Raw genomic sequence first — 55,899 nt, forward strand, 5'->3', positions numbered from 1 at the left:
CTCACCCCAACCCTCTCCCCGTAAGAACGGGGAGAGGGAGAAGAAGCAGCGTCGCCTCGTTCTGCACATAGCTGCATTCCGCCATGCGGGACATCACGCGATTGCCTTCGCTGTCTTCAGCACGTAGCCTCACCGCCTCAACAAACAAAAAATCCAGCCGGAGAGAACGTCATGGCGCGCCTGAAATTCGGAGCTTTCCTTGCCCCGCATCATCCGATCGGGGAGCATCCGATGCTTCAGTTCCGGCGTGATCTCGACCTCGTCGAGCAGTTAGATGGCCTCGGCTATGACGAGTTCTGGTGCGGCGAGCATCATTCGTCCGGTTGGGAGATGATCGCCTCGCCCGAGATGTTTCTCGCGGCGGCCGGCGAGCGCACCAAGCGGATCAAGCTCGGTACCGGCGTGGTGTCGCTGCCCTATCACCATCCCTACAACGTCGCGCAGCGCATGGTGCAGCTCGACCACATGACCGGCGGCCGCGCCATCTTCGGCTCCGGTCCCGGCGCGCTTGCCTCCGACGCGCACACGCTCGGCATCGATCCGATGACCCAGCGCGACCGCCAGGACGAGGCGATCGGCGTGATCCGCCGCCTCTTCAACGGCGAGCGCGTCACCGCCAAGAGCGACTGGTTCACCATGAACGACGCGGCGCTTCAGATCCTGCCGTTGCAGGAAGAGATGCCGTTCGTCGTGGCGTCGCAGATATCGCCTTCCGGCATGACGCTCGCCGGCAAATACGGCATCGGCATCATCTCGCTCGGTTCGATGACGACGCAGGGCCTGATGTCGCTGCAGCAGCAATGGCAGTTCGCCGAGGATGCCGCCAAGAAGCACGGCACCACGGTCGATCGCGCGAACTGGCGCGTGCTGCTGAGCTGGCATGTTGCCGAAACGCGCGAACAGGCCCGCCGCGAGGCCGGTGCAGGCCTGATGCGCTGGCACAACGAATATAATGTCGGCACGCTGCAACGGCCGGGCCTGACCGCATTCGACTCGCCCGACGAGGCCGTGGACAAGACCGCTTTCGTCGAGGGCGCGGCCTCCGTTATCGGCACGCCCGACGATCTCGTCAAAATGATCAAGAAGGTGATGCAGGTGTCGGGCGGCGTCGGCGCCGTGATCGGTTTCGTGCACGACTGGGCCAATCCGGAAGCCACCCGCCGGAGCTGGGACATGGTCGCGCGCTATGTCGTGCCCGAGATCAACGGCTACATCGACGCACTCCGCAAGTCGCAAAAATTCGTGATCGAGAACCGCGCGATCTTCGAGCGCGCGGGACAAGCCGTGATGGCCAAGATCATGGAGAACGACAAGGCCGCAGAGGCGCTGAAGGTGACCGGCCCCGGCCGCGTCGCGATTCCGGCTGTGAACGCACCGGATTTGCAGAAGGAAGCGGCGAAGCGATAGGCCTCGTCGTCGCTACAGTTGTAACCACGATCACAAGCAAGAGATATCGGCCTGTGCTATGCTGACCACGTCAGCCTGGCGCGGGCCGCAATAGTGCCGCGGTCGCGTGATTTCTGTTCGGTCAGCCAACCGGAGCAACCGTGATGTCGATGCAGAATGTGGCTTCGCCTGCGCTCAGCTTCACCGCGCCCAAGCGCAACGAGCTGACGCATATTCCGGGCGATGAAGGCTGGCCGATCATCGGCAAGACCTTTCAGGTGCTGGCTGACCCCAAACGGCATATCGAGGCGAATGGCGCCAAATACGGCCCGGTCTACCGCACCCATTTTTTCGGCGAGACCAATGTCGTGCTGCTCGGGCCCGAGGCCAATGAGCTCGTGCTGTTCGACCAGCATAAGCTGTTTTCCTCGACCCATGGCTGGAATAAGGTGCTCGGCCTGCTGTTTCCGCGCGGCTTGATGTTGCTCGATTTCGACGAGCACCGGCTGCACCGCAAGGCGCTCTCGGTTGCGTTCAAATCCGGACCGATGAAATCCTATCTCACCGATCTCGACCGCGGCATTGCGGCACGAGTCGCGCAGTGGAAGGCGAAGCCCGGCACGATGCAGCTCTATCCGGCGATGAAGCAGCTCACGCTCGACCTCGCCGCGACGTCCTTCCTCGGTACCGAGATCGGGCCGGAGGTTGACGACATCAACCGCGCCTTCGTCGACATGGTCGCGGCCGCCGTTGCCCCGATCCGCCGTCCCCTGCCCGGCACTCAGATGGCGCGCGGCGTGAAGGGACGCAAGCGCATCGTTGCCTATTTCCGCGAGCAGATCCCGCTGCGACGCGGCAATCATGGCGGCGATGATCTGTTCTCGCATCTCTGCCGCGCCACCCATGAGGACGGCGCGCTGCTCTCCGAGCAGGACATTATCGACCACATGAGCTTTCTGATGATGGCGGCACACGACACGTTGACCTCGTCGCTGACATCCTTCATCGGCGAGCTGGCCGCGAATCCGGATTGGCAGAGCAAGCTGCGCGACGAGGTTCTCGCGCTCGGGCTGGCTGCGGATGCGCCGACCAGCTTCGATGATCTCGAAAAAATGCCGCTGTCGGAGATGGCATTCAAGGAGGCGCTCCGGATCAAGCCGCCGGTGCCGTCGATGCCGCGCCGCGCGATGCGCGATTTCAGCTTCAAGGGATTTACGATTCCCGCCGGCACCGCGATCGGCGTCAATCCGCTCTATACCCACCACATGAAGGACATCTGGCCGGAGCCCGACCGCTTCGATCCCTTGCGCTTCACTGAAGAAGCGCAGCGCAACCGCCACCGCTTCGCCTGGGTGCCGTTCGGCGGCGGCGCGCATATGTGCCTCGGCCTGCACTTCGCCTACATGCAGGCAAAATGCTTCGCGCGGCACTTCCTGCAGAACATCGAGGTGTCGCTGGAGCCCGGCTACAAGCCGGACTGGCAGATGTGGCCGATCCCGAAGCCGCGGGATGGGTTAAGGGTGACGGTGAAGGCGGTGTGAATGACGCTCTCGTAGGGTGGGCAAAGGCGCACTTGCGCCGTGCCCACCATTTTCGTGGATAGAAAGTTGGTGGGCACGCTTCGCTTTGCCCACCCTACGACACTACGGCACCGTCCCCGCCGCTACGCCCCCTGATCGAACGCCTTGCGCAGCGCGACGTAACCCTGCTGCTGCTGGCTCCAGTTGCGGCCGCCGGTGATGGCACCGTCGATGACGAGGTCGTGGCCGTTGATGAAGCTGGATTCGTCGCTCGCCAGGAACACCGCGGCGTGAGCGATATCGTCGGGAAGACCTGCGCGCGGAATCGGCTGCGCGGTCTTGTAGACCTCGCGCATCACGGCTGGCGTCTTTTCCGCAGCCTCGGTCGAGAGGCCCAGCGCCTTGCCAAAGATGCCGGTCGCGATCGCGCCGGGCGAGATCGAGTTGACGCGCACATTGGACTCGCCGAGCTCCATCGCCACACATTTGGTGAGATGGATCACCGCCGCTTTCGCCGCGCCATAGACCATCGAGGATGAGAAGCCGGCGAGACGGCCAGCGATGCTGCCATTGTTGATGATGCTGCCAAACCCCTGCTTCTTCATGGTGGGCGCAGCGTGCTTCATGCCGAGCATCACACTGCGCACCAGCGTCGCCATCGCGGCGTCGAAGCGCTCGACCTCGAGGCCTTCGATGCCGCCAGTCTGGGCCGGGCCGCCGGCATTATTGAAGAGGCAATCGATCCTGCCGAATTTCTCGACCGCGAGCGTGATCAGCGCCTGCATCTGCGCTTCGACGGTCACATCCGTCTGGCGGAAAACGCAGGCACCGCCGAGCTGCTTCGCCAGCGCCTCGCCTTCCGGTATACGCCGCCCCGCGATCACAATTTTGGCACCTTCGGCAACGAAGACTTCTGCGGTGCGCAATCCGATCCCGCTCGTCGCACCCGTGATCACCGCAACCTTGCCGTCCAGCCTGCCCATGGAATGTCCCTGTTTTTGAACGATTTGATATCAAATGGCGGGCGCCGATCGATGACGTCGCCGCGACAGTCGGCACCGCGACGGTCACTATTCCTGCCGGCACGCGACAAGGCAAGCTTTGCTTGTGCGGGCGGCATGCGTAACATCTTCACCTGCCACTCGATTTTCGAACGCACATTGCAACTGGGCTACGCATGGGGAAGCTGATCGACGAATTCCGTAAAGGCTGGCGGGGCGTGGCGCCGCCATCGCTCGGCCTGAGCATCGCCTTTGCGGTGGCTTGCTTGCTGGTCGCGACCCTGGCCCGCTGGGGTCTCGCGCATGTGCGTCCCGACGTCTACTTCACGCCGTACTTCCCGGCTGTGTTCTTTGCCGCCGCGTTCGGAGGCTTGCGGATCGGCATTGTCACGGCGCTGGTCGGCGGCGTGCTCGGCGTCGTCGTGAATTTCGGCGATGCGTTTGCCGATCGCGCCCGGTTCGCCCTGCTGACGCTCTATTGGGGTGTCTCTGCACTCACCATCTGGGGCGTCGAGCATTATCGCACGATGCTGGCGGAGCAGCGCCGGATCTCCAAGCGCCTGATCGAGGAAGAGGGCTATCGCAAGCTGCTGGTCGACGAGCTCCAGCACCGGCTGAAGAACAAGCTGTCGACCGTGCACGCCGTGCTGCACCAGGTGCTGCACGACCAGCCGCAGGTGTGGTCCCGCATCGACCCGCGGCTGCGGTCGCTGGCCGCCACCGACGATCTGATCTCGCGGATCGACAAGGCCGGCTGCGACATCCGCGATCTCCTGATCTCGGAGCTCGGCCCTTACGGCCACGTCCGCTTCACCCTCAACGGCGATCGGCTATTTCTGCCGCCGAAGCTCGCGGTCACGCTGTCACTGATGTTTCATGAGCTCGCCACCAACGCGGGAAAGTACGGTGCGTTCTCCGCACCCCGCGGATTGTTGCAGGTGTCGTGGACCGTCAGCGATGACCGCCTGACCGTCACATGGGACGAAACCGAGGGCCCGAGCATCGACAAGGTGTCCGAACCCGGATTCGGTACCAAGCTGCTGAAGTCGGCACTCACCGCCTTCGACGGCAAGGCTGAGGTCTCGTACCTGAAGACCGGGCTGCATTGCATCATGCAATGCCGCATCCCCCAAAGCGAATAACCGGCCAGCGATAGCCTCGCTGCAACGAAAGCAGATCGCGCGCGCCGCTCGCTTTCGTTTGCGCCGTTGACCTTCTGTTAATGACGGTCGCGAGCGCGCGTCGCAACGCCGCAAGTTTCCCCCAGAACACACCCGTATTTCTTCGGACCCCTTAACCAAACCTAAGAGGGAACTGCGCATGATCGCGTCCATTGCAAAGGCGCGCTGAAACAACAAGATTCATGACTTCTATGAACAACAGTAAATATTCCGGCGCGAGCGAGGCTGAGCTCGGATTTCTCAAGGAAATCGTTAAATTGCTGCCGACCGGCCTGACCGTGCAGGACGCGCAAGGCGAGCTTCTCCTGGTTAACGACACCGCGGCGAACCAGCTCGGCATGGACGGCAGCCGTCCGTCGCCGAATCTCGCGCAGCGCCGGGATGCCTGCCAGCGGGCCCTCGCGGCCGGCCAGGCTGTTATCACCGAGGAAGCGCTGCACGACGGCCCCGCGCGCCAGGTGCTGCTCACCACGCATCGTCCGGTCCGCCTCGCCGGACGCGAGCTGCTGATCTCGACCTCCGCAGACATCACCGAGCAGAAAAATTTCGAGGACCAGCTGTTCCGTTCGGCCTATTTCGACGAGCTGACCGGACTGCCCTCCCGGCGCGTGATCGAGCATCGCGCCAACAACCTGCTGGCGTGCGAGCGTGTCGGCGAACGCTTCGCGCTCGCCTTTCTCGACATCGACAATTTCAAGCACATCAACGACTATTACGGCCACGCCGTCGGCGATATGCTGCTGGTCGAGCTGTCGAAGCGGCTCGGCCGCGACCTGCGCGAGTCCGACATGCTGTCGCGCATCTCCGGGGACGAATTCCTGCTGCTGCTCTCGCCGATCCAGAGCCAGGACGAAGTTGCGGAATTCATGCAATCGACGCTGGAGCGGCTGACCGCGCCGTTCTTCCTCGACAATTCGGAGATTTTCGCCTCCACCTCGGTCGGCGTCAGCCTCTATCCGGATCATGGCCGCAACTTCGAGACGTTGCGCCAGAACGCCGACATCGCGATGTACCGCATCAAGAACAACGGCAAAGGATCCGCGGCGTTTTTTGACGCCAGCATGGAGCGCGAGGCGCTCGCGCGCATGAAGATCGAGCAGTCGCTGCGGCTCGCCATTCTCGACAAGCGCTTCTGTTGCGCATTCCAGTCCAAGGTCGATATCCGGACGCAGGCTGTAACGGGCATCGAGGCGCTGGTGCGGCTGCGCGACGACGAAGGCGTGATCCAGGCCCCTGGTTCGTTCATCAACCTGGCAGTCGAGCTCGGACTGATCGACGAGCTCACCCATCTCGTGCTCGCCGAGATCGTCAAATCGATCGACCTGATCAACGACACGTTTGGCGCGGACGCCACCATCAGCATCAACGTCGCCGCCAAGCAGGCCGGCAATCCCGCATTCATGCGCACTTTTGCGAAGGCGCTGGAGGACACCGGCTTTCCCAAGCGCTTCATGATCGAGGTGACCGAGGACGCGTTCGTCGCCAAGAGCCACTTCCAGTCGGAAATCCTGCCGATGTTCCGCAACCTCGGCGTCGGCATCTCCATCGACGATTTCGGCACCGGCTATTCGTCGCTGTCGGCGCTCGCCGACATCACCGCCGACGAGATCAAGATCGACCGCTCCTTCATCACCGACATCCATAAGCGCCCGCGCAGCCAGGGCATTTTGCGCGCGATCGAATCCCTGAGCGAAGCGCTCGGCATGACCGTGATCGCCGAAGGCCTCGAATCCTACGAGGAGCTCGCCTATCTCCAGGCCGCGACCAAGATCCGCTACGCCCAGGGCTATTATTTCGCCCGGCCGATCTTTTTGGAGGAGCTGAAGCTCGCCACGCCCGCCTCCAGCGAGGCGAGGGTCAGCGTCGCAAACCGCCCGATGCAGCAGAACCGGCAGGGCTATTCACGCGCGAGCGGCTATCGGCGCTGACCGCTTCCCGCAGCCTGACCTTGTGTGACCTGAGCAGCCCGATCCAGGGGTGACTACAGCACGAACCTGCGTGCCCGCGCCGCCGATTTCCGTGGCAACCGCAATCCGTTATGATCCGCGTCAAGCCATTGTCATATGCGCCTCGTGCACGTCCCGCCGGAAGGTGGAATTGCAATGTTGGTCAGGCTGTGCAAATCGCTGTTGCCAAGGAATTTCAATAAGGAGGGATCATCTTGCGTCGATCATTCATCATCACAACAACCATTCTCGGGCTGGCTGCGGCGGCCTCCGCACACGCAGATGATCTTAAGGTCGCGCTGATCTACGGCAAGACCGGTCCACTGGAGGCCTACGCCAAGCAGACCGAGACCGGCCTGCAAATGGGTTTTGAGTACGCCACCAAGGGCACCATGACGCTGGACGGCCGCAAGATCGTCATCATCACCAAGGACGACCAAGGCAAGCCGGACCTCTCCAAGGCCGCGCTCGCCGAGGCCTATCAGGACGACAAGGCCGACATCGCGATCGGCACGACCTCGTCGGCCGCGGCACTCGCCATTCTCCCCGTTGCCGAGGAGAACAAGAAAATCCTGATCGTCGAGCCCGCCGTCGCGGACCAGATTACCGGCGAGAAGTGGAATCGCTATATCTTCCGCACGGCCCGCAACTCCTCTCAGGACGCGATCTCCAACGCGGTCGCGATCGGCAAGCAGGGCGTCACCGTGGCGACGCTGGCGCAGGACTACGCCTTCGGCCGCGACGGCGTCGCCGCCTTCAAGGAGGCGCTCGGCAAGACCGGCGCGACGCTCGCAGCGGAAGAATACGCCCCGACTTCGACCACCGACTTCACCGCGGTCGGCCAGCGCCTGTTTGATGCGCTGAAAGATAAGCCGGGCCGCAAGGTGATCTGGGTGATCTGGGCCGGCGCCGGCAATCCGCTGGCAAAGCTCCAGGACATGGACCCGAAGCGCTACGGCATCGAGCTCTCCACCGGCGGCAACATCCTCCCGGCACTCGCAGCCTATAAGGGCCTGCCCGGCATGGAAGGCGCAACCTATTACTATTACGACATCCCGAAGAACCCGGTGAACGACTGGTTCGTCGCCGAGCACCAGAAGCGCTTCAACGCGCCGCCGGACTTCTTCACGGCCGGCGGCTTTGCCGCCGCGATGTCCGTCGTCGCCGCCGTCACCAAGGCGAAGTCGACAGACAGCGAGAAGCTCATCACCGCCATGGAAGGCCTGGAGTTCGACACGCCGAAAGGCAAGATGGTGTTCCGAAAAGAGGACCATCAGGCGCTCCAGAGCATGTATCACTTCAAGGTCAAGGTCGATCCGAACATCGCCTGGGCCGTGCTCGAGCCGGTGCGCGAGCTGAAGATCGAGGACATGGACGTTCCGATCCGCAACAAGCGTTGAGTTTTCTTGCTTCACCTCCCCCGCTTGCGGGGGAGGCCGGGAGAGGGCTCTATCCTCTTGGGGCTTCTCGCCTGTAGAGGCACCCCCACCCCTACCCTCCCCCGCAAGCGGGAGAGGGAGACCACCGTGATCGCGGATACATCCCACTCGCCGAACCCGATCGAAACTTCATGACGCTGACTCTCGAAACCCGCGATCTCACCATCCGCTTCGGCGGCCATGTCGCAGTCAACAACGTCACCTGTACATTTCGCCCGGGCGAGCTCACCGCCATCGTCGGGCCGAACGGCGCCGGCAAGACCACCTATTTCAATTTGATCTCGGGCCAGCTGCGCGCTTCACACGGCAGCATCCTGTTCGACGGTACCGACATCACCCAGCATTCCGCGCCGCTGCGCACCCGCGCTGGCCTCGGGCGCGCCTTCCAGCTGACAAATCTGTTCCCGAACCTGACGGTGGAGGAAAACGTCCGCCTCGCGGTGCAGGCGGCTGATGGCACGCATTACGACATGCTGCGGCCCTGGATGGTTCGCCGCGACCTGATCGCGCGCGCCGACGCCATCCTCGATCAGGTCGCGCTCGGCAACCGTCGCGGCGTCGCCGCGACCGTCCTGTCGCATGGCGACCAGCGCAAGCTCGAAGTCGCGCTGATGATCGCACTCGAGCCAAAGGTGTTCATGTTCGACGAGCCGACCGCGGGCATGAGCATCGACGAGGTGCCTGTGGTGCTGAATTTGATCGCGCAGCTCAAGCAGGACAAGAGCAAGATCATCCTGCTGGTCGAGCACAAGATGGACGTGGTGCGCTCGCTCGCCGACCGCATCATCGTGCTGCATAACGGACAACTTGTTGCGGATGGCCCGCCGGCCGAAGTGATCGCCTCGCCAATCGTGCAGGAAGCCTATCTCGGCATTGCTCCGAAGAGCGCAGCATGACCGACCTGCTCAAGCTTTCCGGCGTGCACACCCATATCGGCCGCTATCACATCCTCCAGGGTATCGATCTCGCCGTCCCGCAGGGACAGACCACGATGCTGCTCGGCCGCAACGGCGCCGGCAAGACCACGACGCTGCGCACCATCATGGGCCTGTGGCAGGCCTCAAGCGGCGAGATCAGCCTCGCCGGCCAGCGTATCGAGAGCCGTGCCACGCCCGACATCGCGCGGCTCGGCGTCGGCTATGTGCCGGAAAGCATGGCGGTGTTCTCCGACCTCACGGTGAAGGAAAATCTGGTGCTGGCGGCGCGCGACGGGCCGCTCGACGACACCCAGCTCGAGTGGATCTTTGGCTTCTTCCCGGCGCTGCGCCGGTTCTGGCTGTCGCGCGCGGGCAGCCTCTCGGGCGGACAAAAACAAATGTTGTCGATCGCGCGCGCCATTATCGAGCCGCGTAAGCTTTTGTTGATCGACGAGCCGACCAAGGGGCTGGCGCCTGCAATCGTGATGGCGCTGATCGAATGCCTGAAGGAGATCAAGCGCAACGGCGCCACCATCCTGCTGGTCGAACAGAATTTCTTTGCCGCCCGCGAGCTCGGCGACCACGTGCTGGTGATGGACAACGGCACCATCGTCCATCGCGGCGAGATGGCGGCCCTGGCCTCCGATGTGCCGCTCCAGGAGCGGCTGTTGGGCCTGAGCCTGGAGGCGCATCAGTGACTGAACTTGCCGCAACCGATCCGCTGCCGAAGCCCAAGCGCGACATCGCGCCAATCCTGCTGCCGATCGCGCTCGCGCTGGTGACGATACCCCTGATCGGCTCGCCCAGCACCTGGCTGACACTGACCGCCGCGAGCCTCGCAATGGGCATGATGATCTTCATCATGGCTTCCGGCCTGACACTCGTATTCGGCCTGATGGACGTGCTGAATTTCGGCCACGGCGCCTTCATCGCGGTCGGCGCTTATGTCGCAACGCTGGTGTTTGCGCCATTCGCAGCTTCCATTCAGGCGGATTCGCTGTGGATCAACCTCGCGGTGCTGGCGCCCGCGGCGCTGCTGTCGATGGCGGTCTCCGGCGCGATCGGCCTCATCGTCGAGCGCGTGCTGATCCTGCCTGTCTACGGCCAGCATCTAAAGCAGATCTTGATGACAACGGGCGGCCTGATCGTCGCCGAGCAGACGCTCTATGCGCTGTGGGGGCCGCAGATCATCCCGACGCCGCTGCCGACCTCGCTGCGCGGCTCCTTCATCCTCGGCGACGTCGCGATCGCGAAATACCGCGTGCTGGCAACGCTGATCGGGCTTGCCGTCTTCATCGCGATCCAGCTCGTGCTCAACCGCACCAAGCTCGGCCTGTTGATCCGCGCCGGGGTCGAGAATCGCGAGATGGTGGAAGCGCTCGGCTATCGCATCCGACGGCTGTTCCTCGGCGTGTTCATGACGGGATCGGCGCTCGCTGGCCTCGGCGGCGTGATGTGGGCGCTCTATCGCGAGCAGGTCCATGCCTCCATGAGCGACGAGCTCACCGTCTTGATTTTCGTCGTCGTCATCATCGGCGGCTTGGGGTCGATCGGAGGCTGCTTCATTGGCGCGATTTTGGTGGCGATGGTCGCCAATTATGGCGGCTTCCTGGTGCCGAAGCTCGCCCTCGTCTCCAATATCCTGCTGATGGTCGCCATTCTGATGTGGCGGCCGCGCGGCCTCTATGCGGTAACCAGCCGATGATAATCCTGTCAGGCGACCCGCCGCGCAGCCGCGCCCTCACGCTCGTTCTTGTCGTCATCATCCTGGCGCTGGCGGCGGTGCCGTTCCTGTTTCCGGGCGCCAAGGCGCTGAACGTCGCGGCCAAGATCTGCGTCTTCGCCGCGTTGGTCGCGTCCTACGACCTGCTGCTCGGCTACACCGGCTCGGTGTCGTTCGCCCACACCATGTTCTACGGCATCGGCAGCTACGCGGTCGCGATTGCGCTGTATGGGATGGGCCCGAACTGGGCCGCAGTCGCAACCGGCATCGTCGTCGGCCTGCCGCTCGCGGCCCTGCTCGCGCTCGCGATCGGCCTGTTCTCGCTGCGCGTCGCCGCGATCTTCTTTGCCATGATCACGCTCGCGGTCGCCTCCGCCTTCCAGGTGCTGGCCTCACAGCTGTCCTGGCTGACCGGCGGCGAGGACGGACGCAGCTTTCAATTGCCGGAGCTGCTGCGCCCCGGCACGGTGCTGGTCTCGAAAAGCCTGCTCGGCTTCGAGATCAACGGCCGCACCCTGACCTACTATCTGGTGTTCGCGGTCTCGGCGCTGATGATCCTCGCCTTGTTGCGGGTGGTGAACTCGCCGTTCGGGCGTGTGCTCCAGGCGATCCGCGAGAACCGTTTTCGCGCCGAGGCGCTTGGCTTCCGCACCGTCTTCCATCTCACCTACGCCAACTGCCTCGCCGCGCTGGTCGCCGCCAGCGCCGGCATGCTGAACGCGCTATGGCTGCGCTATGCCGGCCCCGACACCTCGCTCAGTTTCTCGATCATGCTGGACATCCTCTTGATGGTGGTGATCGGCGGCATGGGCACGATCTACGGCGCGATCATCGGCGCCACGATCTTCATTCTCGCCCAGAACTATCTGCAATCGCTGATGGGCGTCGCCTCGAAGGCGGCGGCGGAGGCTGGCCTGCCGCTGCTACCGGGACTGTTGCATCCAGATCGCTGGCTGCTGTGGCTCGGGTTGCTGTTCATTGCCAGCGTCTACTTCTTCCCGACCGGCGTGGTCGGACGGCTGCGCAATGTGGGCGGCGACAAGAGCCCGGGCGCCTCGCATTAAGCAGCGATTCATGATGCAGCGCAGCGTTTGTTGCAGATGATGTGCAACCATGACGTTATTCGCGTCCTGCTCTACGCCGATGCGACTGCGCAACCGGATTAATCCTTAGGTAACTGGTTTTCCTAAGCTTTAGGCCATTTGTGCGGTGTATTTCTGTTCCTCCAGGGGGAGGAAATGCGCGACGTATTTTCAGGGATGGCAGTCAGACTGTCGCTAGCCGCAAGGGGCGGCTGGGACGCTGTCACACGGCGCGGCCCCGTGTTGTGGCTGACACTATCAGGCGCATTGCTGGTCGCCGGCATCTTCGCCGTGACCGCTATGGCCTCCGGCGAGTTCCGCGAGCGCACGCTGGCGAACCGCGAGCGCGAGCTGGAAAATACTGTTCAGCTGATCGCGCGGCATTTCGATCAGCAATTCGAGGACTCCGACGTCATCGCGGCCGATCTCATCGGGCAGATGCATCTGCCGGAGATCTCCTCGCCGCAGATGTTTCGCGAGCGCATGTCGGGACCTGAAGCCAGCCGGATGCTGAGGAGCAAGATCAGCGCGGTCTCCTATCTCGGCGACATCGCGATCTACGATGCCGATGGCGAGCTAATCAGCTGGTCGCGGCCTCGGCCGCTTCCCAAGATCAATGTGTCGGCGCGCGCCTACTTCCAGACCTTCAGATCGAATCCGATGTCGGAGCCGGTGCTGCTGGAATCCGTGCGCAGCCTCCTGATCGGCAAATGGACCACGATCGTCGCACGCCGGCTGAGTCTGCCGGACGGCACCTTCGTCGGCGCGATGGTCCGGCGGATCGATCCCGACAGCTATCAACGCTATTTCGCGTCCGTCGCGCTGGCCGAGGGCGCCGCCATCTCGCTGTTCGACCGCGAAGGCACGATGCTGGCGCGCTACCCGCATGTCGAGGAGTTGATCGGGACCAACTACAAGAACGCACCGTTGATGCAGAAAGTGCTGGCCAAAGGCGGTCAGCACACGCTTCGCGTCAAGAGCCCGGTCGACGGTGAGGATCGGCTCGGCTCGGCCGCGTCGCTAACCCATTTCCCGCTGGTCATCGTCGCGACCAACACCATGTCGGCTGCGCTTACGGACTGGCGGCAGCAAACCGGGTTCATGGTCACCACCGCAACGCTTTCGGCGACCGTGATCGCGCTGATCCTGTTCCTGATCATCCGCCAGATCAAACGGCAGAACCGCGAGGCCCAGGAACGGATCGAATCGGAGCGGCAGCGGCTCGACACCGCCCTCAACAACATGTCGCAAGGGCTGATCCTGTACGACGCCGCCGGATACATCGTCACCTGCAACCGCCGCTATGCCGACATGTTCGGCCTGTCCGCGGACGTCATCAAACCCGGCTGCCACATCATCGAGGCGATGCACCATCGCAAGGAACGCGGAGCGTTCAATGGCGACGTCGAGGCGTTTTGCGCCGACGTCATGAGGGTCGTCGCTGAAGGCACGGTCTCCACCAGGATGCACGAGCTGCCGAACGGCCGCGCCTTCCAGGTCATCAACACCCCGCTCGCGCAGGGCGGATGGGTCGCCACGATCGAGGAGATCACCGAGCGGCGCAGTCTGGAGCAGGAACGCGACCGCAACTACACGTTCCTTCGCGAGATCATCGACCATATCCCGTCGCAGATCACGGTGAAGGATGCCCGCACGCGGCAATATCTGCTGGTCAACCGCACCGCCGCAGAGCAATTCGGCCAATCGCACGAAGCCGTCGTTGGCAAGACCCCCTTCGACATATACCCGGATGACACCGCCAGGCTCGTCACCGACGACGACAGCAAGGCGCTGCAAGCGGCCACGGGATTGTACAAGGACGAACATCCCTGGCCGAGCCAAACCAAGGGACTGCGCTACATCACCTCGACCCGGATCGGCATCCGCGATAAGTCCAGCGAGCCGCGCTACCTCATCAATGTCGTCGAGGATGTCACCGAGCGGCGGAGCGCCCATGAGAAGATCGCGCATATGGCGCATTTCGACGCGCTGACCGACCTGCCGAACCGCGCGCTGTTCCGCGAGCAGATCGAGCGCGAGCTGGAAAAGGTCGCAAGCGGCGAGCAGTTCGCGCTGCTCTATATCGACGTCGACGAGTTCAAGGGCATCAACGATTCGCTCGGCCATCATGTCGGCGACGAGCTGTTGAAGGCGATCGCCGGCCGCATCCGTGCCTGCCTCAAGCCGGGCGACCTGATCGCGCGGCTCGGCGGCGACGAATTCGCCGTCATCCACACCAAAATCGAATCGTCCGCCGACGTGCTGTCCTTCGTGACGCGGATTCATGAAGCGATCCGCCGCCCCTATCATTGTCTCGGCCATCAGCTCTCCACCGACGCCAGCATCGGCATCGCGCTGGCGCCGCAGGACGGCAGCGATCTCGACCAGCTCATCAAGAACGCCGACCTCGCGATGTACGGCGCCAAGGCGGAAGGGCGGCGCACCTACCGCTTCTTCGTGCCGGAGATGGATGCGAGCGCCAAGGCCCGCCTCACCATGGAGCAGGATCTGCGCCAGGCTCTAGTCGATGGCGGATTCGAGCTTCACTACCAGCCTCTGGTCAATCTGCACACGGGCGAAGTCTCCGGCTGCGAGGCGCTGCTGCGCTGGCGCCATCTCGAGCGCGGCATGATATCGCCGGCCGAGTTCATTCCGATCGCCGAGGATACCGGCCTGATCAACGAGCTCGGCGACTGGGTGCTGCGCACCGCCTGCAACGAGGCCGCGACCTGGCCCGCCCATGTGCGCCTCGCGGTCAACGTCTCGCCGGTGCAGCTCAAATGCGACACCCTGGCGCTGAAGATCGCGGGCGCGCTGGCCGCCTCCGGGCTCGAGCCGCGGCGGCTCGAGATCGAGATCACCGAGGCCGTGCTGATCCGCGACGACGAGGCCGCGCTCTCGATCCTGCACCAGCTCCGCTCGATCGGCGTGCGCATCGCGCTCGACGATTTCGGCACCGGCTATTCGTCGCTGAGCTATCTGAAGCGCTTCCCGTTCGACAAGATCAAGATCGACCGCTGCTTCGTCTCCGACATCGCCGACGCCAGCGGCGCGCCCGTCATCGTGCAGGCTGTGGTGAACATCGCCGCCGCCAGCAACATGACAACGGTCGCCGAAGGCGTCGAGACCGAGGCGCAGCGCGAGATGCTGCGCGCGCTCGGCTGCACCGAGATGCAGGGCTATCTGTTCAGCAAGCCGAAGCCGGCGGCCGAGGTGCGCAAGCTGTTCGGACCGGGCGATGCCGTGCCGGTAGCGGCGGTGGCCTGAGATGGCAAAGCGAGGCAAGACTCCGGCCAAAACCGTCGACGTAGCGGATTCCTACGCGGTGCGGCTGATGCAGCATCTGGTGGTGCCGACATTCGTGATCGACCCGAAGCGTCGTGTCGTGATCTGGAACAGAGCCTGCGAGCGGCTGACCGGCGTGGCTGCGTCGGAAGTGATCGGCACCACGAAGCACTGGCAAGCCTTCTACGAGTCCAAGCGCCCTTGTCTCGCCGATCTGGTCGCGCTCGACCGCCCCGAGCAGCTCCCGGAGTATTATTCGGAATATGCCGCGCGCGGCCACAACGGCCTCGGCTTCAGCGCGGAAAACTGGTGCGTGATGCCACGGCTCGGCAACCAGCTCTATCTCGCGATCGATGCTGGCCCCATCCACGACGAGGCCGGCAATCTGATTGCGGTGGTGGAAACGCTGCGCGACCTCACCGACCAGAAGCGCGCCGAGACGGCGTTGAAAGAGCTCGCGACCAAGGACGGCCTCACCGGACTGTCCAACCGCCGCTCCTTCGACGAGATGCTGATGTCGGAATGGTCGCGGGCGCAGCAGACGCAGCGGCCGATGTCGCTGCTGTTCGTCGACGTCGATCATTTCAAGCTGTTCAACGACCAGCACGGCCACCAGACCGGCGACGAGTGCCTGCGGGCGGTCGCCGATGTCGTCAGCCGGCATGCGCTGCGCCCGCTCGACCTTGCCAGCCGCTATGGCGGCGAGGAATTCGCGCTGATCCTGCCCGATATGAGTTGCGACGATGCCTGCGCCATCGCCGAGGAGATCCGCCGTGCCGTGATGGCCTTGCGGATCGCCCATGGTGCCATTGGGGCCGGCAACCACGTCACCCTCAGCGTTGGCGTGGCCAGCCACATTCCCGGCGAAGCCGACGGCGGCCCCGACCGGCTGCTCGGCTCGGCCGATCAGGCGCTCTACGCCGCCAAACGGCTCGGCCGCAACCGCGTCATCTGCGCTGAGCGGATGCTGGCCGAATTCGCCGGCCTCGGCCGGGACGGCGTGCAAGTTCCGAGCCCCACCGCCCGCAAATCAGCCTAGATTGCCGCGGCAAGACCGGTTGCCCGCCCCGCGCCAATCGGCTAAATGAACCCTCGTTGCACCCGTAGCTCAGCTGGATAGAGCGTTGCCCTCCGAAGGCAAAGGTCACACGTTCGAATCGTGTCGGGTGCGCCACTTCGGTACAGAACTGGGCACTCCAAAACCTGCCGTTTTTGCGCCGGACGCGGCGACGAGAGTGCGGAAGAGCACGCTTTTCGATCCCATGATGCGAACTTCTTTCGCGTCCACCTCGATGCGCTGGGCCATGGCGCGGAGATGGTCACGGCGGTAGCCGCCCGATTCGGTTCGCATGCGCCTGCGGACCTGGCTGGCGAAGGTTTTTAGCGCCTGGGGTGTGATGCTCGGCCCGAGCGCGCCCTCGGCCCGCTCTGCGTCGGCGCGGGCCTGGTCGCGAATCGATTTCAGCTCGGTCACGCGCTCCTTGAGCAGCGGATCGGACACATCAGCGATGCCGTTTTCGATCGCGTCGTACAGCCGCTTGAGCTTGGCTTCTGCTTCGGTCGCGCGCTTGCGCAATTCGGCAATATGCGTCGTTCGGCGCTCGGCGCGCTCCTCTCGGCGATGAAGGACGGCCGACAGGATTTCCTCGAGACGCTTGGGCTGCAAGAGACGCTGCTCAATGTGCTCGGCCACGAGGCTGTCGAGTTTCTCCATGGGAACGGTCCGCCCCTTGCAGCCAATCTCACCCTGCCGGGCCTTGGTGCAGCAAGTGTAATACCTGTATCTCCCGCTCTTCCCGGTCCTCAGCGTCATCGCGCCGCCGCAAGCGGCGCAAAAACAGATGCCGGTAAGGAGGGTCGGACCGCTGACGACGCGGGGCGCTGTCATTGCGGGGCTACGCGTTTTGAGCAGTGCTTGCACGGCCTCAAACTCGGCGGCCTCGATGATCGGCGGGACCGCCATTTCGACCACCTCGGCCTCCGCTTTGCGCTCGCGCGTTTTCCAATACTTGGTGTTAAAGCGGTGGCGGCCGACATACGTCGTTCGCGTCAGCACCTTGTGAACGGCATCGACGCCCCACCGTCCGCCGTCGCGGGTTCGGATGCCGGATTCGTTCAGATGCTTGGCAATCGATTTGACGCCCATTGGCCCGGAGAAGCCGGCGCCCGCGCGCGCCAGGCGAAAGATCAGCCGCACGGTCTCGGCCCGGATGGGATCGATCTCAAGTGTCTTTTTGATGCGGTGACCGCGCTGCTCGGCGGCTTCCACGATGCGGTATCCGATCGGCGGCAGCGCGCCATTCCAGAAGCCTTGCCGCGCATTCTCCTTCATGGCCCGCAGCGTGTGCTTGGCGTTCTCCTTGGACTGGTATTCGTCGAACAGCGCCATGATCTGGCGGATCATGTTGCTCATCGGATCGTCGCCAAGCTCTTGGGTGATCGACACCAGCCGCACGCCGCTCTTGGCAAGCCGGCGGACATAGAACTCAAGCTGGAACTGGTCGCGGAAGAAGCGGCTGAAGCTGTGGACCAGGATCACCTCGAACGCCGGCGGTTTTGTCGTCGCGGCGTCGATCATACGCTGGAATTCCGGCCGCCGATCGTCGGTCGCGGATGCGCCGGGCTCGACATAGTCGGAGACAATCTCCCACCCACGCGATGCGCAATAGCCCTTCGCCTGACGGCGCTGATCCGGAATGGAGAGATCGCTATCGGCTTGCCGTCCCGTGGAGACCCGCAGGTAGAGCGCCGCCCGAACCGTTGCAGCCATGGTGATGTCCCCTCAGTCCTTTCCAAACAACTCGTCGAACAGATCACCGAACCAGGCTTCGAAGACATCGATCTCCGTTTCGGTCACCGGCACGTCCTTCGGCCAGTCGTCCGTCACCGCCCATGTCACCGAAGCGCGCTTAGCTCGTCGTCGACCAGGGCGCGCGAGCGCACGCGCATAGTCGTAGAGATCGTCAAGTGGGGCGCGGTCCAGCGGACGCCGTAGCTGTGATTTGTGAGGGGGAGCCATGGCGCCACTGTGGCAAGCCTGGGCGATTGGCAGAACGGCCGAAGTCCACGCCATGTCACGCTGCAGCGCTGCGACCTCGCACCTCCTCTGCAGCTTGAGCGCAATCGCGCAGAGCAGGCCATGAACGCATGGAAGCAAAAGAGCCGGGCCAGCGGAGCGCCGTCAAGGCCGCGAGCCGGCGGAGCCGGTCGCGCGCAGCGCGAGCCTTGACGGCGAACCGTTGGTCCGGCAGCGGCCTCCCATGCGATCATGGCCGGACACCCCGCCGAGCACGCGCAACAAAACGCTACGCTGCGAACGATGGCGCTCGGAACGTTGATTTTGAATGCTTTTTCGGTTCGAGCGGCACCAGGCCACTTCATGCGGTGCCGCTGCAGTGCCATCCAAAACAATGTGCAGGCAAAGGCTTACGACCCCCAACGGCACGGAGCGACCTCGTCGCTTTTATCTTGCCGTCCTAATCGGTCGAGATCCGCGCCCAGCTCTCGGTCGGTAAGGTCGGTATTGTCGACAGCGGACGAGAAGTCGGACTTGGCAATATCAACGCGAATGGCCCCATTGCAGACATAGGGGTCCGCTGTCATTCTCCTCGGATGGTAGGCGGCTGGGAAAAAGCTCGACGGATGGATTTGCGGCGCTCCACAGGCACCCGCGCCGACCCGCGTCCGCCTCAAGCGGTGCGTGGAGGCGATTACCTCATAGCCCATGCCTGCTTCGAGTGTCGGAAATCGTGGAAGGTGCGGGCGGACACGGGCGCGACTTGTCCGCAGTGCGGCTCTTGTCTCCACGAGATGGGTCGGTCGTTCAAAGCTCCGAAGCGGTCCGACGCCGAACAATGGCAGAAGGTGCAGGCCCTCTGGTCAGCAGGTTTCCGCTTCTGGAGTTATCGGAGCCACCCCGACGCTGAACCATTGCCAGAACGATTGCGGGACGTTGACGAATTCATACGCCGCAACCCAAAGCACCCGATGCGCATCGCGGGCTAACGTGCGCCCTTGTGCAATTGCGGTCATCGCGGACTGCAGGCAAGGTCGATCGCGATACACGAGGCGATACTCAAACACTATCTGGACGGCACGGGGAATGAGATGGCGCAAGAAAGCATTGCGGCCGCAGGCAATACGGAAGTGCCAGCGTATCTCGCACTGATCGAACTTGGATATTCCGTTGATCGTATCGATAAGGACGGCGAGGAGCGCTGGATCGCGAAGAAAGGAACGCTCCAGCTTATGGCCGATTGCCCGTTAGAACTCCTCGGCCTCTCCCTATTGAGAAGCGAACGTGGGCCACGTTGGCAGGCGAGTGATAGCGAGATTGCTGAGTTTCTGACACGGTTCCACCCGTCCGCTGGACGGCCATGATCGGTGCCACGTTTGCCGATCAGTGGTGTCGTTCAACGACTATCAGTGCAAGCTCATCAGCGAGATGCCACTTTGAGGCGAAATAGCAATACCCGCCTGGGTATTGGTCAAGGAAAGCCTGACCGAAATCTGCAAGTCGGGGTTTCACCTCAGTTTTCCAGAACTCGAAGCGATGGGCTGGATCTACCCAGTAAGGCGGTCTCCCCACATCAGCGACGACGAAGGTCGCCCCTACCTTTAGCATTTCCATTACGTCAGCCGCATTCAGGCGCGACGAGACGCGTTGTGCGTTCAGAGTGCCCTTTTCGTTCCATAGCTCCTCCAGCGGGAGCTTTGTGATGATCTTCTTGGCGATGTCCATTTTCCCCGCCATTCACTCGGCTAACAAATCGTACCACATGCTTAGTTCATATGTCCGGATCTGGCACATCGCGCCGTTCCCGGGATTAATCGAAAATCGCCGCCATCGAAGGATGACCGGACCACCCGCGAAAATCGGGAAGGCTGCCGCCATGAGCGCGTAGCGGAAGATCGTAGTCCGTCGCAGGTTATCTGGCCGGCTCGCTTCACGGGCCGCTGCATCATAGCGCCACGGCGAAACAATAGTGCCCATCTTCGTCGGCCGTGGCGCGTCAGTCAAATCCGCTATTTAGTGAAATGTACCGGAACGCGCCCTCGGCAGGGCAAGGACGAACGCCAAACATTCATTTGGAACGTCCGTTGCCTGCCTGATTGGGGACCGCCGGGTCTATCTACAACCTGCGTATCCTACGGCAGTGGCGCCTGGCGCACCGACGGAGCTAAGAGACGAGTCTGGTGCGAAGGCGCCCGTATTCGGTATCGGTTATCGATCCAGACTTCTTGAGCTGATCGAGCTTGGCAAGTTCGTCTGCGGCACTGAATCCGACGATGTTACGCAACTCCTCGCGCGTCCGTTGCGCCTGCTCCGCACTGCGTTCGGCCATGCCTCTGCCTTGGGTGATAAGATACGCAAAAATGCCGAAATAGGAGGTCAGAACCAGCGCGAGCACCCACAGTACTTTACCCCATCCGGAGATGTCGTGGCGCCTGAACAGATCGCCGTAGATGACGATGAGCAGCCAGAACCAGACGACAAATGCGAATACGGCAATCATATCCATCAGGAAATTTCGATAGGTGAATCCCTCTTGTGCGAAGAACATTGCGATCTCCTTGTTGCGTTGTTCCCGACCTTTGCCGCCATCAAGCCTGACCGCTCACCGGCAGTACCGATGCGACACGCGGTGCGACCTTCCGCTTTGCGTGCGATGCCAGCAGCTGCCGTTTCTCCAATAATATCTGTGCCAATGGTGATGCCGACGGTGGGCTCCGGCGATGGCTCCGGCCGTAGCTCCTATCGCAGCGCCCCGACGACCGCCGACGGCACCGCCGATAACCGCACCGCGAAGCGCACTCTGGCCAAAGGATTCGCTGGAAGGGAGCATTCCTGCGAGCGAGAGCAGAATGACCAATAGCGAAAGCTTTCGCATCTGGTGTTCCTTTCTTCGATTGCCACGACCTGGATATCACTGGCCGCCCAATCGAAAAATCCGAACAATCACATTCGCACCTGAGGGTTTTATCGGATTAACCCCTTGGATTATTCGTGCCTGGGGCACCATCTCACCGCAGAAACAATTAGCGCCGCCGCGAGGAGGCGTAGCGCGGATTGATGCCGCAATAGGCGCTCGTGCCGGAGGCGGTGGCCAGGCATTGCGCACGGGTGGCGAATTGGCAATTGCCGGGAAAGCCAGCGTGGCGACCGCGCAGGCAGTATCGATCTGCCGCGGCAGCCTGGGCTGGTACTGAGAAGACCTGAACCAAAAGCATGGTGAGCGATGCCAGCACCGGAACAGTGAGATGCATTTCAACCTCCTTCTGATGGAGGTGAGTATACGGGCGACACCGAGGTGAGACCGTCAGTAAAAGCCCCAACCAGACGCGGGTTGTCTGTTGAGAGGACCTCCGGAGAGACGGGTGCTCACGGAATGGCAACGAGCTCAAGCTGCGGTCGAACACCTCGATGCCGGGCTTTTTGTTTCTAAATGTTTCTAATTGCTCCGTGGCAATACTCGGCAACCGGTCTTGCGCGCTTCCGAAGGCTCCGCGCCAGCTCGCGTCGCTACCACCGCGCAACCGGGCAGATCCAGCTGCCTGGGCGAACTCAGGACACAAAGCACGGAAAGCCACCATGACCTCGATTTCGGGCCTCTCCTCCCACCACCACCGCGCATCGCCGTTGCAGCGGCTGCAGGACGAACTGCAATCGGAAGTCAGCTCCGGCACGATCAGTTCGTCCGATCAGTCGGCACTGTCCTCCGCGCTCAGCGACATTGACTCGGCTTTGCAATCAAGCAGCCCGAGCGATCAATCCAGCGGCAGCACATCATCGTCCGACGGCATCAAGTCGAAGATCGATGATCTGATCCAGCAGGAGGTTTCGGCCGGCAAGCTGACCGACCAGCAGGCGACCGAGCTGCAAGGCGTTTTCAAAGCAGCGTTCTCGCATGGACCAGATGGCGCGGGCGGACCGCCGCCGGCCGGCGGACCTCCTCCGGCCAACGGCGCGGATGGCTCATCCAGCGGCAATTCAGTGGTGGACCTGCTTCAGCAATTCCTTCAGTCGCTGAAAGACTCGCTCACGGGCTCGACCTCCTCCAGCACGACGGGATCAAGCGACACGACGACGACAAGCGCGTCTTCCGCGACCAGCAGCACCGATAGCTCGTCAAGTGGCACCTCGGCAACGGACCTGCTCGAACAATTCCTTCAGTCGCTGAAAAACTCGCTCGCGGACTCGACCTACAGCGGGACGGGATCAAACGGTACGACGAATCCAAGCGACCCTTCGCTGTCCGGCGTCCTTCTCAACGACCGGATCTGATATCAGAGACGCGCAACCATCCTTCAGCCCCGAAGAATGGTTGTTCTGTTGCTACAATTGTCCTCAAGCTGGGAATTTGTCGCCGAACATCGGCAGACCGCTGCGTGATTGTGCCTGTGTGGCCTCGTCCTGGATCACGTCCCAGTGCTCGGCGAGCACTTCGTTTTCCATGCGCACGATATCCGCGACGACCCACGCCGCCGGCAGGCCGTGACCGCTGAACCGCCCGTGGGGGTCGAAACTCCGACTTGCCGTGATAATCCACCCGGTCTCTGGAGCGGACCATGTTGACAGGCCCCTCCCCGTCCAAAGCCTTGCTAGCGGCTTCGAGTGTGGCCGCGCTACATTCCACGGTTTCCATTTTCGCTCTCCAGTTCGGCCGACAATGATGCGCATGAAGGTCGATCGAAGCCCTTCTCGCGTAAGCAGGCGGACGGAAATCGTAGCGAGCTCTCGCACCTTGGCCGTCAGATATTTGCGGGTCAGATAAACCGCGAGCAGCCGGCCCGCAATGAACAGCTTGTTGGGGAGCCCCGTTCAAAGGCGATCGACGTGATCTCTCCGACCCGCATCGTCGGGTGGCTGCGATTTTGCCGGACAGTCAGAAAGCGCCGATCGTAATCGCCCGCTTCAAGGGGCCACGCTTTTCTACGCACTCGACCAGAAACCTGGCGAGTGAGCGCTTCGATATGGCCTCAAACGAGGACCACCGATCGCTCTTGTCGATGAGGGGCATCTCTTCGTCCTTCTCGGTCAAGCCAGGCGGGCGGATGATGGTCCAGCCTACTCGCGATGCCCGAATAGCGGCCTCGGCTGCAGCATGATCCAGGTACGCGTCGTGGATGCTGCTCATCCGCAGGATGATACGAAACAGCATCGCATGTCTGCCCCGCTCCTCCCCAACTCCGAAAGCGCTGAGATACACAAAGTGTTGCGAGCCACTGCCGATAGCATTGAGAGTAGCGGCTGCGCTCCGGCGAAGAATGTCAGGGGGTGACGTTCGCTTCGCGAAAAGGCTTTTGGATGCCCGCTTCTGGCCAATGCACGACACGACCGCATCGCAACCAGCAACGGCCTTCGACACAAAGCCGGTGTCGGTGAGATCGCCGTTCTCCTGCGAAAATCGTGTCGCTGGTTGACGTGGCAGAGCTGGCGATCGGGACACCGCAACTACGTCGTGGCCGTTGGCCAGTAGTTTATCGACGACCAGGGCTCCGGTGCTCCCGGTCGCTCCCAAAACCGCGACCTTCATGCCCTGCCCCCCTTCTCGATCTCATGGAAGAAGCTGGTTAGCCGCGCAGCGGTCCCGTCAGGGCTGTCGCTGGCATAGGTAAGCCCAGGAAGGGCGAGAACTTCACTCCCAGTATCCAGCGAACTGATCGTCACTGCAGCACTCCGAAGGAACAATTTGTTCCTTACGATAAGCGAACGCGTTATACGCACAAGAACGCATGAAAATGTTCTTTACGAACAGGCGTGTTCGTACTGGAGGAGTGACGGTGCCGACCGAGGCCACGCCTGAAGAATTCGACCGGATGGATCCGCGCGTCGAGTGTCGTTCTCTCGCACAAATAATCGACAGGGTCGGAGACAAGTGGACCGTTATGGTCCTGGGCAACCTGTCAGAGGGAACGCATCGGTTTAACGAACTCATGCGAGACATACCGGGCATTTCGCACCGAATGCTCACTCTGACATTAAGAGGACTGGAGCGCGACGGTCTATTGCGGCGGACTGCGTTCGCCACGGTGCCCCCGCGCGTCGAATATGCTCTCACACCTCTGGGATTCACATTGACCAAGCCGCTCGCTGTTCTAGCTGAATGGGCACGGCACAATAGGCATGAAATCGAAGAAGCTCAGCAGCTATACGACTCGAAGGATTGAGCAATGTAGTTCCGCAGAATATCGCATTCGCAAGGCTCGATGCGGGCGCGACGCTCGCGCTGCCCGCTCCTCAAGCTGGGAACTTGTCGCCGAACATCGGCAGACCGCTGCGTGATTGTGCCTGCGTGGCCTCGTCCTGGATCACGTCCCAGTGCTCGGCGAGAACTTCGTTTTCCATGCGCACGATATCCGCGACGACCCACGCCGCCGGCAGGCCGTGACCGCTGAACCGCCCGTGGAGAATGACGAAATCACCCGTCGCTGCCACAATGTGGTTTTCGTAGCGCAGCGTCGCGGGCAAGCTCCTTACCAGATCGAACAGACCGTCACGGCCCGGTGGAATATGCGCGCTGTGCTGGATGTAGCGGGGCGACCAGAAGCGCTCGGCGGCAGCGTAGTCGCGCTTGTTGAAGAGCGTATCAAACGCGTTCAGGACGATTTGCACCCGACCGTCTTCGCCCGACTTGATCATGATCGTGCCCTTTGCCAGGCCCGGAGGTTATTTCCGGACCAGCGGGATTTGCAGATTGGTCGGCCGGTTCTGCTCGGTATCGAAGCCACGGCCGTCGATATTGCGCGCGCCCCAGAACAGCAGATCGCCTCTGAGATAAACGAGGTCGTACTCCATGAAATTCGTCCCTTCCTTGAGACCGAAGGGAACGAACGTCTTGCCGAATATGCTCTGGGGCGCGTTGACGGCCCAGGGCGCGTATCCGGCTGACGCGACCTTGTTCAGCACATCGACAAATCCCGGCACCAGCGGCGTGACCTCGTAGGTCTCGTCGGCGACGAAATCGACCTTCTGCGCGCCGGGAGCGATCGGATGCGCGCCCTGCCACAGCATGTGGCCGCCGATCCTGATGCGCACGAGCGGCACGGCCCCGTAGGGATCGGCCGAGTTGACGACCTCGAGTTCGAACCGATCGGACGGCAGATATCTGAAGGTGCGCTTGAGGTAGAACGGCTTGAGCGAACCGTCGGGGTTCTTGCTGGGCCGCACCTCCGGTGCGATGCTTTCCCAGCTTCCGAGCATCGCCTCTTTGATCTTGGTGACGTCCGTATCCATGCCGCCTGCTCTTATCTGGTTGGGTGGGGATTGCGCTGCGGCTCCGCCGATTCCTGTCATCACCAGAACGAGCAGCAACAACGTTTTAATGCTGTGACACATGCGCGTGCTTTCATCTCGTCCGCCTCGTGGACGGATCGCGGCGACGATCATGCCCTGCCTGCCAGGCAGACCCCGGTTATGTTTCGCGTCTTGCTATAAAAGCGGCTAGTCGGCCTGAAAAAGACTTTGTAGGCTGGCCCCATGCCTGCGAGATATGGCCCTCAAGACATGGCCTCAAGACATGGGGAATTAGGATGGAGCTACGGCATCTCCGCTACTTCATCGCCGTCGCCGACGCCGGTAGTCTGACCGTGGCGGCCGAACAGAAGCTCCACACGTCCCAGCCATCTCTCAGCCGGCAGATCCGGGATCTCGAACAAGAGGTCGGCGTTCAGTTGATGCATCGCAGCGCCCACGGCGTCGAGTTGACGTCGGCCGGCAGGGCTTTTCTGGACCATGCGCGGATGGCGCTGCTTCAAGCCGAGGCCGCAAAGGAGGCGGCACTGCGAGCAGCTCAGCCGCCGAAGCCGACATTCGCGCTCGGCTTTCTGTCGGGCGCCGAAATCGGCCTGCTGCCCGAGGTGGACCGGCTCCTGCGCGGCGCGTTTCCGGGTCTCGAAATCCGCCTGTCGAGCGAATATTCTCCCGTGCTCGCCAAAGCCCTGATAAGGCGCAAGCTCGATGCGGCTTTCATGCGGCGGGAAGAGAACATGGGCGACAACATGGGCGATCTGGCCTGCCGTCGCGTTCGCACCGACCCGCTGATTTTTGTCTTCCCGAGCGATCATCGCCTGGCATCGCATGCGACCGTCGCGCCGCAGGAGATCGTAAACGAGACCTTCTACCTTCCGTCCAGGGCTGCACCCGCGGTGCGCAGCGTCATCCTGGACTATTTCAATCGCGCAGGCATCGATCTCAAGCCGGAGCATGAGGTCCACAACGTCGTGCACGCAATATCGATGATCACATCGACGCGCGGGATCATGATGTTGCCGGCTTACACAAAACGGTACCTGCCCGAGCAGATCACCACCCGTCCGGTGCTGGGAGAAGCCCCCACGGTCGATCTGGTCCTCGCTTATCACAAGGCCAACAATTCGCCGATTCTGAAGCTGCTGCTTTCGCGGGTCGGCAAGCTCGCCGGGGCTTCCTAGCCGCTTGGCTGCGCCGTGCCTGCTTCGCGGCACGGCGCCAGCGTCGGCTTGACAACGCCGATCACGGTCAGTGCCTGGCGTGCTCGAACACCACGATCACGCCAGTCGGCTCGGGCTCGTGTGCCGTCAATCGCGTCAGATCCGCATCGCTCCATTCGGCAAGGCTGACGACTTCGCCCGTCTGACGTTCCGCGCCGGGCGATGGGGTGGGCTCGAGCACCTTGAGCCCGCTCTCGTCGACAAAAAACGTATGCTCGCCGAACATGCTGTTGAGCTGGGGCATGGCGGGATGCTCGTCGGGGAGCACCTGGGCGCCGAGTTGATTGATGGTCTGCTTCACTTGCTCGGATGTTAGCTTCATGTCCTGCTCCGTTTCTGTCATGTCCGGCTTGATTAGCTGACGCAAAGGCAGGAGTTCCCTGCGCCTTTGTTCAGCTGGCTCAAGCTCCCGAACTGGTGCAGCGCGCAAATGTTCCTGGACGATGGATTTTGTGATGAGGCGGTTCGTCTGCCGCGCCTTCAGCACGCCGACGCCACATCATGCACATCATTCCGACGCCGGCCGGTCACGCCCCCGGAGGTCTAGAGGTCGAAATTCGTGGGCAGCATGACGACGTCGCGAATCGTCATGCCGCGCGGTCGCGTCAGCATGAACATCACGACCTCGGCCACGTCGCTGGCCTCCAGCAGGCTTCCCAACTCCCTCGCCTCCTTCAGCTTCTCCGCGGGCCAGTCCGCGAGCAGCGCCGTGACGACAGGACCGGGCGACACTGACCCAACGCGGATGCCGTGCTTGAACACCTGGCGCCGCACCGTCTGCACGAAACAATCGATCGCCCATTTGGACGACGCATAGACGGGCTCCCACGGCGTCGGGAAATGGGCCGCGAGCGAGCTCGTGACAATGATGTCGCCGCTCCGGCGCTCGATCATGTGAACAAGCGCGTCGCGCACGTTCTTCATCACGACGTTGATGTTCAAATGCAGCATCCGATCGATCGCACCATGATCGGCATCGACGAGATCGCCGCCGATATAGGCGCCCGCATTGGCGTGCAGGATGTCGAGCCGACCGGCCTTCTCCAAAACTTGCGGCAGCAGCGTGGCGCAGTCTTTGGGGTCGAGCAGATCGATGACGAGCGGGATCACGGCATCGCCGTGCTTGTCGCGAAGCGCCTTCAGTGCGGCCGCGTCGCGGTCGACCGTCACCACGCGCGCGCCTGCGGCCAGCATCGCTTCGGTGCTGGCCAATCCGATGCCCGACGCGGCCCCCGTCACGACGGCAATTTTGCCTTCCAGCACGCCTGCCATAGGTTCCTCCCGATCGCATGACACCAAACGGCGCCGCACACCCTACTCGCCTCTGACCTCGCCGACCGACAGCGCGCAGATGCGCGACAGATGTGTGTAGGGCAGGCCGGTCTCTTTCGCCCAGGCGTTGAACTGCGCCTGCACCTTGGCGAGATCGCCCTTGGACTTCACTTCTTCGGCGATATCGAGGCCGGCATCGCGCAAACAGGCGACGACGTCCCTGGACGTGACAAAACCGTCCCAGCCGACGAAGCGCAGCAGCATCTGGCCGGTGTTGCCGCCCAACCGGCTGCCACGCTTGACCAGGAGATTGAGCAGGCCGATCTCGTCGGACGACGGCCACGCCGCCAGAAACTTGCCAAAACTGCCGTGCTCTTTTGCGATCTCCTGCACGAAGGCGGCGTTGTCGCGCACCGACATGATCTTGGCGCCGTTGCGCACGATGCGCGTGTCGCGCAGCAGAGCTTCCCAATAGTCTTCGGGCTGGAAGGTGAGCTTGGCCGGCGCAAAGCGCAGGAACGCGTCTTCAAAACCGTCCCATTTGGTATCGATCACGCTCCAGGCAAAGCCCGCGCAAAACACCCGCCTGGTCATCTCGGCGAGGATGCGGTCGTCGCCAAGCCTGGCCAGCCGCTTCGGATCGGGCTTGTCAGGCATCAGTCTGTCGAGCGCCTTGGGCCCGCCCTTGCGCTTCTCGGCGCGGGCACGAATGGTCTTGAACGAGGTCATGCGGTCACCGCGTTGGGGCCGAGCCACGACATCAGAATTCGACGACCCGGTCCAGCCCTGCGACGCACCGACACTTGCGCCGGCGACGAAGCCGTGCTGGTCTGCTTCTTGCTTCATAAATTTTTCGAATTCCCTTTTATTTTCAATCTCCCACCGACGGACATTCAATGCGCTGCCTGGTCGTGGCCGACCTGCACTATTCGCTGCCGCAGTTCGACTGGCTGGTCAGCGCGGCACCGCAATTCGACCTGGTGATCTTTGCCGGCGATGCGCTGGACATCGGCTCGATGGTGGATTTCCGCGCCCAGATCGTGGTGGTGAAGAAATACCTCGCGCTTCTGACCGCGCAGACCAAGGTCATCCTCTGCTCCGGCAATCACGACCTCGACGAGCGCAATGCGGAAGGCGAGAAGATCTCGCGCTGGATCTCGGAGGTGCGTGAGCTCGGCATCGCCTGCGATGGCGACAACCTCACCATCGGCGACACGCTGTTCACGGTGTGCCCATGGTGGGATGGACCGCTGGTCAAGCAGCGCCTTGCCGACCAGCTGCGCGATGCCTCCGTGAACCGTCCGCCACGATGGATCTGGGCGCATCACGCGCCGCCGGCGAATTCACCGACGAGCTGGGGCGGCAAGCGCTTCTTCGGCGATGTCGAGCTGGTGCAGTGGATCATGCAGTATCAGCCGTCGATGGTGATCTCGGGCCATGTGCACCAGTCGCCCTTCATCAAGGACGGCTCGTGGTTCGACCGGCTGGGCCAGACCTGGGCGTTCAACGCCGGCCTGCAATCCGGACGACCGCCGACGCACATCGTGCTGGATCTCGATGCGAACAAGGCGTTCTGGCTGGCCGCCGGAGAAGCGCAATGGATCGATCTCAGTGCACCGCTGAAGCGGCCAGCCGCTTACGTCGAGGATCCGCCGGACTGGCTCACATCCTTGGGTCGGATTGCCGATCCGAGCCTGGCGAGACCTCGAGCGGCGGCAGGTTGATCATGCTCTGGAGCACTTCGCTGACCATCGCGAGGTGCGTGCCGTGGCCGGCATATTGCCGCTTGAGATCGGCGAGATAGGTGTTGGCGACGTTGAGCCGCTGCGCGAGCGTGCGCGCGAGCAGCAGCGCCACCTCCGGCCGCTGTATGAGGAACGACGCCGCGTCCTCGAACTCGTAGATGATCGAATCCGCGCAGGCCCGCACCGTTGCGGTATGCGGCAGCCCGAGCAGCACGGACATCTCGCCGAACACGGCGCCGGGCTCGGCGATGGTCGCGACCACCATGTCGCCCTTGAGCACTTCGAGCTTCCCCTCCACGAGCACGTAGAGGTGGCCGCTGCTGGTGCCGCCCTCGCTGACAACGAGCGTGCCGGCCACAACCTGCCGCTCTGTTCCGCCGGTGCAATGATCCAGGACTGCGCGCATCATGCGAAAACTCCCGCCACGAGTGGGCAGTAGAGCACGATCCGCAGAAACGTGCAGCGGTTTTCGAGCGCGCCATACGCCCGTTCGGCAAGCCTGGTCAGCGCGATAGGCGTTTTGCGAGGTGAACCGACTGCCAGTCCCCAAGGCCGGTATCCCTGAACCCGGCCTTCTTCGCAAGGCCACGCATCTCGGCATTCGTTCGTGCGGCCTCGCCGGCGATGATGGCGTGGCCGAGATCGATCGCGCGCCTTTCCATCGCTGTCATCATGTGGAAGCCAAGGCCCATGCGCTGGAAGGCATCCGCGACCGAGATGGCAAATTCGCCGTGCCGGGCCGTCGCATCATAGGCGTATCGCGTTTCGCCGACGATCGTGCTCCGCCCGTCACGCCGGAGTTCGGCGAGCAGCGTGAAATGGTCAGGATGGTCCGTCCTTGAGAGGCATTCGGCCGCCACCACTGCAACATCGGCGCGCGCTCCCATGAAGCGCTTGTTCCGCGATGTCGTGGAAAGGCCAGTGAAGTAGATCGAGAGATTCTCCACATCGGATGCGCCGGCAGCCCTGATGTAGATCGCGCCTTTCGCCTTGGCCAGCTCGGCTGGCACGACGACGGCACCCGAGAATATCTGTGACATGTACGGCGCTCTCGGCAGGTTGCGTGGACCGCACACCTAACCGAGACCGCACACTGACCGCTTGGACATTGCTGCCAATCATGCGGCTGAAAACGAACAGCTCGCTGCAGCGTGCCGCGCGTCACACACGCGAGAGTGACGGCACCTCCTCCGGCATGATCGCCTGGAGGCCGCCGAAGCGACGTTCGCGACCATGGAACGAGCCCAGGGCCGCAGCGAGATCGCCCGCATCGAATTCCGGCCACATCCGCTCGGTGAAGTGCAGCTCAGCATAGGCGCCCTCCCAGAGCAGGAAGTCCGACAGCCGCTTCTCGCCGCTGGTGCGAATGATGAGATCGACATCGCGCAAGCCGGGCTCGCCGGTGACGAGTTGCGAGAAGGCTTCACGCGTGAGGCTGGTCAGCGCGGCGGCCTTGGCCGCGGCGTTGAGAATGGCGTCGCGTGCGGAATAGTCGACAGCGATGCGCAAATGCAGTGTGGGGCCGTGCGCGGTGGCCTCTTCGGCTCGCGCGATGGCGTTGGCGATGCCGTCGGGCAGGCGATCGCGGCGGCCGATCACGTTGAGGCGTACGCCGTTCTTGACCAGGCTCTGCACTTCATTGGCGAGATAGAAACGCAACAGCGTCATCAGCGCGGCGACTTCGGCCTTGGGCCGGCGCCAATTGTCGGTCGAGAACGCGTAGAGCGTCAGCGTGCCGATGCCCTGCTTGGGTGCGACCTCGACAATGCGGCGGATCGCCTCGACGCCGGCCTCGTGGCCGCGCATGCGCGAGAGCCCGCGCCGCGTTGCCCATCGGCCATTGCCGTCCATGATGATGCCGACATGAAGCTTCTCGTTCGGGGACGTGGTCTCACTTTGCATCGCAAAGTCTCCGGTCAAAAAAAGGGGGCTATCAGGTCGAAAGAATGCCGAGGCGTCCAAGCGCCGGCGCTTCGCGGCCGGCGGCCTTGGCAGCGTCGCGCACTAACCGCTCGAGCACGGCGAGATAGTCGAGGAAGCGGCGGCGGCCGCTCTTGGTCAGGCGGCAGGTGGTGTGCGGGCGGTTGCCCTCGTAGCCCTTGGTCACCTCGACGAGGCCGGCCTCCTGAAGCACGGCAAGATGCCGGCTGAGATTACCGTCGGTGAGGCCGCAGAGCTGCTTGAGATCGGCGAACGCCAGTCCCTTGGGATACGCCATCAGCGAGGTCAGGAGCCCGAGCCTCGCCTTCTCGTGGATCACGCGGTCGAGCCCTTCATAGGAGAAAGGCGCGCTGTCAATCTTCGACATCATTGTCTCCGGACGCAAAATACAGAATGGCCGCCATGACCGACTGGCCGATCACAAAGGGCAGTCCCATGGTCCATGGCGACAGCGTGTGGGTTCCGCTCGCCAGCACCACCACTGCAAAACCCGAGATGAAGTACCAGGCCCCCGCGAACGCGACGGTACGCGGCAGCGAGCGGACGGACGCAAAAATGCCGAGCGACACCAGGATCTGCCACAGCCCCGGCAGGAGCCACAGCATCTCGGTGGCGAACTTCCACATCACCACCGCGAGCAGCACGCCGGCGACGCCCGCGGGCAAGAACTGCTCGACCGCCTGGTGAATCATGGCGTCCGCAAGTCCGGAATGATGACGGCGCGAGCGCGCGCGCATCTCGATCCAGATCATCAGGCCGGACAGCGTTGCCGCAATGAACCAGCCCAAAAAGAACCCGAGCGGCTCGCTCGTGGGATCGCCGAGCAGCCAGAATTGCAGGATCGCCGTGACAAGCGCGACCACGCCGGTCGCAGCCATCGTCGCCGGGCCATAGCCGCGGAACGCCGTGCCGGCCGCAATCTGGCTGCGGATCGCCACGATGTCGGCCAGCGCCTTGTCGAGATCGCGCATCGGCAACGCCAAAGCCCCGCTCCACCCCATGTTTCCGGGACCATCGCCCGTTACTTTGTATTGCAAAGTATACCGCATTACAAAGTAAAGGCAAGCCGGAATGTCGCAGGCGACAGGCGGCATCCCGCTGGACAACTGCCGGTTGCGCGACACCCGCCCGCGCAGATAAGATGCGCCCGATGGCCGTTCCGGGGGGAAATTATGTGGCTTAAGTCTTTTGTCGTTGCGTCTCTTTTACAGCTGAGTCTTGTCGGAGCAGCGCATGCGGCGGGGCCGTTCGGCACCGTCAATGTCGGTAACTGGATCGGCGGCGCCTTCAGCAATGACGAGACAGGCGCCTTCTCCCATTGCGCCGCAACGGCGCCCTACGCCAACGGCGTCATTCTCGTCGTCGCCCAGAATGCTGCCGGCTCGTGGCTACTGAGCTTCGCAAGCCCCAGCTACCGATTCAACAAGGGCGAGAACGCCGCGATCGACGTTATTTTCGACGGGCAGGAGCAGGCCAGGCTGTTTGCCACTGCCAATCAGTCGAACATGCTGACCTCCGTCATGCCTGCCAACGTCGTGCGAACGTTCCAGAAGGCAAGCCTGATGGTCGCAACGGCGGGCCGCACCGTCCTGAATTTCGATCTGACCTCGACCGGACCCGTCATCGCGGCACTGGCCAATTGCGTCACCAAGGTGAAAGCCGACGGGCTCAGCAAGGCCGGCGATTTCACCAAGGGGGCGGCGAAGCCGGCAGCCACAGCGGACAAGCAAGGCACACCCCCCGCCACCAAGCCTGTCAGAGCCAAGAGCGGCACCGGCTTCGTGGTGAGCGCCAACGGACACGTCGTCACTAACAACCATGTGATCGACGGATGCAGCGACCTCAAGGGCAATCTCACCGGCGAGGCTGCGATGGTGTTGCGCGTCGTATCGAGCGACGCAAACAACGATCTCGCTCTGTTGCAGGCACCGTCGACGGCGACATTCAGGGAGTTTGCCCGGATCCGTGACCGCTCAATCCGCTCCGGTGATTCCGTGGTGGCGATCGGCTTTCCCTACCACGGGATGCTGACCTCGGACTTCACCGTGACGACCGGTATCGTGAGCTCGCTCAGCGGCATGCGTAACGATTCGCGCTTCCTGCAAATCAGTGCGCCCGTGCAGCCCGGCAACAGCGGGGGCCCGCTGTTCGACACCACCGGACAGATCGTGGGGGTGGTCACCGGAAAGCTCGATGGATTGCGGATCGCCGCAGCAACCGGCAACATCCCCGAGAACATCAACTTTGCCATCAAGACCGGCGCGCTGCGCGACTTCCTCGACAATTCCGTGGTGCCCTACCAGACCACCGAGCCGAAGAGCGAGCTGAAGACAACCGACATTGCGGGCAACGCGCGCGCCTATACGATGCTGATCTCGTGCAACGGCACGGAGCAGGCCGACGCCAAGAAGTAGCTATCGGATCAAAGGTACGCTGTCGCCTTAACCACCGCTGTCATTCCCCGCGAAGGCGGGGAATCCAGTACGTCGCAGCCTCTCGATTCAAGCACTCCCGTCTCGGAATACTGGATCGCCCGATCAAGTCGGGCGATGACACCGTTCGTGTGGATCCAGCGCCCCCTCACCCGTGGCAGCACGCCCCCTTCGCCGCTTGCGGCTCGTATTGGTCGCGCAGCCGCACCCAGTCCATCGGATAGGGCAAGCCGTCCTCGTGACGACCGAGCGGGGTGAGATCGAGATACTGATAGGCCGCGTTCATCATGTCGAGGCCGCGGGCGAAGCAGGAATAGGTGTGAAAGATCTCGCCGGCCTCGTTGCGGAAGAACACGCTGATGCCGGGCAGCTCGGAGCCATAGAACGGCGTGGTGCCGAAATTGTATTTTTGGACGCCCTTGTCGATCTGCTCGCGCGTGAACGAGACTTCGTAATCGTAGTTGAAGTCGTTGCCGCCCGAGGAGACCCAGTCGAAGCTCCAGCCCATCCGGATCTTGAAGGCCTCGAGCTTTGCGGCCGGCGCCAGCGAGATCGCGACCATGGTGGTATCGCGCGCGGCCAGATGCGGCACCATGCGCTCGAACCCGTCGGCCCAGAACGAGCAGCTCTTGCAGGCCGCCTCCCAGTCAGGCGCGAACATCACGTGCTGGACCACGAGCTGCGGCCGGCCCTCGAAGAGATCGCCGAGCGTGACCTTGCCGTTCGGCCCCTCGAAAACATAATTCTTGTCGACCTTGACCCAGGGCAATCCGCGACGCTCTTCGGCCAGGCGTTCGCGGGCCTGGGACAGCTCCTTCTCATGCGCCAGATGGGTTTTGCGCGCCGCGATCCATTGCTCGCGCGAGACGATCTGATGTTGCTGCATGGTGTCCTCCATGGGGTCAGGCGACGAAGGCGTCGAGCTTGTCGAAGAACGAGCTCCAGCCGCGCTGATGGTTGTCGCGGGCTGTCTCATCAAAGAACTGGGCGTGATGGAAGATCATCAAGGTGCCGGCACTGTCCGGCTTCAGCGAGATCGTCACCAGCGATTCGCGTTCCGGCGTCGAGTGCCAGGCCCAGGTGAAGACCAACCGCTCGTTCGGCACGACCTCGCGATAGGTGCCGCCGGCTTCAAAATATTCGCCGTCGTCACGGGTAAAGCTGATGCGGTAGTGGCCGCCGGTGCGGACATCGAGATCGGCGTTCAGCGTCGCCGGCTTCATGTTCGGCGGCCCGAACCACTGCACTAGCTGCTCGGCTTGCGTCCAGGCGGCGTAGACTTTTTCCGGCCGCGCGCGGAGCCGGCGCGTGAGCGTGAGGCTTGGGAGTTCGGTTGCGCGGGGCTCGGCGTCGACGGCTGCGTTGGCCATGGGTCTTTCTCCACAAAGGCGGCAAGGCGATCGAGATTGTCGGACCAGAACTGCGCGTAGCGATTGAGCCAGTTCATCGCTTGCTGCATCGGCTGCGCGGTGAGCCGGCAGGCGACCGTGCGGCCACTCTTCTCGCGCACGATCAGGCCGGCATCCGTGAGCACGTCGAGATGCTTCATGATCGCCGGCAGCGAGATCGGAAACGGCGCGGCCAGCTCGCTCACCGACAGACAGTCCCGCTCGCCGAGCCGCGCGAGCAACGCGCGGCGGGTCGGGTCGGACAGTGCCGCGAAGGTCTGGTCCAGCGCCTCATCCTGATACTTAACCATAAGGTTTAGTATAGGCGCAACGTTGAAAGCGTCAAGCGGAACCCTGGCGCGACTAGTTCGGCGAAACGCGCCGCCCGCGTGGCGCTGGCTGTTGCGGCGAACTTCTAAGGATGAAGCGAGGATTTTCGCTGCAGTATCCCTTGCGGCCCGATGCGCTCAGGAGGCACTGCTGACGGGTTTGATACGAGCAGTCGCCGGGGTAGCCATATTCGGAATCAGTGATACACCACGGATAATCATAGTCCGCCCGTGCCGGACAGGTGCCCGCGACCCCCGCCAGGATGATGACGCCCAGTGCCAATTGCGATTTGCGCATGACCCGACCTCCAAAGCTTGCCGCGCGAGATCCGCGCCTCGCATTGAGTCAGGTTTCGGGAGGCCGGTTTATTCCAGAGCCGTCTCATAGAAATCGAGGCGGCTATCGCTGGCCACAGACTAAAGCACTGCCAGGACGACTGGCTTGATCAGCATCAATACGGCACTGAATGCCGGATCTTCCGCCGCGGATGCGGTTGCGGCTGCTGCACCTGACCATAAGCGACCAGCGGATTGGGGCCGCAGAACAGCAGCCGGCCGGAGACGCTGGCCTGGCATTGCTCATAGGTGCTGTAGGCGCATTCGCCGGGATAGTCGTACCCCCCGCCCTGCGCGCACCAGGGATAGTCGTGCGCCGCGGCGGGCGTGACGGTGACGGAACCGGCAAGGACTATCGCGCCCAGCGTCAGCAAGGCCAATTGCATCTTGCGCATGATCCCAACTCCTCTCTCTTCATGGCGCGAGATACGCGCCATCTATCATCAGGTTTCGCCAAGCCGCTTTATTCCAGATCAACAGAACAAAGCACGCAAGAAAAAGCCCCGCCGAACGGCAGGGCTCCATTCCCGGACATCACAAGATCGCTACTCGACCTTGAGGCCGGCGAACTCGACGACCTTCTTCCATTTTGCGGTCTCGGCCTCGATCTCCGTGCCGAACGCCTCCGGCGTCTGCACCAGCGGGTCGCCGCCGAGCTCGACCAGGCGCTTGGTCATCTCGGGCTCCTTCATCAGCGCGTTGATCTCGCTGTTGAGCTTGGCGATCATATCCTTTGGCATGTTCTTCGGCGCACCCATGCCGAACAGTGCGCTCGCCTCGTAGTCCTTCACGGTCTCGCCGATCGCAGGCACGTCGGGCAATTGCGGCGAGCGCTGTGCGGTGGTGACGCCGAGCGCGCGAAGCGAGCCGGCGCGGATGTGCTGGATGATCGAGGGCATATTGTCGAAGATCACCTGGACCTGGCCGCCGAGCATGTCGGTGATCGCGGGTGCCGCGCCGCGATAGGGCACGTGCTGCATCTTGCAGCCCGTCATCGACATGAACATCTCGCCGGACAGATGCACCGAGGTGCCGTTGCCGGACGAAGCCATGTTCACCTTGCCGGGATTGGCCTTCACGTACTCGATGAACTCGGCGACGGTTTTCGCCGGCACATCCTTGTTGACGGTCATCACGTTCGGTGTGCGCTGGAACGAGGCGATGGGTGCGATGTCGCGCACGAAGTTGAACTTGAGGTTCGTGTAAAGCGTGGCGTTGATGTAGTTGGCCGGATTGACCAGCAGCACGGTATAGCCGTCGGGCTCGGCGTTGATGACGGATTCAGTGCCGATATTGTTGCCGGCGCCCGGCTTGTTCTCGATCACGAATTGCTGGCCGAGCCGTTCCGACAGCCGCTGGCCGATCAGCCGCGCCAGGATGTCGGTGGCGCCGCCCGGCGGATAGCCGACCACGAACTTCACCGGCCGGGTCGGATAGTCCGCGGCAAAGGCCTTCGACAGCGGGCTGGCTGCAAGCGGAGTGGCGGCGAGCAGGCCCAGCGCGGTACGGCGAGTGATCATCTCAAGGGTTCTCCCGAAGTGTTGTTCTTGAAAGTGGCGTCCGCGGCGTTGTAACAAAGCGCGCCGCACGCGGAAAGTGCGCAACGAACATGGCGACGAAAGGATAAGGCATGCCGGTCAAGGTAGAAGCCCTCGATCATCTCGTGATCAACGTCGCTGACGTCGCAGTGACCACCGAGTGGTATCGCAAAATCCTCGGCATGGAAGTCAAGGTGTTCGAGCCCGGCGGCGGCAAAGCGCCGCGGACATCGCTTCAGTTTGGTCAACAGAAAATCAACGTCCGGCCGCGCGATGCCGACAAGGTGGAATGGTTCACCGCCGACCACCAAACCGCCGGCAGCGAGGATCTGTGCTTCCTCACCTCCTCATCGCCGGACGAGGTGGTGGCGCATTTGAAGGCACATGGCGTCGCGATCGCGGAAGGCCCGGTTCCCAAGCAAGGCGCCCGCGGCACGCTGCGCTCGGTCTATTGCCGGGATCCGGATGGCAGCCTGATCGAGATTTCGTCGTACGAGGCCTGAGGCGCGGCTGGCGCATTTGCTCCCCGCGCCATCCGATGGCAGAAAGACTCCCGATAACGAAAGCAGCCGCCTCGAAGCAGGCTGCACGGGAGGGCACATGCCGAATTCGCAATCCGCGGCCGGAATCGTAGGTCCATTTGCCGGGCTCGACGTGCCCTGGCTGCTGAAGATGCGCGCCGAGGTGCGCAGCTCACATCCGTTCCTGATCTGGGCGCCGTTCGACGCGCCGGCGCGGCGCTGGAGCTATGGCGAATTTCACGAGCGGGTCGGCGCACTCGCGGCGGGGCTCGCGAACCGCGGCATCAAGCCCGGCGAGTATGTGCTCATTCATCTCGACAATTGCATCGAGGCGATGCTGGCCTGGTTTGCCTGCGTGGAGTGTGGGGCCATCGCGGTCACCACCAACACGCGCTCGGCACCGGCCGAGATCGAGTATTTCGCCGATCATTGCGCCGCAGTCGCCGCGATCACGCAGCCGGCCTATGCGGAGATCGTCGCGCAGAACTGCCGCAACATCCGCTGGCTGGCGGTGACCTCGCATGATGCGGGCGCTGCACCTGCGCAAGCCGTTTCACGCGGCGACAGCTTCGAGTCACTGTTTGCCGACAGCGCCGACCGCCCGCGCGGCGCGACCGATCCGCTCGCGCCGTGCAGCGTGCAATATACGTCAGGCACGACATCGCGGCCGAAGGCGGTGCTGTGGACCCACGCCAACGCGCTGTGGGGCGCTAAGATCAACGCCGCGCATGAGGATCTGCATGCAAGCGACGTGCACCAGGCCTACCTGCCGCTGTTCCATACCAACGCGCTCGCCTATTCCATGCTGGCAACGCTGTGGGTCGGCGCCACCTGCGTGATCCAGCCGCGGTTCTCGGCGAGCAGGTTCTGGGGCGTCGCGCGCGAGCACGGCTCGACCTGGACCTCGACCATTCCGTTCTGCATGAAGGCGCTGCTCGAGCAGGAGGTCCCGAGGGATCACAAATTCCGCCTGTGGGGCACCGCGATCAACGAGCCGCCGGCCTTCGCTGCGTTCGGTGTCAAGATGATCGGCTGGTGGGGCATGACCGAGACCATCACCCACGGCATCGTCGGCGAGGTCGATCAACCCAACATCCCGATGTCGATCGGCCGCGCCGCGCCGGAATATCAGATCCGCATCACCGATGATGACGGACGGCCGACTGAAATCGGCGGCACCGGCGATCTCTCGATCAAGGGCATTGTCGGCCTGTCGCTGTTCGCCGAATATCTCCACAACGAAAAGGCGACGCGCGAGAGTTTTGACGAGCACGGCTTCTTCGTCACCGGCGACCGCGTCACGCTGCTGGAGGACGGCTTCATCAGGTTCGGCGACCGTGCCAAGGACATGCTGAAGGTCGGCGGCGAGAACGTCGCGGCCTCCGAGATCGAGCAGGTGGTCGCGCTCGTCCCCGGCGTGCGCGAGGCGGCCGTGGTGGCCAAGAAGCATCCGATGCTGGACGAGGTGCCGGTGGTCTTCATCATCCCGCACGGCGGCGTCGCGGCTGCTGCGCCCGACCTGCACGACCGTGTGATGTCCGCCTGCCGCAAAGGCCTCGCCGACTTCAAGGTGCCGCGCGAGATCAGGCTGGTCGACGACATGCCGCGCTCGACGCTGGAGAAGGTGGCGAAGGCGGAGCTAAGAAAGATGGTGGGGTGAGATTTGTAGGGTGGGCAAAGCGAAGCGTGCCCACCATTCTCACAACAGACGCGGATGCATGGTGGGCACGGCGCGCTAAGAGCGCGCCTTTGCCCACCCTACGGTAGGTGGAGAATGCCGAGGTCAGAACGACCCCAGCGCCACGGGCCGGAACGCCTGCAATAGCTGCTGATCAAGCTTGCCGCCCATGCCTTCCATCATCGCAAACGCGCGGGAGTGGGTGAAGGGCATGCGGTAGGCGCGCTTCTCGACCAGTGCGGCGTAGATGTCGACGATGGTCGTCAGCCGCACGATGTCGCTGATCTGGTTCGAGGACAGACCGTTCGGATAGCCTGAGCCGTCGAGGAATTCGTGGTGATGCAGCACCACATCCAGCATCTCCGGCGGGAAGCCACCTTGCGCTGCCAGCGCGTCATAGCCGCGGCGCGGATGCTGGCGGACCTCCGCCATCTCCTCGTCGGTGAGCTTGCCGGGCTTGTCCAGCAGCACGGACGGAACGAAGGCCTTGCCGACATCGTGCAGCAGCGCGGCGCGGGTCAGCCGGCGCTGGTCGTCCTCGCGCATGCCGAGATGCTGCGCGAAGGAGACCGCGAATCCGGTCACGAACAGGCAGTGGCGATAGCTGCCGACATGGTGGCAGCCGACGGCTGTGAGCCATTCGCGCAGCGACGAGTGCTTGATCGCTTTCAGGATCTTGCTCTCGGCCGCGATGATGTCGTCGAAGGTCAGGGGAATGCCGAGCGGCAGCTTCTCGAACATCTTCCGCAGCACCGCATGCGCCGCTTCGACGCCGCGGTTGAGCGTCTTGCCGCGATCGGTCTCGTCATAGATCGTGGTGTCGGGAAACGCGGCGCGGATGCGCTGCAAAATGGCGTCGGGCTGGAGCGGCCGCGAGATGGTGTCGGTGGCGCCCAGTGCCCAGGCCTGCATGGTGCCGTGATGAAGCGCTTCGGCGAGCACGAACAGCCGCGGCATCGAACGATAGGCATCGCCGCGCAGCTTGTTGCGCACCCGCTGCACGCTCTCGGGCGAACGCAGATTGATGTCGACCACGAGGCCGGAAAGATCGCGCGACGGCTGCTCGGGAATGGCCTGAGTCGTGACCGTCGAGACGTCGCCGACCGCCTTCAGGATGCTGGCGAGCTCGGTGCTCTCGTCGCTCCGGTCGGAGGCGAGCAGAAGCCGGCGTTTGGCGGCGGATTTGGCTGGCGCGTTCATGGCTTCCCCAAAAGCACGGGACTGTATTTGGCGTCAGCCTAAGCCGGATCAGGTTCTCCGGCCCTTAAGAGGCGTGCTCAATGGAACCTGCCGGAATTGCGCGCAATTTTACGGATCAGCGCTCCGATCAAACGACGAAAACAACCCCATGCACAGTAGAAAGGCCATTGATGGCAAAGGAGAATTTTGGACGCTCTCGCCCCCGCCCCCTGCCGTCATCGCCCGGCTTGACCGGGCGATCCAGTACGCCGAGACGGCGCGGCTAGGACCGAGAAGCCGCGGCGTACTGGATGCCCGCCTTCGCGGGCATGACAGCGAGATTGTGGAGGCGGCCTGCTAAAAAAATCCGCCGGAGGTTGCCCTCCGGCGGATCATGTTACGTCACGATCGCAGGCCGCCTTACGCCTTCATGCCCGCCTTCACGGCCTCGGCCGTGATCGGCAAGGCCCGCACCCGGGCACCGGAGGCGTTGAAGATGGCGTTGCCGATGGCCGGGGCGATCACCGTCACCGCGGGCTCGCCGACGCCGGTGGCCTTTTCGCCATTGGCGATCACGGCGACCGCGACCTCGGGCACCTGGCTCATGCGCAAGGGCGTATAGCCATCGAAATTGGTCTGCTCGATGCCACCGTCCTTCAGCGTCGCCTTTTCGTACATCGCCAGTGACAGGCCCCACATCGCCGCACCCTCGACCTGGGCGCGGATGTTGTCGGGATGCACCTGCGTGCCGACGTCGGTTGCGACCGTGAGCTTCTTCACGGTCACCTCGCCCGAGGGCGCCACCGCGACATGGGCGACGCACGCCGTCCAGCTCGCGGACGCGCGTTCCTGCGACGACACGCAGGCCACGCCCATGCCCTCGCCTTTCGGCAGCTTCTTCGTGCCGTAGCCGGCAAGCCCCATCGCCGCGAGCAGCGTGTTGCGCAGCCGCTGCGCGCCGCCGTCGTTCTTGCCCTTGCCATCCAGCAGCGCGATGCGGAACTGCGCCGGATCCTGGTTGGTCGCAGCCGCGATCTCATCGACCATGCTTTCGATCGCCCAGAAGGTCCAGCCCGGCGCCACCGAACGGAGCTGACCCGACGGGGTGGCGTTGTGGGCCATCTCGTTCTTGATCGCGCGCACATGGTGGTTAGGCACGGAGTAGAAGAAGTCCGCACCGTTGACCGTGAACGCATCGAGCGGCCCCTTCTTGTCGACCGAGGGCGACAGGAAGTCGGGGATCCCCCAGCGCTGGGTCGGCCAGGCCGAGACCACGTCGTGGCTGAGCGCGACCAGCTTGCCATCGCCGTCCACGCCGGCCTTCACTTTCTGGAAGGTGAGCGGACGCGAGAAATCCATCGTCATGTCGTTCTCGCGCGTGTAGATCACCTTCACCGGTTTGCCCACGGCCTTCGCCGCCTGCACTGCCGGCACCATCATGTCGGCGTCTAACCTGCGGCCAAAGCCACCGCCGAGCCACATCTGGTGCATCACGACGAATTTCGGATCGATCCCGGCTGCACCGGCAGCGATCGCACCGGAGCGCGTCGCGAACTGGTTGCCGGAATAGATGTGCAGGATATCGCCCTTGAACTCCGCGGTGGCGTTCATCGGCTCCATCGGCGCATGGATGTTGATGCTGGTGGTGTACTCCGCCTCCAGCACCTTGGCGGCCGTGCCGAACGCCGCATTGGGATCGCCATCCTTGACGAAGAACTGGCCGGAATCATCGAGCTTCTGAAGCCGCTTGGCCTCATCAAGCAGCGACTCACTCGACACCTTCGCGTTCGGGCCGCCGTCATAGCTGACCTTCAGCGCCGCCGCCGCCTTCTTGGCGTTGGCATAGGTGTTCGCGACCGCAACCACCCAGCCGGTTGTGGTCTGGGTCTTGTCGTCGAGGGTGACGGCCTTGATGAAGCCCGGCACCTTCTTCGCATCGCTGTCGTCGACCGATTTCACCGTAGCGCCGTAGCGCACCGGCGGCGTCACCACCGCACCATAGGCCATGCCCGGAATCATCACGTCGATGCCGTACTTGGCCGTGCCGTTGGTCTTGGAGGGGATGTCGATCTGCGGCACCGATACGCCGATCATGGAATACTGGTCCGGCGTCTTCAGCTTGATCGCCTTCAGCTCGTCCGGCGTGAAGGTCTTGGTCGCCTTGCCGCTCTTCACGACATCGGCGAACGACATCTGCTTCTTCGACTTCACATGCACGATCATGGAGTCGCGCACTGCGAGCTCGCCTGCCGGCACGCCCATGGATGCGGCCGCACCTTCGGTCAATGCCATGCGTCCGGCGGCACCCGCCCGGCTCATCGCGTCAAAATTCATCATGGTCGACCAGCTGCCGCCGGTGATCTGCGCCCCCAGCACGGGGTCGTTGAATTTTGGATCGTTGGAGGCGAGGTTGACCCGCATGTCGCTCCACTTCGCGCCCAGCTCCTCGCAGACGATCTGCGCCATGGTGGAGGCGATGTGCTGGCCCATATCGGCCTTGCCGCAGGTCACGGTGACCAAACCATCGGGCGAGATCGCATACCAGACGCTCGGCTCGAAATTCGAAGGCGCAGCAAGCGCCTCACCGATGCCGGGCACGCCGGCATAGCCGAGCACGAGGCCGGTGGCGGCGGTGCCGACCAGGAAAGAGCGGCGGCTGAGATCTGATGTCTCGGGTGTGATGGTCTTCACGTGCTTGTTCATGTGGGCCTCCGCTCGTTGCCGGCGGCGGATGCGGTGCGCATCTCGGTGGCGGCGCGCATGATTGCCTTCTGGATCCGCGAATAGGTCATGCAACGGCAGAGATTGCCGTCCATATGCGCCACGACCTCTTCCTTGGTCGGATTGGAATTCTTCGCCAGCAGCGACGCCGCCTGCATGATCTGTCCGGACTGGCAGTAGCCGCATTGCGGCACCTGCTCGGCGATCCACGCCTTCTGGAGCGGATGATCACCCTTGGCGGACAGGCCTTCGATGGTGGTGATCTTCTTGCCGGCGACATCGCCGACCATGGTCTGGCACGAGCGCACGGCTTCGCCGTTGACGTGCACGGTGCAGGCACCGCACAGGCCGGCACCGCAGCCGAATTTCGTGCCGGTCATCTGCAATTGTTCGCGGATAGCCCAAAGGAGCGGCGTGTCGTTTGCCGCATCCACGGACAGACTCCGCCCGTTGATGGTGAGCGTTGGCATAGGCGTCTTCCCCTGCCGGTGCATGAAGCCGCTTACGGCGGCAACTTGTGTAGCGGACGCCCACCGGGCCGGCGGCCGCCTTGATTGCAAGAATGATCGCGTTCGCGCGCAGAGGCAAATGCAATTTGGAATCGATCGAACCAAACGCAGTGTCTGTCTGTTGTGCGTTGCGACAACGGCGCTGGCGCAGCGACTGGACACAACAAGAGAGCGCGCCGAGCATGGATGCCATTGCGGTCAGGCAATTTCTTCGAGGTAACTTGGCGAGCTAGAGTGCAACCGCAGACGCGAGCTTCCCTTCTCCCCTTGTGGGAGAAGGTGGCGCAAAGCGCCGGATGAGGGGTATCTCTCCGCGAACTCAATAGGCAGTTTCGTGCGCGGAGAGATACCCCTCACCCGTCTCACCGCTACGCGGCGAGCCACCCTCTCCCACAAGGGGAGAGGGAAAAAGAAGGGCGGAAACAATGCCAACGATCGATCGGGACGGAGTCGGGATCCATTACGAAGTTCATGGCGAAGGACCGCCGCTGCTGCTCACCCACGGCTATTCATCGACCTCGGCGATGTGGCACGGCCAGATCGACGCGCTCGCGAAGGACCACAAGCTCGTGCTGTGGGATATGCGCGGCCATGGCCAATCCGATTATCCCGATGATCCGAACGCCTATAGCGAGGCACTCACTGTTGGAGACATGGCGGCGATCCTCGATGCGGTCGGTACTGAGCGCGCCATCATCGGCGGGCTGTCGCTCGGCGGCTACATGTCGCTCGCCTTCTATCGCGCGCATCCGCAACGCGCCCGCGCGCTGCTGATCATCGACACCGGCCCGGGCTTCAAGAAGGACGACGCGCGCGAGGCCTGGAACGCGCGGGCGCTTGCGACCGCGGACAAGCTCGATCGCGAAGGCCTCGACGTGCTGAAGGCGGCGACCCGCGAGCGTGCCACCGCCAGCCATCGCAACGCCAAGGGGCTGGCGCTCGCCGCGCGCGGCATGCTGACCCAGCGCGATGCGCGCGTGATGGAGCTCTTGCCCTACATCAAGGTGCCGTCGCTGATCGTGGTCGGCGCCGACGACACGCCGTTCCTCGCGGCGTCCGACTACATGGCGGCCAAAATCCCCGGCGCACAAAAAATCGTGATCCCCGCCGCCGGACACGCCGTCAACATCGATCAGCCGCAGGCTTTTGTTGACGCGGTGGCGCCTTTCCTGAAGAACTTGCCAGGATAGGCCGATCGGACGAGGTGTAGGCAATGAAGCGGGCGATGTTGGCAGCCGGCGCAGTGGCGGCGTTTCTCTCGATGACTGCATCGGCACGGGCCGAGCCATTCGGCACCACGCCACGCCGGCCCTTCGTCGAGACCTTGTCGAACAACACGCCGCTGGCGTTCGGGATGGATGCCGAGCAGACCGCGCGCGCGCTCGGGCAACCCTTGCAATATGTCCGCGGCCGCCCCGGCAGCGAGATCTACCTTGCTCTTCGTAACCTCGGCGGCAGCGGACTGATCCCCTACCGCCACCGCCTGTTCCTGCAATTCCGTCATGGACGGCTGGCAGGATGGAAAGAGGATTACGGCGAGAACTGGATGTGGGAGTGAGAGCGGCCACGTCACCGCCTCCCCTCATCCGGAGGAGCTTGCAAAGCAAGCGTCTCGAAGGATGAAAGGCCCGGCTCTCGCATCTCGGCCTTGATCCTTCGAGACGCGCGCGAAGAGCGCCCTCCTCAGGATGAGGGGAGAGATTAGAACGCAGTCACAAAGAAGGACAACCCGCGTGGGACAAGACATCAAACTGACGGCCTCCGACAATTTCCAGCTCGGCGCCTATCGCGCTGATCCGACGAGCGCGCCGAAGGGCGCGGTGGTGGTGATCCAGGAAATCTTCGGGGTCAATCATCACATCCGCTCGGTCTGCGATCGGCTCGCCAAGGAGGGTTACGTCGCGATCGCGCCGTCGATCTTCGACCGCACGTCGCCCAACTTCCAGTGCGGCTACACGCCCGATGAGATCGCAGAGGCGCGCAAATTCGTCGCCAATCCCGATTGGGCGGCGATGCTGCGCGACACCCAGGCCGCTATCGATGCGGTGAAGAGCGTCGGCCCGGTCGGCATCATCGGCTTTTGCCTCGGCGGCAGCGTCGCCTTTGTCGCGGCGACGCGGCTGTCGGGCCTCAAGGCCGCGATCGGCTATTACGGCGGCGCGGTCGTGCGCTTTGCCGACGAGACGCCAAAAGTGCCGACGCAGTTGCATTTCGGCGAGAAGGATACGGGCATTCCCTTAACTGATGTCGAGACCGTCAAGGCGAAGCGGCCGGATGTGGAAGTCTTCGTCTATCCCGGCGCCCAGCACGGCTTCCATTGCGATGAGCGGCCGAGCTACGACAAGGCCAGCTCCGACATCGCCTGGCCGCGCAGCCTGGAATTTTTCGCGAAGCATTTGACGAAGTAGCGCGACGTGCGACTTTGTCGCGCCCTGGAATGACAGTGAGCTAGAACCAGCGCTCGCCGACGAACACGGTGTCGCCGGGGGCCAAGGGAGTGCCGAGTGGCACCATGGCGCGCATCGAGCCGCCGGCTTCGGTGTGCGTGACGGTCACCACGTCGCGCTTGGCGCGCGGCGAGAAGCCGCCTGCGATAGCCACCGCGCTTTCGACGGTCATGTTGGGGACGTAAGGGTACTGACCAGGCGCGGAGACTTCGCCGAGAATGAAGAACGGGCGATAGGATTCGATCTCGACTGCAACCGAAGGCTCGCGGATGTAACCGTTGCGCAGGCGCGCAGCGATTTCGCCGGCGAGCCCCGCAGGCGTGCGACCGCGCGCGGGCACCGCGCCGATCAGCGGCATGGTGATCGAACCGCCGGCATCGATGGCGTAGCTGTTGGTGAGACCTTCCTGGCCGTAGACCACAACGCGCAGCTTGTCGCCGGCATCGAGATGATAGGAAGCGTCGTAGCGGACCGGCACACCCATCGGCGCGGCATAGGCGACCGGCATGGCTGAGGGACCCGACGCAAAGGAATTGGTGAGCGCATCAATGGCGCCGCCGCCGTTGGCAACGACGACCGGCTGCGGTGCGCTGTAGGGCTGGCCATAGGCCATCGAGTCGAGATCGGCGCGCGGCTGCATGTATGCAACGGGTCCGGCGGTCTGCATGCAGCCGCCAAGGCTCAGCGCGGCGGACGCTGCCAAGATCGACCATCGAAACGCGCGCACAACCGGCACCGGAGCCATCCCTCGAAACGAGACAGCTCCAGTGATGCACCCGGTATGGTTAACAAAGCGTTGAGGGCGGGCTTCAACCCTCCCCTGGAGGGGAGGGTAAGAAAGAACAGATTACGCGCTCACACCAACGCCGATCGGGCAGGACACGCCGGTGCCACCCAGGCCGCAATAGCCGGCGGGATTCTTGGCCAGATATTGCTGATGGTAGTCCTCGGCGAAATAGAATTCGCCGGCGGGCGCGATCTCGGTGGTGATGGCAGCGAGGCCTTTTGCCGCGAGCGCCTTCTGATAGCGCGCCTTCGACGCATCGGCCGCTTTCTTCTGCGCGTCGGAGTAAGTGTAGATCGCGCTTCGGTACTGCGTGCCGACGTCGTTGCCCTGGCGCATGCCCTGCGTCGGGTTGTGGCTCTCCCAAAACGTCTTCAACAGCTTCTCGTAAGGTACCTTGTTCGGATCGAACACCACCAACACCACTTCAGTGTGGCCGGTGCGTCCCGAACAGGTCTCTTCATAGGTGGGGTTCGGCGTGTGACCGCCGGCATAGCCGACGGCAGTGGTGTAAACACCGTCGCCGAGCTCCCAGAATTTGCGCTCGGCGCCCCAGAAACAGCCGAGCCCGAACACGGCCTGCTCGAGGCCGGCGGGATAAGGCGGCTTCAACTGCGCGCCGTTGACGAAATGGGTTGTCGCGGTCGGAATGGCTTGCGCACGGCCCGGCAGCGCTTCCGTGGCGCTCGGCAATGCGGTGGTCTTGCGCATGAACAGCATGGTCGAATCTCCGAGAACGAGCTGTCTGTCGCCTCAGCCATGCGCTCAGGCGGCGTGCTCGCGATCAGGTGGGAATATAGGTCTTTACGCGGGAATGGGCAGCCCCGTTACGCCGCCGCAGCTAGGCTTTAATCCCGGGAATAGCCGATCAGAGGCTTGCGCGGGCGGAACAGAATCATCAGCAGGATGCCCAGAATGCCAAGCACGGCGAAAACCGGCTGATCCAGCACCAGACGGATCACCGAGGTCCAGAGCCAGGGCGCCTTGGCCTCGACCCAGGTCCGGAACGCTGACTGACTGGCCTGATTGATGTCGTTCCAGAACTGGCCGAACCGGGTGAACCGCAGGCTCTGATCGGCCACCCAGCGGGCGCCGTCATAGACCATGAAGATGAACCCACCGGCCAGCAGCAACAGCCCAATCAGTCGGAAAAAGCCGCGGATCATGCCTCACCCTTTATGGTCATCCGGTCGGACGACCCTCGGAACGCAGCCAGCCAATAGCCGGGAGACGGCAGAAATTCAACCTCATCAGGGCGTTACGACCCGCAATCAGATCGCCCGGAGCCAGTTTTCCTGACCCGGAAAGCGTTGACGGTGCCCCAGACCCCCTCTATAAGGGCGCCAACTGGCGGCGGGCGCAATCCTGCCGCCGCTGTTCTTTGAGCAGTCAGAGGCTCTCTGAGTCTCAAGAGATGGCCGCAAGGCCGTCGCTGATGCTCCCGGAACGGCCTTGTACGAAACACCCTAATTCCGAGCGTCGATTTCGCGGTCAAGCAGCCGGCGCCACCCGATCAAGATGCGACCGGTACCCGCAGAGGACATTTAGACTATGGCCAATACCACTTCCGCCAAGAAAGCGACGCGCAAGATCGCCCGCCGCACCGCTGTCAACAAGTCGCGCCGCACCCAGATGCGCGGTGCCGTGCGTACCGTCGAGGAAGCCATCAAGACCGGCGACCGCGCCGCGGCTGCGAAGGCGCTGGCGAATGCCGAGCCCGCTCTGATGCGCGCCGCGCAGCGCAACATCATTCACAAGAACAACGCCAGCCGCAAAGTCTCCCGGCTCACCGCGCAGATCGCCAAGCTCGCCCAGTAAGATTGCGAAGCAAGGTTGCGCGATAAGATCGCCAACCATTCGGTCGAGTCATCCGATCAACTGATCCGATCGACATCGCGCTCGTCAATCAGCCCGGCTTCTCGCCGGGCTTTTTGTTGTCTGTCACAATTCACGCTTACGGTCGTTGTGGGTGACCAATCTTCCGTTGGAAGACGCGTGTCGTCTTCGCTATGCTGCGCATCCGTAATTTTACCTGCCGGTGTTTTGCAACAGCGGAAACTTTCACCGCACTGCACTGCGCTGCGAAAAACCCCTGCGGGGCGGGCTTAAGTTGAATTTGTGCCTGCGAGAGTTCTGCACACCGTAGTTTCCCCGGAACGGAGCTACCCTGTGAAATGAGACTCAAAAAACGATGTTTGGATAATCACTTATCCACATAGCGCCACCAAGCATTTGGAAAATGAGCTCGCGCGGCGCGCGCGTGACGCTTTTGTAAAATTTTTTTGGCCGCCGTTCGAGAATTGTCACACAGCACGTTCGGCGTTCGATTCTCTACGCTGATTCAAAACCTTGGTCTCAAGCCTGTGAACAACTCGCGCGCGGCGTTAACGCAGATCAAGTTTTTAATCGCCTCAAGTGTGAATCAATTCCATTGCGAGTCTTTCCGCTTGGTGTATTCCTTAAGTCGTTCGCAGCGCCCACGATCTTGAGACCAGCGCGGTTTTAGAAACGGGGCGAGCGTGCAAATCGGCGGCGGTGTGCACGTTGGCGACGCTTCAACAAGCGATTGTCGGTTCAAAACCTACAGCAATGTGGGAACGGTAGCTCTTTGTCTGAATGTCTCCAAGCGGGATCTTTCGTATCCCGCTCGCGCCAGACGCAAATGAGAGATGTCATGAAGCTATCCCGACACGCGTGATGGCGTAGCCGAGCGGACGAACAGTGCAGACGGGCGGGGCATTCGCGATTTTTGTCGTGGTTGTCTTCAGGACACGCAGGACCTTGCCGTGAGCGATCACGGCAGGACGGGGAGGTATCATGTCTTACGGACTCAACGCGGTATTGAAACAAGTCTCATATTCCAACGATGCCGTTCTGGATCCGTCGGACGTTCAGCCTCCCGCGTGTGACGGGGCGCCGAGTACGCGCTGACCTCGCGAACCCTCCATCTCTGACATCGCTGATCTGACCGCGGCGTTCGCGCCGAACGGCTGAGCTGTGTCTGATGATGGACTCGCTTGAGGTCGCGCCACTGCAGGGCCTTGGCAGGAACTCTGCATGGCGTTCACCACGCAACCTTATCTCTCAAGAAAAGTTCTCAAATGATGACAACACCGGAACAGGATCGCTGGTCACGCGTGAAGGGTCGGCTGCGCACGAGCGTTGGCGAAGACGTCTATACGAGCTGGTTTGCGCGCATGGATCTCGAAGGCGTGCAGGAAGAGAGCGTGCGTCTCTCGGTCCCAACCCGCTTCCTGAAGAGCTGGATCCAGGCCCATTATGCCGAGCGCGTGCTGTCGTGCTGGCAGGCCGAGATGCCGGAAGTGCATCGCATCGATCTCACCGTGCGCTCCGCGGTGCGGCCCATCGTACAGAAGGAGGCGCCCGCGCCGATCGAGACTCGCCGTGCGCCAGCACCCGAGTTGCGCTCGACTGCGACCGCGCCGGTCTCCGCCAATCATGATGCGCTCGGCGGCTCGCCGCTCGATCCGCGCCTGACCTTTGCGAGCTTCGTCGTCGGCCGCTCCAACACGCTGGCGCATGCAGCTGCGCGTCAGGTTGCGGAGGGTCGCCGCGGCGACCCTGTCATGTTCAACCCGCTCTACATCCATGCCGGCGTTGGCCTCGGCAAGACGCATCTGCTCCAGGCAGTGACCTGGGCCGGTAATTCCGGCAACGAGCGCAAGGTGCTCTACCTCACCGCAGAAAAATTCATGTACGGCTTCGTCGCCGCGCTGAAGACGCAGACGGCGCTCGCCTTCAAGGAAGCACTGCGCGGCATCGACGTGCTGGTGATCGACGATTTGCAGTTCCTGCAAGGCAAGTCGACGCAGGCCGAGTTCTGTCACACGCTGAATGCGCTGATCGATGCCGGCCGCCAGGTCGTGATCGCCGCCGACCGTCCGCCGTCCGATCTCGAAAGCCTCGACGATCGCGTCCGCTCGCGGCTCGCCGGCGGCCTCGTGGTCGAGATGGGCTCGCTCGGCGAAGAGCTGCGCCACGGCATCCTCAAGTCGCGCGTTGCAGCCGCCCGCGCCCATCACGCGACGTTCGAGGTGCCTGAGGAGGTGCTGACCTATCTGGCCCGCGCCATCACCCATAACGGCAGGGATCTCGAAGGCGCGATCAACCGTCTGCTGGCGCACTCGAAGCTCAACAGCCGGCCGGTGACGCTGGAGATGGCCGAGCACGAGGTGCGCGACCTGATCCGGCCGCAGGAGCCGAAGCGGATCAAGATCGAGGACATCCAGCGCGTGGTGGCACGGCAGTATAATGTCAGCCGCTCCGACCTCCTCTCTTCGCGAAGGACCGCCAATGTGGTCCGTCCGCGCCAGGTGGCGATGTACCTCGCCAAGACGCTGACCCTGCGCTCGCTGCCGGAAATCGGCCGCCGCTTCGGTGGACGCGACCACACCACGGTGCTGCACGCCGTGCGCAAGATCGAGGCACTGGTCTCCAAGGACACCGCGCTGTCGGAGGAAGTCGAGTCGCTGAAGCGCCAGCTTCAGGAATAAACGCCTAGGCCCATTCCCGCTCTCCCGCCGCCCCGGCCACGCCAGGGCGGCGGTGGCGTTTTTGCCGGTAAATCGTGGGGAACTACCTCGCAATCCCTTGAATCCCGGGGCCATCCGCGCCACCTTGCGCGACCCTGATGGCTTTGGTCATATCGGCTGGATGATCCGGCTTTGGGGGTCTTCGATGCCGCGGCGCGCGTTTCGGCCGCCCGGCTTTTTCAACGCTGTGTTTTCTTGGGGATCGGGCGAGTAGTGCAATGAAGGTTACGGTCGAACGCGCGCAACTCCTGAAATCGCTGGGCCATGTCCACCGCGTGGTCGAGCGCCGCAACACGATCCCGATCCTGGGCAACGTGCTGGTCCGCGCCGAGAACGCGAAACTGTCGCTGAAAGCGACCGACCTCGATCTCGAGGTGACGGAGACGCTGCCTGCGGAAACCGCCACGGCCGGCTCCACCACCGTGCCGGCGCACATGTTCTACGACATCGTGCGCAAGCTGCCGGATGGCTCGCAGATCGTGCTGGAAGCCGATGGTGACCGCGCTGTGCTGGCAATCCGCGCCGGCCGCTCGCGCTTCACGCTTCAGACGCTGCCGGAGAATGATTTCCCGGATCTCGCCGCCGGCGACATGTCGCATTCGTTCTCGCTCGCCGCCAAGGACGTCAAACGGCTGATCGACCGCACCCAGTTCGCGATCTCCACTGAGGAGACGCGCTATTATCTCAACGGCATCTATCTGCACGCCGCCGGCACGGCCAAAGCCGCCACGCTTCGCGGCGTCGCCACCGACGGCCACCGCCTCGCCCAGCTCGATCTGGTCCAGCCGAAGGGTGCCGACGGCATGCCCGGCGTGATCGTACCGCGCAAAACCGTCGGCGAGGTGCAGCGCCTGATCGAGGACAACGAGGCCGAAGTCACGATCGAGCTGTCGCAGGCCAAAATCCGCTTCACCATCGGCAATGTGGTGCTGACCTCGAAACTGATCGACGGCACCTTCCCCGACTATGGCCGCGTCATCCCGCAGGGCAACGACAAGGAGCTCGTGGTCGACAAGAAGGATTTCGAGAACGCAGTCGACCGCGTCTCGACGATCTCCAGCGAGCGTGGCCGTGCGGTGAAACTCTCGCTGTCGCCGGGCAAGCTGGTGCTGTCGGTGACTAATCCGGATTCCGGCAGCGCCACCGAAGAGCTCGAGGTCGAATACGCCTCCGACGCCCTCGATATCGGCTTCAACTCGCGCTATCTGCTCGACATCGCCAGCCAGATCGAAGGCGAAGTCGCAACGCTCAGGCTCGCCGACCCCGGCTCCCCGACCCTGGTGCAAGACCGCGACGACAAGAGCGCACTGTACGTGCTGATGCCGATGCGGGTGTGAGGAGGCGGTGGCTCGACACCGAGGCCTAGCAATCTCCCATAATCCAGGCGCAATGCGCGTTGCTGTGCCCTCTCCCCTTGTGGGAGAGGGCTACTCCGCTGGCGGATACATACTCAGTCGGGTGAGGGGTTAGTGCCGCAGCAGCCGTCCCATCGGCCGGTCCCCAAACATCTCCGCCAATTTGCGAAGAACATGCGGCGTAAGCCAACTGACGCCGAAGCCGCGATGTGGCGGTTGCTTAGAGCTCGCCAGCTATCGGCCTTCAAGTTTCGTCGGCAGGTCCCGTTCAAAACCTACATTCTCGACTTCGCCTGTTTCGACAAGCGCCTTGTGATCGAGATCGACGGAAGTCAGCACGCGGAATCGCAACGTGACGCAGCCCGTGAAGCCGCACTTTCTGCAGAAGGTTTCGCTATCGCCCGCTACTGGAACAATGACGTGCTACAGCAGCCCAATTCTGTATTGGAGGATATCCTTGCAAAGCTTGCCGGGCGGTAACATACCCCTCACCCGTCGCCTCACTTCGTGAGGCGCCACCCTCTCCCACAAGGGGAGAGGGAATCAGAGCGCGCCGCAGTTCCGACATGACCCCCTCCCGCATTCATCGCCTGACGCTGACGCATTTTCGCAATTATCGGGCGGCGGGGCTCGAGACGGCGGCTGACATGGTGGCGCTGGTCGGGCCGAACGGGGCGGGCAAGACCAATTGCATCGAGGCGATCTCGTTTCTCTCGCCCGGCCGCGGCTTGCGGCGCGCCACGCTGGAGGACGTCGCCGACAATCAGGGCGACGGCTCCTGGGCGGTCTCCGCGCAGGTCGAGGGCGCGCTGGGGCTTGGCACACTTGGGACCGGCATCGACGCGCCGCGGGCCGATGCCGCCGTAAGCCGGCGCTGTCGCATCGACCGCGAGCCGGTCAATTCGGCCACAGCGTTCGGCGACCACATCCGCATGGTGTGGCTGACGCCGGCGATGGATGGGCTGTTCATGGGAGGGGCGTCGGAACGGCGGCGCTTCTTCGACCGACTGGTGCTCGCCATCGACAGCGAGCATTCCAGCCGCATCTCCGCACTCGAACGTTCGCTCCGCTCGCGCAACCGCCTGCTCGAAGTGCGCAATTACGACGACCATTGGTGTGACGCGATCGAGCGCGAGACCGCCGAGCTTGCAGTCGCCGTCGCCGCAACGCGCGGCCAGACCGCGGCGCGGCTCACCGGCATGCTCAACGCGCGCGCGCAGGCGTCCGCCTTCCCGTCGGCGCAGATCGCGCTCGACGGCTGGATGGAGAACGCGCTGCTCACCGAGACCGCGACCACGGTCGAGGACCGCTACCGCCAGATCCTGCGTGACAACCGTCCGCGCGATGCCATCGCCGGTCGCACCACCGACGGCCCACATCTCACCGATCTCCAGGTGATCTATGCGCCGAAGAGCATGCCGGCGCGCGACGCCTCGACCGGCGAGCAGAAGGCACTCCTGATCGGGCTGGTGCTGGCGCATGCGACGCTGGTCGCTGAGATGACCGGCATCGTGCCGCTGCTGCTGCTCGACGAGGTCGTCGCGCATCTCGATCCGAACCGCCGCACCGCGCTGTTCGAGGAGCTGCGCAAGCTCGGCGCGCAGGTGTGGCTGACCGGCGCGGACCCGGCCGCCTTCACCGAGATCGGCGCAGGTGGCCAGGTGTTTGACGTCGAGAGCGGACAAGTGTCGGCCCGGCGCTAACCGCCGCGATTGAACCTGCCCCATTCTGCTCGCGACTAGCTGACTGAGGCCGCGCCGACGGTGTCGCAGCCGTTATGCAATCGCGCATGACATGACGCGATATCCCTGGAGAGTGAGATGAGGACGGCAAGGTCCGGGGTGCAAATCCCGGCACAATGGCGGGCGTTTTTGTGCGGTCTCGTCTTCCTCGCAAGCTGCCTGCTCGCGGCAACCGCCAGCGACTGGGTGCCATATCTGTCGCCGCTGTTTTCGTCCGCGCTCGCGCCGGATCCCGATGCCAAACTGCCCGCGCCGACCCGCTACAGCTTCAGAGGGATCCACACCACCATGATGCGCGGCATCGATGCGCCGCTCCGCATCAAGTTAGAGGCCACCGTGCCCGCAGAGCTCAGCGACGTCCTCGCCTTCTACCGCACCGAGCTCGGAAAGCTCGGCTGGCAGGAAAAGCTGGACGGCGCGGTGGTCGCCGCCGATCACGTCCAGCTCACCTTCGACTCGCCGCTGGGGCCGGCGATG

The 55,899-nt window shown here is 63.2% G+C and carries 58 protein-coding genes and 1 tRNA gene (1 of these 59 cut by a window edge); 29 read left to right on the forward strand and 30 right to left on the reverse strand.

From position 1 onward, the window contains the following. Positions 1-171 precede the first annotated feature (171 nt). Positions 172-1,407 carry an LLM class flavin-dependent oxidoreductase gene (locus UP06_RS23155; protein ID WP_045005969.1) on the forward strand — a complete coding sequence of 412 codons (1,236 nt, stop codon included), beginning with the start codon at positions 172-174 and terminating at the stop codon, positions 1,405-1,407. A gap of 143 nt (positions 1,408-1,550) precedes the next feature. Beyond that, positions 1,551-2,927, forward strand: coding sequence for a cytochrome P450 (locus tag UP06_RS23160; RefSeq protein WP_045005970.1), 1,377 nt, complete (start codon positions 1,551-1,553; stop codon positions 2,925-2,927). Positions 2,928-3,049: 122 nt separating this feature from the next. Here UP06_RS23160 and UP06_RS23165 read toward each other — a convergent pair whose 3' ends face one another. Further along, positions 3,050-3,889: an SDR family NAD(P)-dependent oxidoreductase gene (locus UP06_RS23165; RefSeq protein ID WP_045005971.1), complete on the reverse strand. Its 840-nt coding sequence runs from the start codon at positions 3,887-3,889 to the stop codon at positions 3,050-3,052. 194 nt (positions 3,890-4,083) lie between these two features. Here UP06_RS23165 and UP06_RS23170 point away from each other — a divergent pair, with 194 nt between their 5' ends. The 10 genes from UP06_RS23170 to UP06_RS23215 all read left to right on the forward strand — a co-directional run bounded on the left by UP06_RS23170 (position 4,084) and on the right by UP06_RS23215 (position 16,654). Then, positions 4,084-5,049 carry a sensor histidine kinase gene (locus tag UP06_RS23170; RefSeq protein WP_045005972.1) on the forward strand — a complete coding sequence of 322 codons (966 nt, stop codon included), beginning with the start codon at positions 4,084-4,086 and terminating at the stop codon, positions 5,047-5,049. Positions 5,050-5,279: 230 nt separating this feature from the next. Beyond that, positions 5,280-7,016 (forward strand): putative bifunctional diguanylate cyclase/phosphodiesterase, encoded by a 1,737-nt coding sequence (locus tag UP06_RS23175; RefSeq protein ID WP_045005973.1) that lies wholly within the window; start codon positions 5,280-5,282, stop codon positions 7,014-7,016. A 233-nt stretch (positions 7,017-7,249) separates the two neighbouring features. Next, entirely contained in the window at positions 7,250-8,434 is a 1,185-nt protein-coding gene (locus tag UP06_RS23180) for a substrate-binding domain-containing protein (RefSeq protein ID WP_045005974.1), read from the forward strand. Between the two features lie 170 nt (positions 8,435-8,604). Beyond that, a complete protein-coding gene (locus tag UP06_RS23185; protein WP_045005975.1) occupies positions 8,605-9,369 on the forward strand; it encodes an ABC transporter ATP-binding protein in 765 nt (254 codons plus the stop codon). Next, positions 9,366-10,088 (forward strand): ABC transporter ATP-binding protein, encoded by a 723-nt coding sequence (locus UP06_RS23190; RefSeq protein WP_045005976.1) that lies wholly within the window; start codon positions 9,366-9,368, stop codon positions 10,086-10,088. The genes UP06_RS23185 and UP06_RS23190 overlap by 4 nt, the downstream gene beginning before the upstream one ends. Then, on the forward strand, positions 10,085-11,095 hold the full coding sequence (locus UP06_RS23195) for a branched-chain amino acid ABC transporter permease (RefSeq protein ID WP_045005977.1): 1,011 nt from the start codon (positions 10,085-10,087) through the stop codon (positions 11,093-11,095). Before UP06_RS23190 ends, UP06_RS23195 begins: the two co-directional genes overlap by 4 nt. Beyond that, positions 11,092-12,177 (forward strand): branched-chain amino acid ABC transporter permease, encoded by a 1,086-nt coding sequence (locus tag UP06_RS23200; protein WP_197087359.1) that lies wholly within the window; start codon positions 11,092-11,094, stop codon positions 12,175-12,177. The genes UP06_RS23195 and UP06_RS23200 overlap by 4 nt, the downstream gene beginning before the upstream one ends. 174 nt (positions 12,178-12,351) lie before the next feature. Then, complete coding sequence (locus tag UP06_RS23205; RefSeq protein ID WP_045005979.1) at positions 12,352-15,462, forward strand: bifunctional diguanylate cyclase/phosphodiesterase; 3,111 nt, start codon at positions 12,352-12,354, stop codon at positions 15,460-15,462. A gap of 1 nt (position 15,463) precedes the next feature. Next, positions 15,464-16,519 carry a sensor domain-containing diguanylate cyclase gene (locus UP06_RS23210; protein WP_045005980.1) on the forward strand — a complete coding sequence of 352 codons (1,056 nt, stop codon included), beginning with the start codon at positions 15,464-15,466 and terminating at the stop codon, positions 16,517-16,519. 58 nt (positions 16,520-16,577) lie between these two features. After that, positions 16,578-16,654, forward strand: a tRNA-Arg gene (locus UP06_RS23215). Here UP06_RS23215 and UP06_RS39445 read toward each other — a convergent pair. Beyond that, positions 16,625-18,250 (reverse strand): recombinase family protein, encoded by a 1,626-nt coding sequence (locus UP06_RS39445; RefSeq protein WP_082081553.1) that lies wholly within the window; start codon positions 18,248-18,250, stop codon positions 16,625-16,627. The genes UP06_RS23215 and UP06_RS39445 overlap by 30 nt on opposite strands. A 12-nt stretch (positions 18,251-18,262) precedes the next feature. Further along, entirely contained in the window at positions 18,263-18,553 is a 291-nt protein-coding gene (locus tag UP06_RS41860) for a hypothetical protein (RefSeq protein ID WP_210166319.1), read from the reverse strand. A 1,034-nt stretch (positions 18,554-19,587) separates the two neighbouring features. On the opposite strand from UP06_RS41860, the gene UP06_RS23230 reads away from it, so the two are divergent. Then, on the forward strand, positions 19,588-19,860 hold the full coding sequence (locus UP06_RS23230; RefSeq protein ID WP_045006029.1) for a hypothetical protein: 273 nt from the start codon (positions 19,588-19,590) through the stop codon (positions 19,858-19,860). Positions 19,861-19,879: 19 nt separating this feature from the next. On the opposite strand, the gene UP06_RS23235 is transcribed toward UP06_RS23230, so the two are convergent. The 4 genes from UP06_RS23235 to UP06_RS23250 all read right to left on the reverse strand — a co-directional run bounded on the left by UP06_RS23235 (position 19,880) and on the right by UP06_RS23250 (position 21,747). Next, positions 19,880-20,221, reverse strand: coding sequence for a hypothetical protein (locus UP06_RS23235; protein WP_045006030.1), 342 nt, complete (start codon positions 20,219-20,221; stop codon positions 19,880-19,882). 439 nt (positions 20,222-20,660) lie between these two features. Then, positions 20,661-21,044 carry a PLD nuclease N-terminal domain-containing protein gene (locus UP06_RS23245; protein WP_045005984.1) on the reverse strand — a complete coding sequence of 128 codons (384 nt, stop codon included), beginning with the start codon at positions 21,042-21,044 and terminating at the stop codon, positions 20,661-20,663. Positions 21,045-21,098: 54 nt separating this feature from the next. After that, positions 21,099-21,371 (reverse strand): glycine zipper domain-containing protein, encoded by a 273-nt coding sequence (locus UP06_RS42710; protein ID WP_082081555.1) that lies wholly within the window; start codon positions 21,369-21,371, stop codon positions 21,099-21,101. 148 nt (positions 21,372-21,519) lie between these two features. Beyond that, entirely contained in the window at positions 21,520-21,747 is a 228-nt protein-coding gene (locus UP06_RS23250; RefSeq protein WP_045005985.1) for a DUF3551 domain-containing protein, read from the reverse strand. 157 nt (positions 21,748-21,904) lie between these two features. On the opposite strand from UP06_RS23250, the gene UP06_RS23255 reads away from it, so the two are divergent. Next, positions 21,905-22,765 (forward strand): hypothetical protein, encoded by an 861-nt coding sequence (locus UP06_RS23255; RefSeq protein WP_245305520.1) that lies wholly within the window; start codon positions 21,905-21,907, stop codon positions 22,763-22,765. A 601-nt stretch (positions 22,766-23,366) separates the two neighbouring features. Here UP06_RS23255 and UP06_RS23265 read toward each other — a convergent pair. Continuing rightward, a complete protein-coding gene (locus tag UP06_RS23265) occupies positions 23,367-24,017 on the reverse strand; it encodes an NAD(P)-dependent oxidoreductase (RefSeq protein WP_045005988.1) in 651 nt (216 codons plus the stop codon). Positions 24,018-24,300: 283 nt separating this feature from the next. On the opposite strand from UP06_RS23265, the gene UP06_RS23270 reads away from it, so the two are divergent. Next, entirely contained in the window at positions 24,301-24,651 is a 351-nt protein-coding gene (locus UP06_RS23270) for a winged helix-turn-helix transcriptional regulator (protein ID WP_045006031.1), read from the forward strand. A gap of 70 nt (positions 24,652-24,721) precedes the next feature. Here the strand turns inward: UP06_RS23270 and UP06_RS23275 are convergent, their stop codons facing one another. Beyond that, on the reverse strand, positions 24,722-25,123 hold the full coding sequence (locus UP06_RS23275; protein ID WP_045005989.1) for a nuclear transport factor 2 family protein: 402 nt from the start codon (positions 25,121-25,123) through the stop codon (positions 24,722-24,724). A gap of 27 nt (positions 25,124-25,150) precedes the next feature. Beyond that, positions 25,151-25,717: a hypothetical protein gene (locus tag UP06_RS23280; RefSeq protein ID WP_045005990.1), complete on the reverse strand. Its 567-nt coding sequence runs from the start codon at positions 25,715-25,717 to the stop codon at positions 25,151-25,153. A gap of 296 nt (positions 25,718-26,013) precedes the next feature. On the opposite strand from UP06_RS23280, the gene UP06_RS23285 reads away from it, so the two are divergent. After that, on the forward strand, positions 26,014-26,913 hold the full coding sequence (locus UP06_RS23285) for a LysR family transcriptional regulator (protein WP_045005991.1): 900 nt from the start codon (positions 26,014-26,016) through the stop codon (positions 26,911-26,913). A 67-nt stretch (positions 26,914-26,980) separates the two neighbouring features. Here the strand turns inward: UP06_RS23285 and UP06_RS42580 are convergent, their stop codons facing one another. From UP06_RS42580 to UP06_RS23300, 3 genes are all read right to left on the reverse strand, one after another. Next, on the reverse strand, positions 26,981-27,274 hold the full coding sequence (locus UP06_RS42580; RefSeq protein ID WP_045006032.1) for a hypothetical protein: 294 nt from the start codon (positions 27,272-27,274) through the stop codon (positions 26,981-26,983). A gap of 221 nt (positions 27,275-27,495) precedes the next feature. Further along, a complete protein-coding gene (locus tag UP06_RS23295) occupies positions 27,496-28,224 on the reverse strand; it encodes an SDR family oxidoreductase (protein ID WP_045005992.1) in 729 nt (242 codons plus the stop codon). Positions 28,225-28,266: 42 nt separating this feature from the next. Then, positions 28,267-28,953, reverse strand: a complete 687-nt coding sequence (locus UP06_RS23300; RefSeq protein ID WP_045006033.1) for a DNA-3-methyladenine glycosylase I — start codon at positions 28,951-28,953, stop codon at positions 28,267-28,269. Positions 28,954-29,120: 167 nt separating this feature from the next. On the opposite strand from UP06_RS23300, the gene UP06_RS23305 reads away from it, so the two are divergent. After that, a complete protein-coding gene (locus UP06_RS23305; protein WP_045005993.1) occupies positions 29,121-29,948 on the forward strand; it encodes a metallophosphoesterase family protein in 828 nt (275 codons plus the stop codon). On the opposite strand, the gene UP06_RS23310 is transcribed toward UP06_RS23305, so the two are convergent. From UP06_RS23310 to UP06_RS23330, 5 genes are all read right to left on the reverse strand, one after another. Next, positions 29,887-30,375: a Crp/Fnr family transcriptional regulator gene (locus UP06_RS23310; protein ID WP_045006034.1), complete on the reverse strand. Its 489-nt coding sequence runs from the start codon at positions 30,373-30,375 to the stop codon at positions 29,887-29,889. The genes UP06_RS23305 and UP06_RS23310 overlap by 62 nt on opposite strands. A 97-nt stretch (positions 30,376-30,472) precedes the next feature. Next, positions 30,473-31,009 carry a GNAT family N-acetyltransferase gene (locus tag UP06_RS23315; protein WP_045005994.1) on the reverse strand — a complete coding sequence of 179 codons (537 nt, stop codon included), beginning with the start codon at positions 31,007-31,009 and terminating at the stop codon, positions 30,473-30,475. 121 nt (positions 31,010-31,130) lie between these two features. Next, positions 31,131-31,871 (reverse strand): di-trans,poly-cis-decaprenylcistransferase, encoded by a 741-nt coding sequence (locus UP06_RS23320; RefSeq protein WP_045005995.1) that lies wholly within the window; start codon positions 31,869-31,871, stop codon positions 31,131-31,133. A 31-nt stretch (positions 31,872-31,902) separates the two neighbouring features. Further along, positions 31,903-32,277 (reverse strand): transcriptional regulator, encoded by a 375-nt coding sequence (locus UP06_RS23325; RefSeq protein ID WP_045006035.1) that lies wholly within the window; start codon positions 32,275-32,277, stop codon positions 31,903-31,905. Continuing rightward, positions 32,264-32,881 carry a hypothetical protein gene (locus UP06_RS23330; RefSeq protein ID WP_045005996.1) on the reverse strand — a complete coding sequence of 206 codons (618 nt, stop codon included), beginning with the start codon at positions 32,879-32,881 and terminating at the stop codon, positions 32,264-32,266. Before UP06_RS23330 ends, UP06_RS23325 begins: the two co-directional genes overlap by 14 nt. A gap of 201 nt (positions 32,882-33,082) precedes the next feature. Here UP06_RS23330 and UP06_RS23335 point away from each other — a divergent pair, with 201 nt between their 5' ends. Further along, the gene (locus tag UP06_RS23335; protein ID WP_045005997.1) at positions 33,083-34,324 is read left to right on the forward strand and encodes a S1C family serine protease; all 1,242 of its coding nucleotides are present in this window, start codon (positions 33,083-33,085) and stop codon (positions 34,322-34,324) included. Positions 34,325-34,490: 166 nt separating this feature from the next. Here the strand turns inward: UP06_RS23335 and UP06_RS23340 are convergent, their stop codons facing one another. The 6 genes from UP06_RS23340 to UP06_RS23360 form a co-directional block, all read right to left on the reverse strand. Continuing rightward, positions 34,491-35,228, reverse strand: coding sequence for a DUF899 domain-containing protein (locus UP06_RS23340; protein WP_045006036.1), 738 nt, complete (start codon positions 35,226-35,228; stop codon positions 34,491-34,493). 16 nt (positions 35,229-35,244) lie between these two features. Next, positions 35,245-35,589 carry an SRPBCC family protein gene (locus UP06_RS23345; protein ID WP_245305524.1) on the reverse strand — a complete coding sequence of 115 codons (345 nt, stop codon included), beginning with the start codon at positions 35,587-35,589 and terminating at the stop codon, positions 35,245-35,247. Continuing rightward, positions 35,589-36,041, reverse strand: a complete 453-nt coding sequence (locus UP06_RS23350; RefSeq protein WP_045005998.1) for an ArsR/SmtB family transcription factor — start codon at positions 36,039-36,041, stop codon at positions 35,589-35,591. Before UP06_RS23350 ends, UP06_RS23345 begins: the two co-directional genes overlap by 1 nt. A 52-nt stretch (positions 36,042-36,093) precedes the next feature. Continuing rightward, complete coding sequence (locus UP06_RS40125; protein ID WP_082081556.1) at positions 36,094-36,357, reverse strand: DUF3551 domain-containing protein; 264 nt, start codon at positions 36,355-36,357, stop codon at positions 36,094-36,096. A gap of 154 nt (positions 36,358-36,511) precedes the next feature. Next, the gene (locus tag UP06_RS23355) at positions 36,512-36,790 is read right to left on the reverse strand and encodes a DUF3551 domain-containing protein (RefSeq protein ID WP_045005999.1); all 279 of its coding nucleotides are present in this window, start codon (positions 36,788-36,790) and stop codon (positions 36,512-36,514) included. Positions 36,791-36,940: 150 nt separating this feature from the next. Continuing rightward, on the reverse strand, positions 36,941-37,915 hold the full coding sequence (locus tag UP06_RS23360; RefSeq protein WP_045006000.1) for a Bug family tripartite tricarboxylate transporter substrate binding protein: 975 nt from the start codon (positions 37,913-37,915) through the stop codon (positions 36,941-36,943). 110 nt (positions 37,916-38,025) lie between these two features. Here UP06_RS23360 and UP06_RS23365 point away from each other — a divergent pair, with 110 nt between their 5' ends. Then, complete coding sequence (locus UP06_RS23365; RefSeq protein WP_045006001.1) at positions 38,026-38,436, forward strand: VOC family protein; 411 nt, start codon at positions 38,026-38,028, stop codon at positions 38,434-38,436. Positions 38,437-38,533: 97 nt separating this feature from the next. Next, on the forward strand, positions 38,534-40,114 hold the full coding sequence (locus UP06_RS23370) for an AMP-binding protein (RefSeq protein WP_045006002.1): 1,581 nt from the start codon (positions 38,534-38,536) through the stop codon (positions 40,112-40,114). A gap of 123 nt (positions 40,115-40,237) precedes the next feature. On the opposite strand, the gene UP06_RS23375 is transcribed toward UP06_RS23370, so the two are convergent. The 3 genes from UP06_RS23375 to UP06_RS23390 all read right to left on the reverse strand — a co-directional run bounded on the left by UP06_RS23375 (position 40,238) and on the right by UP06_RS23390 (position 44,502). Next, a complete protein-coding gene (locus tag UP06_RS23375) occupies positions 40,238-41,332 on the reverse strand; it encodes an HD-GYP domain-containing protein (RefSeq protein ID WP_045006003.1) in 1,095 nt (364 codons plus the stop codon). Between the two features lie 399 nt (positions 41,333-41,731). Beyond that, on the reverse strand, positions 41,732-44,014 hold the full coding sequence (locus UP06_RS23385) for a xanthine dehydrogenase family protein molybdopterin-binding subunit (RefSeq protein ID WP_045006005.1): 2,283 nt from the start codon (positions 44,012-44,014) through the stop codon (positions 41,732-41,734). Continuing rightward, complete coding sequence (locus tag UP06_RS23390; protein ID WP_045006006.1) at positions 44,011-44,502, reverse strand: (2Fe-2S)-binding protein; 492 nt, start codon at positions 44,500-44,502, stop codon at positions 44,011-44,013. The genes UP06_RS23385 and UP06_RS23390 overlap by 4 nt, the downstream gene beginning before the upstream one ends. 464 nt (positions 44,503-44,966) lie before the next feature. Here UP06_RS23390 and UP06_RS23395 point away from each other — a divergent pair, with 464 nt between their 5' ends. From UP06_RS23395 to UP06_RS23405, 3 genes are all read left to right on the forward strand, one after another. Next, positions 44,967-45,731 carry an alpha/beta fold hydrolase gene (locus UP06_RS23395; protein WP_045006007.1) on the forward strand — a complete coding sequence of 255 codons (765 nt, stop codon included), beginning with the start codon at positions 44,967-44,969 and terminating at the stop codon, positions 45,729-45,731. A 23-nt stretch (positions 45,732-45,754) separates the two neighbouring features. Next, positions 45,755-46,099, forward strand: a complete 345-nt coding sequence (locus tag UP06_RS23400) for a hypothetical protein (RefSeq protein ID WP_045006008.1) — start codon at positions 45,755-45,757, stop codon at positions 46,097-46,099. Positions 46,100-46,274: 175 nt separating this feature from the next. Then, positions 46,275-46,949, forward strand: a complete 675-nt coding sequence (locus tag UP06_RS23405; protein ID WP_045006009.1) for a dienelactone hydrolase family protein — start codon at positions 46,275-46,277, stop codon at positions 46,947-46,949. A 40-nt stretch (positions 46,950-46,989) separates the two neighbouring features. Here UP06_RS23405 and UP06_RS23410 read toward each other — a convergent pair whose 3' ends face one another. From UP06_RS23410 to UP06_RS23420, 3 genes are all read right to left on the reverse strand, one after another. Beyond that, positions 46,990-47,724 carry a polysaccharide biosynthesis/export family protein gene (locus UP06_RS23410; RefSeq protein WP_045006038.1) on the reverse strand — a complete coding sequence of 245 codons (735 nt, stop codon included), beginning with the start codon at positions 47,722-47,724 and terminating at the stop codon, positions 46,990-46,992. Between the two features lie 111 nt (positions 47,725-47,835). Further along, complete coding sequence (gene msrA / locus UP06_RS23415; protein WP_045006010.1) at positions 47,836-48,492, reverse strand: peptide-methionine (S)-S-oxide reductase MsrA; 657 nt, start codon at positions 48,490-48,492, stop codon at positions 47,836-47,838. A 128-nt stretch (positions 48,493-48,620) separates the two neighbouring features. Continuing rightward, positions 48,621-48,938: a hypothetical protein gene (locus tag UP06_RS23420; protein WP_045006011.1), complete on the reverse strand. Its 318-nt coding sequence runs from the start codon at positions 48,936-48,938 to the stop codon at positions 48,621-48,623. A 385-nt stretch (positions 48,939-49,323) separates the two neighbouring features. Here UP06_RS23420 and rpsT point away from each other — a divergent pair, with 385 nt between their 5' ends. The 6 genes from rpsT to UP06_RS23450 all read left to right on the forward strand — a co-directional run. Then, the gene (gene rpsT, locus UP06_RS23425) at positions 49,324-49,590 is read left to right on the forward strand and encodes a 30S ribosomal protein S20 (protein ID WP_045006012.1); all 267 of its coding nucleotides are present in this window, start codon (positions 49,324-49,326) and stop codon (positions 49,588-49,590) included. Positions 49,591-50,876: 1,286 nt separating this feature from the next. Further along, a complete protein-coding gene (gene dnaA, locus UP06_RS23430; RefSeq protein WP_045006039.1) occupies positions 50,877-52,286 on the forward strand; it encodes a chromosomal replication initiator protein DnaA in 1,410 nt (469 codons plus the stop codon). 257 nt (positions 52,287-52,543) lie between these two features. Then, the gene (gene dnaN, locus UP06_RS23435) at positions 52,544-53,662 is read left to right on the forward strand and encodes a DNA polymerase III subunit beta (RefSeq protein WP_045006013.1); all 1,119 of its coding nucleotides are present in this window, start codon (positions 52,544-52,546) and stop codon (positions 53,660-53,662) included. Positions 53,663-53,794: 132 nt separating this feature from the next. Next, a complete protein-coding gene (locus UP06_RS23440; RefSeq protein ID WP_045006014.1) occupies positions 53,795-54,160 on the forward strand; it encodes an endonuclease domain-containing protein in 366 nt (121 codons plus the stop codon). 86 nt (positions 54,161-54,246) lie between these two features. Continuing rightward, entirely contained in the window at positions 54,247-55,383 is a 1,137-nt protein-coding gene (recF, locus tag UP06_RS23445) for a DNA replication/repair protein RecF (RefSeq protein ID WP_045006015.1), read from the forward strand. Positions 55,384-55,500: 117 nt separating this feature from the next. Continuing rightward, positions 55,501-55,899, forward strand: partial view of a hypothetical protein gene (locus tag UP06_RS23450; RefSeq protein WP_045006016.1) — the 5' portion only. Its footprint extends 345 nt past the window's final position; the window shows 399 of its 744 coding nt (coding positions 1-399); its start codon is at positions 55,501-55,503; its stop codon lies off the right edge, out of view.

Origin of the sequence: Bradyrhizobium sp. LTSP857, from assembly GCF_000938285.1 — a bacterium.
Taxonomy (GTDB): domain Bacteria; phylum Pseudomonadota; class Alphaproteobacteria; order Rhizobiales; family Xanthobacteraceae; genus Bradyrhizobium.

Coding starts and splice junctions, on each gene's coding strand:
- UP06_RS23155 (WP_045005969.1), top strand. CDS start 172: ATGGCGCGCCTGAAATTCGGAGCTTTCCTTGCCCCGCATCATCCGATC.
- UP06_RS23160 (WP_045005970.1), top strand. CDS start 1,551: ATGTCGATGCAGAATGTGGCTTCGCCTGCGCTCAGCTTCACCGCGCCC.
- UP06_RS23165 (WP_045005971.1), bottom strand. CDS start 3,889: ATGGGCAGGCTGGACGGCAAGGTTGCGGTGATCACGGGTGCGACGAGC.
- UP06_RS23170 (WP_045005972.1), top strand. CDS start 4,084: ATGGGGAAGCTGATCGACGAATTCCGTAAAGGCTGGCGGGGCGTGGCG.
- UP06_RS23175 (WP_045005973.1), top strand. CDS start 5,280: ATGAACAACAGTAAATATTCCGGCGCGAGCGAGGCTGAGCTCGGATTT.
- UP06_RS23185 (WP_045005975.1), top strand. CDS start 8,605: ATGACGCTGACTCTCGAAACCCGCGATCTCACCATCCGCTTCGGCGGC.
- UP06_RS23190 (WP_045005976.1), top strand. CDS start 9,366: ATGACCGACCTGCTCAAGCTTTCCGGCGTGCACACCCATATCGGCCGC.
- UP06_RS23200 (WP_197087359.1), top strand. CDS start 11,092: ATGATAATCCTGTCAGGCGACCCGCCGCGCAGCCGCGCCCTCACGCTC.
- UP06_RS23205 (WP_045005979.1), top strand. CDS start 12,352: ATGCGCGACGTATTTTCAGGGATGGCAGTCAGACTGTCGCTAGCCGCA.
- UP06_RS23210 (WP_045005980.1), top strand. CDS start 15,464: ATGGCAAAGCGAGGCAAGACTCCGGCCAAAACCGTCGACGTAGCGGAT.
- UP06_RS39445 (WP_082081553.1), bottom strand. CDS start 18,250: ATGGCTGCAACGGTTCGGGCGGCGCTCTACCTGCGGGTCTCCACGGGA.
- UP06_RS41860 (WP_210166319.1), bottom strand. CDS start 18,553: ATGGCGTGGACTTCGGCCGTTCTGCCAATCGCCCAGGCTTGCCACAGT.
- UP06_RS23230 (WP_045006029.1), top strand. CDS start 19,588: ATGGCGCAAGAAAGCATTGCGGCCGCAGGCAATACGGAAGTGCCAGCG.
- UP06_RS23235 (WP_045006030.1), bottom strand. CDS start 20,221: ATGGACATCGCCAAGAAGATCATCACAAAGCTCCCGCTGGAGGAGCTA.
- UP06_RS23245 (WP_045005984.1), bottom strand. CDS start 21,044: ATGTTCTTCGCACAAGAGGGATTCACCTATCGAAATTTCCTGATGGAT.
- UP06_RS42710 (WP_082081555.1), bottom strand. CDS start 21,371: ATGCGAAAGCTTTCGCTATTGGTCATTCTGCTCTCGCTCGCAGGAATG.
- UP06_RS23250 (WP_045005985.1), bottom strand. CDS start 21,747: ATGCATCTCACTGTTCCGGTGCTGGCATCGCTCACCATGCTTTTGGTT.
- UP06_RS23255 (WP_245305520.1), top strand. CDS start 21,905: ATGCCGGGCTTTTTGTTTCTAAATGTTTCTAATTGCTCCGTGGCAATA.
- UP06_RS23265 (WP_045005988.1), bottom strand. CDS start 24,017: ATGAAGGTCGCGGTTTTGGGAGCGACCGGGAGCACCGGAGCCCTGGTC.
- UP06_RS23270 (WP_045006031.1), top strand. CDS start 24,301: ATGGATCCGCGCGTCGAGTGTCGTTCTCTCGCACAAATAATCGACAGG.
- UP06_RS23275 (WP_045005989.1), bottom strand. CDS start 25,123: ATGATCAAGTCGGGCGAAGACGGTCGGGTGCAAATCGTCCTGAACGCG.
- UP06_RS23280 (WP_045005990.1), bottom strand. CDS start 25,717: ATGGATACGGACGTCACCAAGATCAAAGAGGCGATGCTCGGAAGCTGG.
- UP06_RS23285 (WP_045005991.1), top strand. CDS start 26,014: ATGGAGCTACGGCATCTCCGCTACTTCATCGCCGTCGCCGACGCCGGT.
- UP06_RS42580 (WP_045006032.1), bottom strand. CDS start 27,274: ATGAAGCTAACATCCGAGCAAGTGAAGCAGACCATCAATCAACTCGGC.
- UP06_RS23295 (WP_045005992.1), bottom strand. CDS start 28,224: ATGGCAGGCGTGCTGGAAGGCAAAATTGCCGTCGTGACGGGGGCCGCG.
- UP06_RS23300 (WP_045006033.1), bottom strand. CDS start 28,953: ATGACCTCGTTCAAGACCATTCGTGCCCGCGCCGAGAAGCGCAAGGGC.
- UP06_RS23305 (WP_045005993.1), top strand. CDS start 29,121: ATGCGCTGCCTGGTCGTGGCCGACCTGCACTATTCGCTGCCGCAGTTC.
- UP06_RS23310 (WP_045006034.1), bottom strand. CDS start 30,375: ATGCGCGCAGTCCTGGATCATTGCACCGGCGGAACAGAGCGGCAGGTT.
- UP06_RS23315 (WP_045005994.1), bottom strand. CDS start 31,009: ATGTCACAGATATTCTCGGGTGCCGTCGTCGTGCCAGCCGAGCTGGCC.
- UP06_RS23320 (WP_045005995.1), bottom strand. CDS start 31,871: ATGCAAAGTGAGACCACGTCCCCGAACGAGAAGCTTCATGTCGGCATC.
- UP06_RS23325 (WP_045006035.1), bottom strand. CDS start 32,277: ATGTCGAAGATTGACAGCGCGCCTTTCTCCTATGAAGGGCTCGACCGC.
- UP06_RS23330 (WP_045005996.1), bottom strand. CDS start 32,881: ATGCGCGATCTCGACAAGGCGCTGGCCGACATCGTGGCGATCCGCAGC.
- UP06_RS23335 (WP_045005997.1), top strand. CDS start 33,083: ATGTGGCTTAAGTCTTTTGTCGTTGCGTCTCTTTTACAGCTGAGTCTT.
- UP06_RS23340 (WP_045006036.1), bottom strand. CDS start 35,228: ATGCAGCAACATCAGATCGTCTCGCGCGAGCAATGGATCGCGGCGCGC.
- UP06_RS23350 (WP_045005998.1), bottom strand. CDS start 36,041: ATGGTTAAGTATCAGGATGAGGCGCTGGACCAGACCTTCGCGGCACTG.
- UP06_RS40125 (WP_082081556.1), bottom strand. CDS start 36,357: ATGCGCAAATCGCAATTGGCACTGGGCGTCATCATCCTGGCGGGGGTC.
- UP06_RS23355 (WP_045005999.1), bottom strand. CDS start 36,790: ATGCGCAAGATGCAATTGGCCTTGCTGACGCTGGGCGCGATAGTCCTT.
- UP06_RS23360 (WP_045006000.1), bottom strand. CDS start 37,915: ATGATCACTCGCCGTACCGCGCTGGGCCTGCTCGCCGCCACTCCGCTT.
- UP06_RS23365 (WP_045006001.1), top strand. CDS start 38,026: ATGCCGGTCAAGGTAGAAGCCCTCGATCATCTCGTGATCAACGTCGCT.
- UP06_RS23370 (WP_045006002.1), top strand. CDS start 38,534: ATGCCGAATTCGCAATCCGCGGCCGGAATCGTAGGTCCATTTGCCGGG.
- UP06_RS23375 (WP_045006003.1), bottom strand. CDS start 41,332: ATGAACGCGCCAGCCAAATCCGCCGCCAAACGCCGGCTTCTGCTCGCC.
- UP06_RS23385 (WP_045006005.1), bottom strand. CDS start 44,014: ATGAACAAGCACGTGAAGACCATCACACCCGAGACATCAGATCTCAGC.
- UP06_RS23390 (WP_045006006.1), bottom strand. CDS start 44,502: ATGCCAACGCTCACCATCAACGGGCGGAGTCTGTCCGTGGATGCGGCA.
- UP06_RS23395 (WP_045006007.1), top strand. CDS start 44,967: ATGCCAACGATCGATCGGGACGGAGTCGGGATCCATTACGAAGTTCAT.
- UP06_RS23400 (WP_045006008.1), top strand. CDS start 45,755: ATGAAGCGGGCGATGTTGGCAGCCGGCGCAGTGGCGGCGTTTCTCTCG.
- msrA (WP_045006010.1), bottom strand. CDS start 48,492: ATGCTGTTCATGCGCAAGACCACCGCATTGCCGAGCGCCACGGAAGCG.
- UP06_RS23420 (WP_045006011.1), bottom strand. CDS start 48,938: ATGATCCGCGGCTTTTTCCGACTGATTGGGCTGTTGCTGCTGGCCGGT.
- rpsT (WP_045006012.1), top strand. CDS start 49,324: ATGGCCAATACCACTTCCGCCAAGAAAGCGACGCGCAAGATCGCCCGC.
- dnaA (WP_045006039.1), top strand. CDS start 50,877: ATGACAACACCGGAACAGGATCGCTGGTCACGCGTGAAGGGTCGGCTG.
- dnaN (WP_045006013.1), top strand. CDS start 52,544: ATGAAGGTTACGGTCGAACGCGCGCAACTCCTGAAATCGCTGGGCCAT.
- recF (WP_045006015.1), top strand. CDS start 54,247: ATGACCCCCTCCCGCATTCATCGCCTGACGCTGACGCATTTTCGCAAT.